The 57,671-nt window shown below is 45.5% G+C and carries 50 protein-coding genes and 1 pseudogene (1 of these 51 running past the window's edge); 32 read left to right on the plus strand and 19 right to left on the minus strand.

The features are described 5' to 3' along the window. From ACERC8_RS00855 to ACERC8_RS00875, 5 genes and pseudogenes are all read right to left on the minus strand, one after another. Window positions 1–430, minus strand: a pseudogene (locus ACERC8_RS00855) (transposase family protein); the annotation flags it as partial. A 280-nt stretch (window positions 431–710) separates the two neighbouring features. After that, window positions 711–1,643, minus strand: coding sequence for a metal ABC transporter substrate-binding lipoprotein (locus tag ACERC8_RS00860; protein ID WP_373658013.1), 933 nt, complete (start codon window positions 1,641–1,643; stop codon window positions 711–713). Next, window positions 1,640–2,482: a metal ABC transporter permease subunit gene (locus tag ACERC8_RS00865; protein ID WP_373658014.1), complete on the minus strand. Its 843-nt coding sequence runs from the start codon at window positions 2,480–2,482 to the stop codon at window positions 1,640–1,642. Before ACERC8_RS00865 ends, ACERC8_RS00860 begins: the two co-directional genes overlap by 4 nt. After that, window positions 2,475–3,206 carry a metal ABC transporter ATP-binding protein gene (locus tag ACERC8_RS00870; RefSeq protein WP_373658015.1) on the minus strand — a complete coding sequence of 244 codons (732 nt, stop codon included), beginning with the start codon at window positions 3,204–3,206 and terminating at the stop codon, window positions 2,475–2,477. Before ACERC8_RS00870 ends, ACERC8_RS00865 begins: the two co-directional genes overlap by 8 nt. A 359-nt stretch (window positions 3,207–3,565) precedes the next feature. Beyond that, on the minus strand, window positions 3,566–4,468 hold the full coding sequence (locus ACERC8_RS00875; RefSeq protein ID WP_373658016.1) for an HAD family hydrolase: 903 nt from the start codon (window positions 4,466–4,468) through the stop codon (window positions 3,566–3,568). Window positions 4,469–4,837: 369 nt separating this feature from the next. Between ACERC8_RS00875 and pbp1b the strand changes: the two genes are divergently transcribed. From pbp1b to ACERC8_RS00960, 17 genes are all read left to right on the plus strand, one after another. After that, window positions 4,838–7,228 carry a penicillin-binding protein PBP1B gene (gene pbp1b / locus ACERC8_RS00880; protein ID WP_373658017.1) on the plus strand — a complete coding sequence of 797 codons (2,391 nt, stop codon included), beginning with the start codon at window positions 4,838–4,840 and terminating at the stop codon, window positions 7,226–7,228. Between the two features lie 298 nt (window positions 7,229–7,526). Next, complete coding sequence (gene rpoB / locus ACERC8_RS00885) at window positions 7,527–11,156, plus strand: DNA-directed RNA polymerase subunit beta (RefSeq protein WP_373658018.1); 3,630 nt, start codon at window positions 7,527–7,529, stop codon at window positions 11,154–11,156. A gap of 69 nt (window positions 11,157–11,225) precedes the next feature. After that, window positions 11,226–11,519, plus strand: a complete 294-nt coding sequence (locus ACERC8_RS00890) for a hypothetical protein (RefSeq protein ID WP_373658019.1) — start codon at window positions 11,226–11,228, stop codon at window positions 11,517–11,519. Window positions 11,520–11,567: 48 nt separating this feature from the next. After that, window positions 11,568–15,203 carry a DNA-directed RNA polymerase subunit beta' gene (rpoC, locus tag ACERC8_RS00895; RefSeq protein ID WP_373658020.1) on the plus strand — a complete coding sequence of 1,212 codons (3,636 nt, stop codon included), beginning with the start codon at window positions 11,568–11,570 and terminating at the stop codon, window positions 15,201–15,203. Window positions 15,204–15,308: 105 nt separating this feature from the next. Further along, window positions 15,309–15,797 carry a transcriptional regulator NrdR gene (gene nrdR, locus ACERC8_RS00900; protein ID WP_373658021.1) on the plus strand — a complete coding sequence of 163 codons (489 nt, stop codon included), beginning with the start codon at window positions 15,309–15,311 and terminating at the stop codon, window positions 15,795–15,797. Next, window positions 15,787–16,944 (plus strand): DnaD domain protein, encoded by a 1,158-nt coding sequence (locus ACERC8_RS00905; RefSeq protein WP_373658022.1) that lies wholly within the window; start codon window positions 15,787–15,789, stop codon window positions 16,942–16,944. The genes nrdR and ACERC8_RS00905 overlap by 11 nt, the downstream gene beginning before the upstream one ends. A 1-nt stretch (window position 16,945) precedes the next feature. Next, window positions 16,946–17,845: a primosomal protein DnaI gene (gene dnaI, locus ACERC8_RS00910; protein ID WP_373658023.1), complete on the plus strand. Its 900-nt coding sequence runs from the start codon at window positions 16,946–16,948 to the stop codon at window positions 17,843–17,845. A gap of 13 nt (window positions 17,846–17,858) precedes the next feature. Further along, on the plus strand, window positions 17,859–19,169 hold the full coding sequence (der, locus tag ACERC8_RS00915) for a ribosome biogenesis GTPase Der (RefSeq protein WP_373658024.1): 1,311 nt from the start codon (window positions 17,859–17,861) through the stop codon (window positions 19,167–19,169). A gap of 18 nt (window positions 19,170–19,187) precedes the next feature. Beyond that, window positions 19,188–19,994, plus strand: a complete 807-nt coding sequence (gene ldcB / locus ACERC8_RS00920) for an LD-carboxypeptidase LdcB/DacB (protein ID WP_373658025.1) — start codon at window positions 19,188–19,190, stop codon at window positions 19,992–19,994. 391 nt (window positions 19,995–20,385) lie between these two features. Further along, window positions 20,386–21,345: an ABC transporter substrate-binding protein gene (locus tag ACERC8_RS00925; protein ID WP_373658078.1), complete on the plus strand. Its 960-nt coding sequence runs from the start codon at window positions 20,386–20,388 to the stop codon at window positions 21,343–21,345. Further along, the gene (locus ACERC8_RS00930) at window positions 21,345–22,292 is read left to right on the plus strand and encodes an ABC transporter substrate binding protein (RefSeq protein ID WP_373658026.1); all 948 of its coding nucleotides are present in this window, start codon (window positions 21,345–21,347) and stop codon (window positions 22,290–22,292) included. The genes ACERC8_RS00925 and ACERC8_RS00930 overlap by 1 nt, the downstream gene beginning before the upstream one ends. Before the next feature lie 22 nt (window positions 22,293–22,314). Continuing rightward, window positions 22,315–23,199: an ABC transporter permease gene (locus ACERC8_RS00935; protein WP_018367538.1), complete on the plus strand. Its 885-nt coding sequence runs from the start codon at window positions 22,315–22,317 to the stop codon at window positions 23,197–23,199. Between the two features lie 9 nt (window positions 23,200–23,208). Beyond that, the gene (locus ACERC8_RS00940) at window positions 23,209–24,012 is read left to right on the plus strand and encodes an ABC transporter ATP-binding protein (RefSeq protein ID WP_373658027.1); all 804 of its coding nucleotides are present in this window, start codon (window positions 23,209–23,211) and stop codon (window positions 24,010–24,012) included. Window positions 24,013–24,427: 415 nt separating this feature from the next. Beyond that, window positions 24,428–25,480, plus strand: a complete 1,053-nt coding sequence (locus ACERC8_RS00945; RefSeq protein ID WP_373658029.1) for an LLM class flavin-dependent oxidoreductase — start codon at window positions 24,428–24,430, stop codon at window positions 25,478–25,480. Window positions 25,481–25,694: 214 nt separating this feature from the next. Beyond that, window positions 25,695–27,821 (plus strand): Tex family protein, encoded by a 2,127-nt coding sequence (locus ACERC8_RS00950; RefSeq protein WP_373658031.1) that lies wholly within the window; start codon window positions 25,695–25,697, stop codon window positions 27,819–27,821. Then, window positions 27,808–28,233 (plus strand): SprT family protein, encoded by a 426-nt coding sequence (locus tag ACERC8_RS00955; RefSeq protein WP_373658032.1) that lies wholly within the window; start codon window positions 27,808–27,810, stop codon window positions 28,231–28,233. The genes ACERC8_RS00950 and ACERC8_RS00955 overlap by 14 nt, the downstream gene beginning before the upstream one ends. 75 nt (window positions 28,234–28,308) lie before the next feature. Beyond that, entirely contained in the window at window positions 28,309–28,584 is a 276-nt protein-coding gene (locus ACERC8_RS00960) for a PspC domain-containing protein (RefSeq protein WP_373658033.1), read from the plus strand. Between the two features lie 360 nt (window positions 28,585–28,944). On the opposite strand, the gene lysS is transcribed toward ACERC8_RS00960, so the two are convergent. Continuing rightward, on the minus strand, window positions 28,945–30,435 hold the full coding sequence (lysS, locus tag ACERC8_RS00965; protein WP_373658034.1) for a lysine--tRNA ligase: 1,491 nt from the start codon (window positions 30,433–30,435) through the stop codon (window positions 28,945–28,947). Window positions 30,436–30,729: 294 nt separating this feature from the next. On the opposite strand from lysS, the gene trmL reads away from it, so the two are divergent. The 6 genes from trmL (at window position 30,730) to ACERC8_RS00995 (ending at window position 37,762) form a co-directional block, all read left to right on the plus strand. Then, on the plus strand, window positions 30,730–31,239 hold the full coding sequence (trmL, locus tag ACERC8_RS00970; RefSeq protein WP_373658035.1) for a tRNA (uridine(34)/cytosine(34)/5-carboxymethylaminomethyluridine(34)-2'-O)-methyltransferase TrmL: 510 nt from the start codon (window positions 30,730–30,732) through the stop codon (window positions 31,237–31,239). Window positions 31,240–31,373: 134 nt separating this feature from the next. After that, a complete protein-coding gene (gene nagA, locus ACERC8_RS00975) occupies window positions 31,374–32,522 on the plus strand; it encodes an N-acetylglucosamine-6-phosphate deacetylase (RefSeq protein WP_373658036.1) in 1,149 nt (382 codons plus the stop codon). Window positions 32,523–32,910: 388 nt separating this feature from the next. Beyond that, a complete protein-coding gene (locus ACERC8_RS00980; RefSeq protein WP_373658079.1) occupies window positions 32,911–33,669 on the plus strand; it encodes an elongation factor Tu in 759 nt (252 codons plus the stop codon). A 190-nt stretch (window positions 33,670–33,859) separates the two neighbouring features. Next, window positions 33,860–34,774: a glycine--tRNA ligase subunit alpha gene (gene glyQ / locus ACERC8_RS00985; RefSeq protein WP_373658037.1), complete on the plus strand. Its 915-nt coding sequence runs from the start codon at window positions 33,860–33,862 to the stop codon at window positions 34,772–34,774. A 351-nt stretch (window positions 34,775–35,125) separates the two neighbouring features. Further along, window positions 35,126–37,165, plus strand: coding sequence for a glycine--tRNA ligase subunit beta (gene glyS / locus ACERC8_RS00990; RefSeq protein WP_373658038.1), 2,040 nt, complete (start codon window positions 35,126–35,128; stop codon window positions 37,163–37,165). 339 nt (window positions 37,166–37,504) lie between these two features. After that, the gene (locus tag ACERC8_RS00995) at window positions 37,505–37,762 is read left to right on the plus strand and encodes a DUF896 family protein (RefSeq protein ID WP_373658039.1); all 258 of its coding nucleotides are present in this window, start codon (window positions 37,505–37,507) and stop codon (window positions 37,760–37,762) included. 43 nt (window positions 37,763–37,805) lie between these two features. On the opposite strand, the gene ACERC8_RS01000 is transcribed toward ACERC8_RS00995, so the two are convergent. The 8 genes from ACERC8_RS01000 to ACERC8_RS01035 all read right to left on the minus strand — a co-directional run bounded on the left by ACERC8_RS01000 (window position 37,806) and on the right by ACERC8_RS01035 (window position 44,222). Beyond that, the gene (locus ACERC8_RS01000; protein ID WP_373658040.1) at window positions 37,806–38,231 is read right to left on the minus strand and encodes a F0F1 ATP synthase subunit epsilon; all 426 of its coding nucleotides are present in this window, start codon (window positions 38,229–38,231) and stop codon (window positions 37,806–37,808) included. Window positions 38,232–38,242: 11 nt separating this feature from the next. After that, window positions 38,243–39,649 (minus strand): F0F1 ATP synthase subunit beta, encoded by a 1,407-nt coding sequence (gene atpD, locus ACERC8_RS01005; protein WP_373658041.1) that lies wholly within the window; start codon window positions 39,647–39,649, stop codon window positions 38,243–38,245. A 120-nt stretch (window positions 39,650–39,769) separates the two neighbouring features. Further along, complete coding sequence (locus ACERC8_RS01010) at window positions 39,770–40,648, minus strand: F0F1 ATP synthase subunit gamma (protein WP_373658042.1); 879 nt, start codon at window positions 40,646–40,648, stop codon at window positions 39,770–39,772. Window positions 40,649–40,660: 12 nt separating this feature from the next. Beyond that, a complete protein-coding gene (gene atpA / locus ACERC8_RS01015; RefSeq protein WP_373658044.1) occupies window positions 40,661–42,169 on the minus strand; it encodes a F0F1 ATP synthase subunit alpha in 1,509 nt (502 codons plus the stop codon). Between the two features lie 57 nt (window positions 42,170–42,226). Next, window positions 42,227–42,766 (minus strand): F0F1 ATP synthase subunit delta, encoded by a 540-nt coding sequence (locus ACERC8_RS01020; RefSeq protein WP_373658045.1) that lies wholly within the window; start codon window positions 42,764–42,766, stop codon window positions 42,227–42,229. Further along, complete coding sequence (gene atpF / locus ACERC8_RS01025; protein WP_018367520.1) at window positions 42,766–43,272, minus strand: F0F1 ATP synthase subunit B; 507 nt, start codon at window positions 43,270–43,272, stop codon at window positions 42,766–42,768. The genes ACERC8_RS01020 and atpF overlap by 1 nt, the downstream gene beginning before the upstream one ends. Window positions 43,273–43,280: 8 nt before the next feature. After that, window positions 43,281–43,988, minus strand: a complete 708-nt coding sequence (gene atpB, locus ACERC8_RS01030) for a F0F1 ATP synthase subunit A (protein ID WP_373658046.1) — start codon at window positions 43,986–43,988, stop codon at window positions 43,281–43,283. Window positions 43,989–44,021: 33 nt separating this feature from the next. Then, a complete protein-coding gene (locus tag ACERC8_RS01035; RefSeq protein WP_018367518.1) occupies window positions 44,022–44,222 on the minus strand; it encodes a F0F1 ATP synthase subunit C in 201 nt (66 codons plus the stop codon). Window positions 44,223–44,469: 247 nt separating this feature from the next. Here ACERC8_RS01035 and uvrC point away from each other — a divergent pair, with 247 nt between their 5' ends. The 6 genes from uvrC (at window position 44,470) to pepV (ending at window position 50,113) form a co-directional block, all read left to right on the plus strand. After that, window positions 44,470–46,245, plus strand: coding sequence for an excinuclease ABC subunit UvrC (gene uvrC, locus ACERC8_RS01040; RefSeq protein ID WP_373658047.1), 1,776 nt, complete (start codon window positions 44,470–44,472; stop codon window positions 46,243–46,245). A gap of 13 nt (window positions 46,246–46,258) precedes the next feature. Further along, complete coding sequence (locus ACERC8_RS01045) at window positions 46,259–46,714, plus strand: hypothetical protein (RefSeq protein ID WP_373658081.1); 456 nt, start codon at window positions 46,259–46,261, stop codon at window positions 46,712–46,714. 41 nt (window positions 46,715–46,755) lie between these two features. Beyond that, window positions 46,756–47,607 (plus strand): AbiH family protein, encoded by an 852-nt coding sequence (locus ACERC8_RS01050; protein ID WP_373658048.1) that lies wholly within the window; start codon window positions 46,756–46,758, stop codon window positions 47,605–47,607. Next, entirely contained in the window at window positions 47,585–47,911 is a 327-nt protein-coding gene (locus ACERC8_RS01055; RefSeq protein WP_373658049.1) for a hypothetical protein, read from the plus strand. Before ACERC8_RS01050 ends, ACERC8_RS01055 begins: the two co-directional genes overlap by 23 nt. Before the next feature lie 65 nt (window positions 47,912–47,976). After that, window positions 47,977–48,579: a nitroreductase family protein gene (locus ACERC8_RS01060; protein WP_373658050.1), complete on the plus strand. Its 603-nt coding sequence runs from the start codon at window positions 47,977–47,979 to the stop codon at window positions 48,577–48,579. Window positions 48,580–48,709: 130 nt separating this feature from the next. Continuing rightward, on the plus strand, window positions 48,710–50,113 hold the full coding sequence (pepV, locus tag ACERC8_RS01065; RefSeq protein WP_373658051.1) for a dipeptidase PepV: 1,404 nt from the start codon (window positions 48,710–48,712) through the stop codon (window positions 50,111–50,113). 204 nt (window positions 50,114–50,317) lie between these two features. Here pepV and ACERC8_RS01070 read toward each other — a convergent pair whose 3' ends face one another. From ACERC8_RS01070 to queA, 5 genes are all read right to left on the minus strand, one after another. Continuing rightward, a complete protein-coding gene (locus tag ACERC8_RS01070; RefSeq protein WP_373658052.1) occupies window positions 50,318–51,175 on the minus strand; it encodes an aldo/keto reductase in 858 nt (285 codons plus the stop codon). Between the two features lie 107 nt (window positions 51,176–51,282). Next, entirely contained in the window at window positions 51,283–51,633 is a 351-nt protein-coding gene (locus tag ACERC8_RS01075) for a nuclear transport factor 2 family protein (protein WP_373658053.1), read from the minus strand. Between the two features lie 431 nt (window positions 51,634–52,064). Next, complete coding sequence (locus tag ACERC8_RS01080) at window positions 52,065–52,439, minus strand: nuclear transport factor 2 family protein (RefSeq protein WP_373658054.1); 375 nt, start codon at window positions 52,437–52,439, stop codon at window positions 52,065–52,067. 110 nt (window positions 52,440–52,549) lie between these two features. Further along, window positions 52,550–53,128: a TetR/AcrR family transcriptional regulator gene (locus ACERC8_RS01085; RefSeq protein ID WP_373658055.1), complete on the minus strand. Its 579-nt coding sequence runs from the start codon at window positions 53,126–53,128 to the stop codon at window positions 52,550–52,552. Between the two features lie 55 nt (window positions 53,129–53,183). Beyond that, on the minus strand, window positions 53,184–54,212 hold the full coding sequence (gene queA, locus ACERC8_RS01090) for a tRNA preQ1(34) S-adenosylmethionine ribosyltransferase-isomerase QueA (protein WP_373658056.1): 1,029 nt from the start codon (window positions 54,210–54,212) through the stop codon (window positions 53,184–53,186). 111 nt (window positions 54,213–54,323) lie between these two features. Between queA and ACERC8_RS01095 the strand changes: the two genes are divergently transcribed. The 3 genes from ACERC8_RS01095 to pepF form a co-directional block, all read left to right on the plus strand. Further along, a complete protein-coding gene (locus tag ACERC8_RS01095; protein WP_373658057.1) occupies window positions 54,324–55,028 on the plus strand; it encodes a glucosamine-6-phosphate deaminase in 705 nt (234 codons plus the stop codon). 169 nt (window positions 55,029–55,197) lie between these two features. After that, on the plus strand, window positions 55,198–56,145 hold the full coding sequence (locus ACERC8_RS01100; RefSeq protein WP_373658058.1) for a competence protein CoiA: 948 nt from the start codon (window positions 55,198–55,200) through the stop codon (window positions 56,143–56,145). Window positions 56,146–56,151: 6 nt separating this feature from the next. Further along, on the plus strand, window positions 56,152–57,671 hold the 5' portion of the coding sequence (gene pepF / locus ACERC8_RS01105; RefSeq protein WP_373658059.1) for an oligoendopeptidase F. It continues 283 nt past the right edge of the window; 1,520 of the gene's 1,803 nt are visible here — the first part of the coding sequence; it begins with the start codon at window positions 56,152–56,154; the stop codon falls past the right edge of the window.

The raw sequence follows: 57,671 nt of genomic DNA on the forward strand, positions 1-57,671 counted from the left end.
TTGAACTGAAATTCCTTTAGTTTTCGGATGACCGTTGAGGTTGATACGGCTAGGCTTTCAGCGATGGCCGTCATGGCCACCTTTTCAATTAGTTTCTGGGCGATTTTCTGATTAAGAATGACAGGAATTTGATGGTTGACTTGACCAGTGACGTTTCAGCGACAGCCATTTTCCCGTAATTTGAGCAACGAAAGCGGCGCTTTCGCAAGCGAATGAGTGTCTTGTCACCAGCACACTCAAGATAAGGTATTTTGGATAGGTTCTGGAAGTCGTACTTGACCATCTGTCCCTGGCAATGTTGGCATTTTGGAGCAGGGTAATCGAGTTTAGCGCTGACTTCTTTGTGACTCCCAGCCTCCACAATCTCCAAAATAGTGATATTAGGGTCTTTAATTCCGAGTAGGTTTGTGATAGAATTGAACTGTTCCATATGTGTCTTTCTAATGAGTTGTTTAAGCACTTTTCATTGTAGGTCATATGGAACCTTTTTTCTACACTCAAAAGGCTCTATAATCTCCATGGTGGATTTACCCACTACAGAAATTATAGAGCCTCTTTTTTGTGAGAAAAATGATTATTTAATGAACTAAAAAAAGCAGGTACGAAGCCTGCTCCTTAAAGGATTGTAATAATGTTGTAAGAGATAGAATTGGGGAAGTAAGCCCAATCTTTTTTTGCTGGTTGCGGTAAACCATTTGTAGTCGTCTAGCTTATTTTGCCAAACCTTCCGCAATTTTTTCCAGATTCCATTTCATCATGGCGTAGTAAGAATCACCTTCTTGACCTTTTTCCGCTACTGAATCTGTGAAGATTTCAGAGTGAATAGGGATACCTGTGTCTTTAGAAACAGTCTCCATCGGACGACGGTCAACAGATGATTCGATGAAAAGGGATGGTACTTTTGATTTTCTAAGAGTTTCCACTAATGTTGTAATTTGTTCTGGTGTTCCTTCTTCTTCAGTATTGATTTCCCAGATATAAGCTGATGGGACGTTGTAGGATGCTGAGAAGTATTTAAAGGCACCTTCGCTGGTCACGATAAGTTTTTTCTCTGCTGGGATGGCAGCAAAAGCAGCTTTAGCAGTCTTGTCTAGTTCTGAGAGCTTAGCGACATAAGTGTCCAGATTCTTTTGGTAAGCCTCTTTATTGTTTGGATCCTTATCCATCAATGTTTTAGCAATGTTTTGAGCATAGATGATGCCATTTTCAACATTGAGCCAAGCATGTGGGTCCTCTTTACCTTGTTGGTTTTGCCCTTCAAGGTAAATGACCTTAACGCCGTCACTAACAGCAAAGTAGTCTTTATTTTCAACCTTATTGGCAGTTTTGATCAGTTTAGTAAACCACGCATCACCACCAGTCTCAAGGTTTAGACCGTTGTAAAAGATGACATCAGCATCAGCTGTTTTTTGAATATCAGCTGCCAAAGGCTCGTATTCGTGTGGGTCTTGTCCAATCGGAACAATACTGTGTAAATCAACCAAATCTCCAGCGATATTTTTGGTCATGTCCGCTAAAATTGAATTGGTCACTACAACCTTTAGCTTACCGCTATCAGTTGATTGAGTTTGCCCGGTGTTTGGTGAGCAAGCCACCAAAAGCAAGGTAAAAGCTAGACTAAGATATCCAAGTAATTTTTTCATGTGTTCTTTTCTTTCTTTCTAAAAAGTGTTTGTTTAGGTGATACAAAGAAAGAAGTAATGAAAATTAAAGTGGCAGTTAGCACAATACTTGATCCAACTGGTAGGTTAAAACTATAACCAAGAAAAATACCTAAGGCAGAAGAGAACATACCCAAGATAGAAGACAAAAGCAACATGCTTTTGAGACTGTTCGTAAATAAATAGGCTGTTGCTGCGGGGGTAATGAGCAAAGCAACAATCAAAATAGTACCGACACTCTGCATGGCGACCACAGCCACCAAGGTTAGGCAAATCATGAGTAAGTAGTGATAAAAACTTACCTTAATCCCCATAGACTGTGCCAAAATAGGGTCGAAAGAGGTCAATTTCAATGGTTTGAAGAAAACCACGATGATGGCAAGGACTGCTAGCGAAACGATAATAACTGCCCATTTGTCAGTATCCTGAACCGCTAAGACATTTCCAAATAGGATGTGAGATAAATCTGTTGAACTTCTCGCGATACTGATCAAGATAATCCCTAGAGCCAAAAAGGCTGAAAAGATAATCCCAATCGCTGTATCACCTTTGAGCGTTGAATTCTCCTTAACAAAGGTGATGAGCACGGAAGCTAAAAGGCCAAACACTAATGCTCCGACTAAATAGTTCAGTCCTAGTAGGTAAGAAATGGCTACTCCAGGCAGAACGGCATGAGAGATAGCGTCCCCCATTAAAGACATGGACCGTAGGATGATAAAGCAGCCAACAATACCTGCCACAGCTCCTATGATGACAGCTGTGATTAAGGCATTTTGCAAAAACTGGTAGGAAGCGACAGCTTCGATAAAACGACTAAGCATGGCTCACCTCCTCATGACTGAAGAAAAGGTCGCCATAAGCTGCTTGCAGATTAGCAGGTGTGTATACATCAGACACCTTACCGTAAGCCACCAGTTTTTTGTTGAGAATAAGCAGATGGTCGAAATACTGTTTGACCTTACTCAAGTCATGATGAACCACCAAGATGGTTTTGCCAGAGTTTTTCAGTTCCTTGAGGAGCTTGATGATAATGGCTTCGCTCACTGAATCAATGCCAACAAAGGGTTCATCTAAGAGGATAAAGTCTGCTTCCTGTACCAAACAACGCGCAATCAGCATTCGTTGAAACTGACCGCCTGATAAAGCTGAAATAGGACGCTTTGACAGTTCGGTGAGACCGACTTGACTGAGGACGTCATCAATTTTCTTCCAGTGTGACATCGTTAGGTTGTTGAATAACCCTAACTTTTTATAAAATCCCAGTGAGACACATTCCCGAACAGTCATCGGAAAGGTGACATCAATGTGACTTTTCTGTTCGACATAGGCGATTTTTTCACGTGCAGCTACCCCCGTCTGTCCGTCAATCGCCACATTCCCCTGAAAGGGGACAAAGCCTAGAATGGCCTTCATCAGTGTTGATTTGCCGGCACCATTAGGCCCGATAATCCCAATAATGCCAGGCTGGTCAATCTGACACGTTAGACCGTCTAAGACCAGTTGGTCACCGTCGTAAGTAACGGTGAGATTTTCTATAATTATCATTACTAATCTCCTTATATAAAAGAGGTTGAATGTTGTTACATTCGTTCAAAAATTAATCAGTTAACAATAATTACAATCACCTTATTATCACGCAATTTCACAAAAAAGTCAAGGATTTTCTGGAAAGTATCACTATAGTAGAGGGCTAAATCGCCAGAACAATAAAATCTGATGAGTTGTTAGTTTATAAACAAACTAAGAATAGCAGTTGGTGGATGTAAATTGGGAAAGTAAGTTCGCTGTAGTTGTCGTACTTGTTAGCTGAAATAGGTTGAGGTGTTTTGTAACTTAAAACGAAAAGACCGAGACTATTGTCCCAATCTCCTTCATGTTAATGTTAGCATAGACTATTCAACTGTTTATCGACCGTACTTGATGCGGAGCATGCGCTCCTGCTTTTTGTCCAGCCTTAGCAAGATAACCACCTTATCAATGGACATATTGCTGTCAAGCAGGCGTTCAGCTGCCATCATCAGGCCGTTGTTGATACCGAGCTCTAGAATTGGATTGCGTTTATCGTTGACATCGACGATAAATTTGTTATCAGGCAAGTCAAACAGCACTTTGACTGCCCCATAAAGTTGTTCAAAACTGTCAATTTCTAAATCGAAAACGGGTGTCGTCCCCTTTTTTAACGTTCGTCCACGATGGTTGAACCACATGGATCGCCAGCCCCCATTATGAGCTCCCATGACATCATTGTCATAGGAGTCTCCAACATAGAGAGTGGTTGCTGGGTTGAAGCCAAATTGCTGAGCAGCTAGGTTAAAAATCTCACGCTCAGGCTTTTGAAAGCCAGTCGCCTGACTCACGATAACACGCTTAGGCTCAACGTAGTCATAAAGTCCGAGTTTCTTAACTTTTTTCAGTTGGTGTTCTGTCGGGCCATTGGTGATAACGCCCATAGGCACACCTTTGGACTTGAGAAAATCTAGTGTCAGACGCATCTCGTCCAGCATGGTGATGTTATCTAACTCCCGCTCATAGACTTCCTGAAAGTGTGTACCAGTTGCTTCATCAATCTCAGGGTGCCCAAACTCTAACAGTGTTTCCTTGCAGCGCCAGAAGCGGAAGTATTCGACAGTCCACTCTCCAGCCATCACACGAGGAAAACCGATATCGGAATAGTGCCTAAATCGGATATAAGCAGGTTTTATCTGGCTCATATCAAAGTTTGGGAAGCATTTTTCCATAGCAATCCGATAAGGAGCCTGCTGGTCATAAATGGTATCATCTACATCAAATACAATCGCTGTAATCATTCATTATCCCCTTTAATTATGCTTCAAACATTATACTATTTTTCCTAAAAAAATTCAAACAAGCTCTGCTATTTTTCTGTCATGTGTCTGTTAAATACTGTAATGGACACTGTTAATGCAACAGCTCTTAATCAATCGAAAAGTCTGGTTTTACGAACCAATAAGCAGCTGTTTACAAAAAATGGTTAACTTGATGTGATATTCAAATCAGCCAATAATTTACAGAAGCAAGTCATATAAACATCTGTTTGTACAGGGCGTTTATTTAATTTTTAAGTTTGGTAGGTAGGTCTTAGAATGATGATAAGATGTTCAGCAAATTTTTGGTGTTTAATGAGTTTTTTGATATAATATAAATCGAGGTATGTTATGAAAAAAAGTCATCGTAAGAAAGCCTGGTCGGAGTTGACCATTTGGGATATTGGTTCAGTTGTTTTACAGACCGTTAGGATATTGTCTCATTTTTTATACATTATAGCCTTATTGTTTGGTATGATGGGGATTGGTACGGCATTTGGTTACCTGGCGAGTCAGATTGATCAGGCCAAAGTGCCAGAGGTTCAAAAGTTAGTCAAGCAAGTAGGGTCCTTCACACGGATTTCGCAGTTGACCTACTCTGATGGTAGCTTGATTGCTGCGATTGATACCGATTTATTGCGAACGCCTGTAGAGAGCTCTGCTATTTCTGACAATATTAAACACGCTATTGTCTCCACAGAAGATGAAAATTTCGCAACTCATAAAGGTGTTTTGCCAAAGGCAGTTTTGAGGGCGGCGCTGACGACGATTTTGGGCATCGGTGAGACTAGTGGTGGCTCAACCTTGACCCAGCAGTTGATTAAGCAACAGGTCTTGGGCGATGTGCCAACTTTTAAGCGGAAGTCGCAAGAAATGATTTATGCCTTAGAGTTGGAACGCCATATGGACAAGGACACTATTTTGACGAATTATCTCAATGTGTCGCCATTTGGTCGTAACAACCGAGGTCAAAATATTGCAGGTATAGAGGAGGCTGCTCAGGGGATTTTTGGGGTATCTGCTAAAGATTTGACGATTCCTCAGGCGGCATTTTTGGCGGGCTTACCACAGAGTCCGATTGTGTATTCCCCTTACACATCGGATGGCAATTTTAAGACACCCGATGATATGGCGATAGGAATCAAACGAGCTAAAAATGTGCTCTACAATATGTACCGTACGGGTGTTATTGATAAACCGGCTTATGATGATTATGTGGCATACGATATCACTCAGGATTTCAAGAAGCCAGAGGCGATTGAGGAGACCAACCACGGCTTTCTCTACTATACAGTCATGGAAGAGGCTGAGGACCTGCTTTACGACTATTTGCTCAAGCGGGATAACGTTTCTGATTTAGATAAAACAAGTGATGCTGTGCAAACTGCCTACCGTGAAAAAGCTAAAGAAGAATTGGCTTTAGGAGGCTACCATGTCACAACGACGATTCATAAAACGGTTCATCAGGCCATGCAGGACACGGTTGCTAATCTTGGACACCTCTTGGATGATGGGACAGGGCTTGTAGAAACAGGCAATGTCCTCATGGACAATCGAACTGGGGCGGTACTTGGTTTTGTTGGTGGTCGTAACTACGCTGATAACCAAAACAATCACGCCTTTGATACGAAACGGTCACCAGGTTCAACCATCAAATCACTCCTCCCTTACGGCATCGCTATTGATCAAGGATTGATTGGTAGCGCCAGTGTGCTATCTAACTATCCTGCTAATTTCTCTAGTGGTCAACCGATTTTGTATGTGGGTAGCAGAGGAACAGCAGCTGTCACTTTACAAAATGCTCTGGACATGTCTTACAATATCCCTGCTTTTTGGACCTATAAGCTCCTGAGGAAACGGGGTGTTGATGTTGAGGGTTACATGAGCAAGATGGGCTATGAATTTGATGACTACAGCATTGAGAGTTTGCCGATTGGTGGTGGTGCAGAAATGAGTGTTGCTCAACAGACCAATGGCTATCAGATGCTTGCTAATGGCGGTATTTATCATAAGAAACATGTTGTCCAAAAAATAACAGCAAACGATGGCACGGTAATCTATGAGTACGACGACAAAGGTGAGCGAATTTTCTCCCCTGCTGGAGCAGGGATTATGACCCATCTTTTACGTGGACCGCTAAGATCTGGTGCGACAACGGCATTTATCCGTGAAATTGGTGCTTTGAACCCTCAATTGCCAAACGGAGACTGGATTGGCAAAACAGGTACCAGTGATGAGAATGTGGATTCGTGGTTAATGGTTGGTACACCGGCAGTTACCCTGGGCACATGGGCTGGTCATGATGATAATTCACCTATGAGCAATATTTCAGGTCGCCACACTCATACTTATGTTGCTCGATTGGTCAATGCCATCCATCAGGCGGATCCGTCAATTTTAGGATTAGAACAGCGATTCAATTTAGCGCCTGAGACCATATCATCTAGTGTTCTTACCTCCACTGGTATGCAAGCGGGCACGGTGATGGTCAATGGTCGACAGATTAGTGTAGGAGGCGCGACGACGGTTTCTTACTGGGCTAAAAACGGAGCACCTGTGACCACTAGTGATTTTATGGTGGGAGGGTCAGCTAGCGACCGCCAGCAGGCTTGGACAGCTATTGTAGGGGTTCAGACACCGAGCCCTAGCAGTGCGTCCAGCAACAGTGCCCCAAGCACATCCTCTAGTGCCACTAGTTCAGCACCAGAACCGCAAACTGAGGCAACAACTATAGGTCAATAAATTTGCCAAAAAAAGATAAATATGTTATAATTCTTAAGATATTTGTCGTTTGTTTTGGTTGAAATCTTGTCCAATCAAGACTAGCAGCAGTTAAATCAGAGCTTTTCAAGATTTAGCTGCTCTTTTTGTGCCTATTTTTAGGGAAAAATGGCTTTGTCATTAAAACTTAAAAATTCTGACATTTCATCGACCACGGCAAATAACCTACGCGACGTAGGCGGCGGTCAAACCGCCATCATGCAGTTAACTAAACTTGACCGTTCAGGTCATCGTATTCTTATGTACAAAGGAGTTTAACTTGGCAGGACATAACGTTCAGTACGGGAAACATCGGACCCGTCGTAGTTTTTCACGCATCAAGGAAGTACTTGACTTACCTAATTTGATCGAAATTCAGACAGATTCTTTTCAAGACTTTTTAAACACGGGCTTGAAGGAAGTCTTCGAAGATGTGCTTCCAGTATCTAACTTTACCGACACCATAGAGCTTGAGTTTGTTGGGTATGAGCTGAAAACTCCAAAATATAATTTGGAAGAGGCACGCTCTCACGATGCGAACTATTCAGCACCACTCTATGTGACTTTCCGTTTGATTAACAAGGAAACTGGCGAAATCAAGACTCAAGAGGTCTTCTTTGGTGAATTCCCATTGATGACCGAGATGGGGACTTTTATCATCAATGGTGCAGAGCGCATTATCGTTTCTCAGTTGGTGCGGTCACCCGGTGTTTACTTTAATGACAAGGTTGACAAAAATGGGAAAGTCGGTTACGGATCAACAGTTATTCCAAACCGCGGGGCTTGGTTGGAGCTAGAAACTGACTCTAAAGATATCGCCTATACGCGTATTGACCGCACAAGGAAGATTCCATTTACGACGTTGGTGCGTGCTTTGGGCTTCTCTGGTGATGATGAAATTATAGACATTTTCGGTGACAGCGATTTAATTCGTAACACGATTGAGAAAGATATCCATAAAAATCCAGCCGATGCTCGTACAGAAGAGGCGCTTAAAGAAATTTATGAGCGCCTACGTCCAGGTGAACCAAAAACGGCTGAAAGTTCAAGAGCTCTCTTAATTGCTCGCTTCTTTGACTACAAGCGTTATGATTTGGCAGCTGTTGGTCGCTACAAGATGAACAAGAAGCTAAATGTTAAGACGCGTTTGCTTAACCAAGTCATTGCTGAAAACCTCGTTGACCCTGAAACGGGGGAGATTTTGGTGGCATCTGGTACCTTGATGACCCGCGAGGTGATCGATGGTATCGCAGAACACTTGGATGGGGATCTTAACAAATTTGTCTATACGCCAAATGATTTTGCTGTGCTAACTGAACCGATCCTCTTACAGAAATTCAAGGTCGTGTCCCCTATTGATCCAGATCGTGTGGTAACGATTGTCGGCAACGCCAATCCAGAAGACAAGGTGCGTGCCTTGACCCCAGCAGACATTTTAGCAGAGATGAGTTACTTCCTCAACTTGGCAGAAGGTATTGGCAAGGTGGACGACATTGACCACTTGGGTAACCGTCGTATCCGTGCGGTTGGTGAGCTCCTAGCGAACCAGTTCCGTGTCGGATTATCACGGATGGAGCGCAATGTGCGCGAGCGGATGTCTGCTCAGGATAACGAGGCTCTCACACCACAACAAATCATTAATATCCGCCCTGTGACCGCTGCGGTCAAAGAGTTCTTTGGTTCTTCCCAGCTCTCACAGTTCATGGATCAGCATAACCCGCTGTCTGAACTTTCCCACAAACGCCGTCTATCAGCCCTTGGTCCTGGTGGTTTGACGCGTGACCGCGCGGGTTACGAGGTACGGGACGTACACTACACCCACTATGGTCGGATGTGTCCGATTGAGACGCCAGAAGGTCCAAACATTGGGTTGATCAACAACTTGTCTTCGTTTGGACGTCTTAACCGTTATGGTTTTATCCAAACACCGTATCGTAAGGTTGACCGTGCAACTGGTCAGGTCACCAATGATATCTTCTGGCTGACAGCTGATGAAGAAGATGAGTTCACTGTTGCGCAGGCTAATTCTCGTCTCAATGACGACAATACTTTTGCAGAAGAAGTTGTCATGGGACGTCATCAAGGTAACAACCAAGAATTCCCAGCAGACATTGTTGACTTCGTTGATGTGTCTCCGAAGCAGGTTGTTGCTGTGGCGACAGCATGTATTCCGTTCCTTGAAAACGATGACTCCAACCGTGCTCTGATGGGAGCTAACATGCAACGTCAGGCCGTTCCTCTGATTGACCCTAAAGCCCCTTATGTGGGAACAGGGATGGAATACCAGGCAGCCCACGACTCTGGGGCAGCTGTCATCGCCCAACATGATGGTAAAGTTGTCTATTCTGATGCAGATAAGGTTGAGGTTCGTCGTAACGATGGTAGCCTTGACGTTTACAAAATTACCAAATTCCGCCGTTCAAACTCAGGAACAGCCTATAACCAACGAACCTTGGTTAAGGTGGGTGACTTGGTTGAAAAAGGGGACTTCATCGCTGATGGTCCTTCTATGGAAAATGGTGAGATGGCGCTTGGTCAAAACCCAATCGTTGCCTACATGACCTGGGAAGGTTATAACTTCGAAGATGCGGTCATCATGAGTGAACGCTTGGTCAAAGAGGATGTTTATACCTCTGTCCATTTGGAAGAATATGAAAGTGAAACTCGTGATACCAAGTTAGGCCCTGAAGAGATTACTCGCGAGATTCCAAACGTCGGTGAAGATGCTCTTCGTGATCTTGATGAAGTCGGGATTATTCGTATTGGTGCTGAAGTTAAAGAGGGCGATATTCTCGTTGGTAAGGTAACACCGAAAGGTGAAAAAGACCTCTCAGCTGAGGAGCGTCTCCTCCATGCTATCTTTGGAGACAAGTCACGTGAAGTGCGCGATACCTCTCTACGTGTACCGCACGGTGGTGATGGTGTTGTTCGCGATGTTAAAATCTTTACTCGTGCCAACGGTGATGAACTGCCATCTGGCGTTAATAAACTAGTACGTGTCTACATCGCTCAGAAGCGTAAAATCAAAGTGGGTGATAAGATGGCGGGACGTCACGGGAACAAAGGTGTCGTATCGCGTATTGTTCCAGTTGAGGATATGCCATACCTGCCAGATGGAACACCAGTTGACATCATGCTCAACCCGCTCGGGGTACCATCACGGATGAACATCGGTCAGGTTATGGAACTTCACCTCGGAATGGCGGCTAAAAACCTAGGTATCCACATTGCGACCCCAGTCTTTGACGGAGCGACTTCAGAAGATCTCTGGTCAACTGTTAAAGAAGCTGGCATGGATAGCGATGCTAAGACTGTTCTCTACGACGGAAGGACAGGTGAGCCGTTTGATAACCGTGTCTCAGTTGGGGTCATGTATATGATCAAACTCCACCACATGGTTGACGACAAGCTCCATGCCCGTTCAGTTGGTCCATACTCACTGGTTACCCAGCAACCGCTCGGTGGTAAAGCTCAGTTCGGTGGTCAGCGTTTTGGTGAGATGGAAGTTTGGGCGCTGGAAGCTTATGGTGCATCAAATGTCCTTCAAGAAATCTTGACCTACAAGTCAGATGATGTGACGGGTCGTCTCAAAGCCTATGAAGCCATCACTAAAGGTAAGCCAATTCCAAAACCAGGCGTGCCAGAATCCTTCCGCGTTCTTGTTAAAGAATTGCAGTCACTTGGTCTTGACATGCGTGTCCTTGATGAGGATGATAATGAAGTCGAACTTCGTGATTTGGACGAGGGTGAAGATGATGACGTGATGCACGTTGATGACCTTGAAAAAGCTCGTGAGCGTCAAGCACGTGAAGCAGAAGCCTTTGCTCGTGAATTGGCAGAACAAGAAGGTAAGACAACGGAACAGGTTGACGAAGAAGCTGAAGAAGATGAGGCAGCATTAGAAAATTAATAATAAGAAGCTGACTAGGCGACCCTCGCCTAGTCCAAACTTCTTGCGAGTTGAGAAGGACATTAGTGTATGAGAAGTGTTTTAGTGCCACTAGTTGTTTGTGCCATATTGCAGTCCTTGTTGTACTTGAAAAATAAAAAGGCACCAATCAATCAACGAGAGGTCAAGGTGGTGAAAAAGTTCAAGAAGTATAACCTCCTAACCTTGTTCCCACGTTCACGTTGCTTTTTGGTTCTCGAAGACAGCAGTGGGCATCACTGGACTCAAGACATTTCAAAAGAGCTCTATGACCAGCTTGTTGAGGGTCAACAAGGCTTATTAGTCACCAAAGGCTCGCAGCTAATTTCCTTTGAAACAAGATAAATTTCCCTTATTCTTTTGTATAGCAGAAATTAAGAAAGGTAAAATGTAGTGGTTGACGTAAATCGTTTTAAAAGTATGCAAATCACTCTGGCTTCACCCAGCAAGGTTCGTTCATGGTCCTATGGTGAGGTGAAAAAACCAGAAACTATCAACTACCGAACCCTAAAACCAGAGCGTGAAGGTCTCTTTGATGAGGTCATTTTTGGACCGACCAAAGACTGGGAGTGTGCGTGTGGCAAATACAAACGTATTCGTTACAAGGGCATTGTCTGTGACCGCTGTGGTGTTGAAGTCACTCGTGCCAAGGTCCGTCGTGAACGCATGGGACACATTGAACTCAAGGCGCCGATTTCTCACATCTGGTATTTTAAAGGTATCCCATCTCGGATGGGCTTGACCTTGGATATGAGCCCACGTGCGCTGGAAGAGGTGATCTATTTTGCGGCCTATGTGGTTATCGATCCGATGGAAACACCGCTTGAGCACAAATCTCTTTTGACCGAACGCGAATACCGTGAAAAACTCATGGAGTACGGTCACGGCTCTTTCGTGGCAAAAATGGGGGCAGAAGCCATCCAAGACTTGCTCAAGCAAGTGGATTTGCCAACTGAAATTGCTGCTCTAAAGGAAGAGCTAAAATCAGCAACAGGGCAAAAACGTGTGAAAATCGTTCGTCGTTTGGATGTGCTGGATGCTTTCCACAAGTCTGGTAACAAGCCAGAATGGATGATCCTTAACATCCTGCCAGTTATTCCACCAGATTTGCGCCCAATGGTGCAGCTGGATGGTGGTCGTTTTGCGGCCTCTGACCTCAATGACCTTTACCGTCGTGTTATCAACCGTAACAACCGCTTGGCTCGTCTTTTGGAGCTTCATGCCCCAGGCATCATTGTTCAGAACGAAAAACGGATGTTGCAAGAGGCGATTGATGCTTTGATTGATAACGGTCGACGTGGTCGTCCAATCACAGGACCTGGTAGCCGTCCGCTCAAATCGCTCAGCCACATGCTCAAGGGTAAACAAGGGCGTTTCCGTCAAAACTTGCTTGGTAAGCGGGTTGACTTCTCAGGGCGTTCCGTTATCGCTGTTGGACCAAACTTGAAGATGTACCAATGTGGTGTCCCACGTGAGATGGCGATTGAACTCTTCAAACCATTCGTCATGCGAGAAATCGTTGCTCGTGACTTGGCTGGAAACGTCAAGGCGGCAAAACGTATGGTGGAACGTGGTGATGAGCGCATCTGGGATATTTTGGAAGAGGTTATCAAAGAACACCCAGTGCTCCTTAACCGCGCACCGACCCTTCACCGTTTGGGAATTCAGGCCTTTGAGCCTGTCCTAATCGACGGACGTGCGCTTCGTCTGCACCCGTTGGTGTGTGAGGCCTACAACGCCGACTTTGACGGTGACCAGATGGCTATTCACGTGCCATTATCTGAAGAAGCACAGGCAGAAGCTCGTCTCCTGATGTTGGCGGCAGAACACATCCTCAACCCGAAAGATGGTAAACCAGTTGTAACGCCATCTCAGGACATGGTTCTTGGTAACTATTATTTGACCATGGAAGACGAGGGGCGCGAAGGTGAAGGCATGGTATTCAAGGACTATGATGAGGCTGTTATGGCTTGGCGAAATGGTGTTGTGCACCTGCACAGCCGTGTTGGTATCGCTGTTGATAGTATGCCTGATAAGCCTTGGACAGATGACCAGCGTCATAAGATTCTGATGACAACTGTTGGGAAAATCATCTTTAACAAAGTTATCCCAGATGACCTGCCTTATCTGCAAGAGCCAACGATGGCTAACCTGACTGATGGGACACCAGATAAGTACTTCCTGGAATCTGGTCAAGATATTAAAGCTGTCATTAAAGCTCTGCCATTGAACCAACCATTTAAAAAGAAAAATCTGGGGCATATCATTGCAGAGACTTTCAAACGCTTGAGAACGACAGAAACGTCTGCCTTCCTTGACCGCTTGAAAGACTTGGGTTACCATCATTCTACCCTTGCTGGCTTGACGGTTGGTGTGGCGGATATTCCTGTCATTGACAACAAGCAAGAGATTATCGAACAAGCGCACGACCGAGTGGAGCAGCTTAATTTGGCCTTCCGTCGTGGTTTGATGACCGATACGGATCGTTATATCGCTGTTACGACGACTTGGCGTGAGGCCAAGGAAGCTCTGGAAAAACGCTTGGTTGAAACCCAAGATCCGAAGAACCCAATCGTTATGATGATGGACTCTGGAGCTCGTGGTAACATCTCAAACTTCTCCCAGTTGGCCGGTATGCGTGGTCTGATGGCGGCGCCAAACGGTCGTATCATGGAATTGCCAATCCTGTCTAACTTCCGTGAGGGTCTGTCGGTACTCGAGATGTTCTTCTCTACCCACGGTGCTCGTAAGGGGATGACCGATACCGCCCTCAAGACTGCGGACTCAGGTTACCTGACTCGCCGTCTGGTTGATGTGGCGCAGGATGTTATCATTCGTGAGGATGACTGTGGAACTGATCGTGGCTTGACCATCACAGCCATTACCAATGGTAAGGAAGTGACCGAGACCCTTCAAGAACGTCTGGCTGGTCGTTACACCAAGAAAACAGTTAAGCATCCTGAAACAGGTGCGGTTATCATCGGTCCTAATCAGTTGATTACGGAAGCTAAGGCGGCTGAAATCAGCCAAGCTGGTGTTGAAGAAGTCACCATCCGTTCCGTCTTTACATGTAACACCCGTCACGGTGTCTGCCGTCATTGTTACGGTATCAACTTGGCGACTGGTGATGCGGTTGAAGTTGGTGAAGCAGTTGGTACTATCGCCGCTCAATCCATCGGTGAGCCTGGTACCCAGTTGACCATGCGGACCTTCCACACGGGTGGTGTGGCCTCAAACACCGACATCACCCAAGGTTTGCCACGTATCCAAGAAATCTTTGAAGCCCGTAACCCTAAAGGGGAAGCGGTCATCACCGAAGTTAAAGGTGAGGTGGTACAAATCGATGAGGACGCTAGCACTCGGACCAAGAAGGTTTACGTCAAAGGGCAGACTGGCATGGGTGAGTACCAAGTACCGTTCACTGCTCGTCTGACAGTCAACGAAGGTGACTTTGTCAACCGTGGTCAAGCGCTGACAGAAGGATCCATCCAGCCAAAACGCTTGTTAGAAGTCCGTGATACCCTTTCTGTAGAGACCTATCTCCTTGCAGAAGTACAAAAAGTTTACCGTAGCCAAGGGGTAGAAATCGGTGATAAACACGTTGAGGTGATGGTGCGTCAAATGCTCCGCAAAGTACGTGTCATGGATCCAGGGGATACAGACCTTCTGCCTGGTACTCTTATGGACATCGCAGACTTTACTGATGCCAATGCGGAGTACGTGATTGCTGGACAAATCCCAGCGACCGCTCGTCCTGTGCTGATGGGAATTACCAAAGCCTCTCTGGAGACTAATTCCTTCCTTTCTGCCGCATCCTTCCAAGAGACAACTCGTGTCCTCACTGATGCCGCCATCCGTGGTAAACGTGACCACTTGCTGGGTCTCAAGGAGAATGTTATCATCGGTAAGACCATTCCAGCTGGTACTGGTATGTTCCGTTATCGCAACATTGAACCTCAAGCAGTCAACGATATCGAAATCTTAGAAGATATTGCACCAGTTGAGGTTACCGAAACTGTTTCAGAATAGTTCTGACAAAACTTATCTTGCTTAGGCAAGATAGGTTTTTGTTTTCTAGTGTTTAGGGGTATTTTATGTTATAATAAAACAAATAAAGCCATCAAGGAGGGGACTATGCGTTGTCCGAAATGCCATTGCACCAAATCAAGTGTTGTCGATAGTCGTCAAGCGGAAGAAGGCACAGCCATCCGTCGTCGCAGGTCTTGCGATGAGTGTCAAAATCGGTTCACAACTTTTGAGCGATTGGAAGAAATACCCTTGTTGGTGATAAAAAAAGATGGGACGCGAGAAGAGTTTTCCCGGGATAAGATTTTTAACGGTATTTTGCGTAGTGCCCAGAAACGCCCTGTCTCTAGCGCTGACCTGGAGGGCGTTGTTGACCGCATCGAGCAGTCTTTGCGTCAGACCTTTGAACGTGAGGTCCCCTCGACCCATATCGGCAATCTTGTCATGGATGAGCTGGCAGAATTAGACGAAATCACCTACGTTCGTTTCGCCTCTGTTTACCGGAGCTTTAAGGACGTTGACGAGATTGAGGAATTATTGCAACAGATTACTAAGAGGGTTCGTAGCAAGAAGGGACGGCGTTCCGATGAAGCCTAACGATACCTTCTCCTATCTAAAAAATAACTGTGTCTACCCTGATCAGGCTAGTTTGTTACAACTTTATCAGCCACTTATGGGTGCAGACGCTTATTTGGTGTACAATTATCTGGTTCATTTTTTTGATAATGGCAGAGCAATGCACCCTTTTACCGAACTGCTTAACCACTTGCAGTTTGGATTTGACCGTTTACGGACTGCTTTTGATAAACTGGGGGCTTTAGGCTTAATCAAGTTTTATCAACACTATCAAACCTATTTGATCAAGCTTAACAGCCCCTTGGATAGGGAAAGTTTTCTGAATAATGCTGTTTATCGTAGCCTGCTAAGCAGCTATATCGGGGAAGTTGCTGTGGAAGATTTACAAATGACCTTGCCAGTCGAGGCCGTTGATCAGACCAAACGTTTTTCAGAAGTATTTTCTGATCGCGGAGAAGTCTACCATCATCCCAAACAAGCTGATATTAACTTTGATCTCGAGCATTTCAAGCAGCTGATGAGACGAGATGGTCTCTATTTTGACAATGAACAAACGGATGTCTTAGGTCTTTATCATTTTGCTGAGGAGAATGGTCTGACCTGGTTTGATACTTATCAGTTAGCCAAAGCCACAGCAGTTAAGGGTCAACTATCACTGGTTCGCTTGCGTGCTAAGCAGGAACAGCAAGAGCAACCGAGTCAGAGTACTGGTCTAACTCGTGAGGAACAAGCTGCTCTAAAAACGGCGCAAAGCCATGCTCCAGAAGTTTACCTGTCTACCTTGAAAAAAATGAGAAAGGCGATGGTCACCGATCAGGAGCGTCAGTTGCTACGCGAATTGGCACAGATGGGCTTTTTGGATGATGTGATCAATCTCATGGTGCTATACACCTTACAACGCACCAAGTCTGCTAATCTTAACAAGGTTTATTTGATGAAGATTGCCAATGATTTTTCCTATAAGGGCATCAAAACAGGAGAGCAAGCTCTGCTTTATTGGCAACAAAAGCCACAGTCATCCGCTAAACCAAAGGCCGGCAGCAACCATCAAACCAATGTGCCGATCTGGAGTCATCAAGACTATAAAACGGAGTCCAGTCAAGAAGAACAAGAGCAACTAGAAGAGCTAAAACGTCAGATGTTGGGACAATCAGGAAGGGAGGAATAAGATGAAAAAAATTGGAGACACCTTATCAAGTAAGATGCCAAAATTTTTGCAAGACCAAGAACAGGTCTTACAGGATGTTCTGGCTCATCCTGATGTCGCTAACTTTATCGTGACTCATCAGCTGGATCGGGCAACGATTGAACGAAGCCTGCCCAAATTCAACCAGTACCGCCAAGAAAAAGAGCGTTTCATCAGCCAATCACCAGACTATTTAGCCAAAGGTTATGAGCCAATTTTGGTGATGAATGAGGGCTATGCTGATGTGACCTATCGTGAAACAAAAGAACTGATCCATCGTCAGCAACAAGTAGAGGCAACAGACCGTATCAAGCTTATCAATCTCCCAAAATCCTATCAGTACATCAGTTTTTCAGATATTGATTTTAGTGATCCTAACCGTATTACGTTATTGGCAGAGCTGAGTCAGTTCTTGCAAGCTTATCCAAATGTTCAAAAAGGCATTTATCTTTACGGGAATATGGGAGTAGGGAAATCCTTCTTGCTAGCTGGTTTAGCTAGAGAATTGTCCGTTCAAAAAGGTGTGGCAGTGACTATGCTTCACTACCCTACCTTTGTGGTTGATGTCAAAAATGCCATCTCGACAAGCTCTGTTAAGGAGAAAATTGATGATGTCAAGGCTGCTCCCGTTCTGATATTAGATGATATCGGTGCGGAAACTTCAACCAGCTGGGTGCGTGATGACGTCTTACAGGTCATTTTGCAATACCGTATGCTGGAGGAATTGCCGACTTTTTTTACGTCCAATTACAGTTTAGAGGATTTAGAGAAAAAATTAGCTCAAAGTAAGCAAGGGGATGAAACTTGGCAGGCCAAACGAGTTTTGGAACGAATTCGTGCCGTGGCTAAGGAGCTCCATCTTTTGGGGAAAAATCGACGCTAGAAAGTGAGAACACATGGCTTTACCAACCGTCGCCATCGTCGGGCGCCCTAATGTAGGAAAATCGACGTTATTTAATCGTATCGCAGGGGAGCGAATTTCCATCGTTGAAGACGTGGAAGGTGTGACGCGTGACCGTATTTACACGACAGCTGACTGGCTCAACCGCAAATTTTCCATTATTGATACAGGCGGTATTGACGATGTTGATGCGCCATTCATGGAGCAAATCAAGCACCAAGCAGATATTGCTATGACGGAGGCTGATGTTATCGTCTTTGTTGTGTCAGGTAAAGAAGGTGTGACTGATGCCGATGAGTATGTCGCCCGTATCCTCTACAAGACCAATAAGCCTGTTATCTTAGCAGTTAACAAGGTTGACAACCCCGAGATGCGAAGCGAGATTTACGATTTCTACTCACTGGGTCTGGGTGATCCCTACCCTGTGTCGTCTGTCCACGGGATTGGGACAGGTGACGTCTTGGATGCCATCGTGGACAATCTGCCCGCAGAAGAAGTTGAGGAAAATCCAGATATCATCAAATTCAGCCTGATTGGCCGTCCAAATGTCGGCAAGTCAAGTCTAATTAACGCTATTTTGGGAGAAGACCGTGTGATTGCTAGCCCGATTGCAGGGACAACGCGCGATGCTATTGACACTAGCTTTACCGATAGCGAGGGGCAAGAGTACATCATGATTGATACCGCAGGTCTGCGCAAATCTGGTAAGGTCTACGAGAATACGGAGAAATACTCTGTCATGCGCTCCATGCGGGCCATTGACCGCTCAGATGTTGTCTTGCTCGTCATCAATGCCGAAGAAGGCATTCGTGAGTACGACAAGCGGATTGCTGGCTTTGCCCATGAGGCAGGAAAAGGTCTCATCATCGTGGTGAACAAGTGGGACACCTTGGAAAAAGACAACCACACCGTTAGTCAGTGGGAGGCCGATATTCGAGATAACTTCCAGTTCCTATCTTATGCACCGATTATCTTTGTGTCAGCCGTGACCAAGCAACGCCTGCACAAGTTACCAGAGCTGATTAAGCGGATTTCTGAAAGCCAGAACATGCGTATCCCATCTGCAGTGCTTAACGATGTCATCATGGATGCTGTTGCGATCAATCCGACACCTACCGACAAGGGCAAACGACTGAAAATCTTTTACGCCACCCAAGTGACGGTCAAGCCACCGACCTTCGTTGTTTTTGTCAACGAGGAAGAACTCATGCACTTCTCTTATATGCGCTTCTTAGAAAACCAAATCCGCGCCGCTTTCAAGTTTGAAGGAACCCCAATCCATCTGATTGCACGTAAGCGGCAGTAGCCGAGAAAGGGAAATAAGATGAAAAGTAAGGTTATCATTTTGGCTTGTGGCTTGATTTTGTTGACTGCCTGTGGGAACAAGCAAACAGAGACGACGTCAACAGCTAAATCGTCAGCCTCGTCAACCACAGTGTCTAAAGTAGCAGACAGTCAAAAAGCTCAGGATCAATCATCGTCTAACAGCTCTGCCATGTCCCAAGAGAGCCCAAAAAGTTCTCAAGAAAATACCCCTGTCTCTGAAGACAAGCCTGAGACTGAAACAGCTGCTTCTCAAGCAGCAAGCACTCCATCAACGGGTTTTTACCACAGTGTTCGTGGTAAATATGGAGATGTGATCATTGTCAATAAGAAACACCCTTTGGCAGCCGATTATAATCCTGGTGAAGATGGGGTAGCTGGTGCTGCCTTTAGGGAGCTTTTGGGCGCCATGCGAGCAGCAGGTTTTAGTGTGTCGGACAATTACAGCGGATTTAGAAGTTATGATTATCAAGCCAGCCTCTATCAGAGCTATGTTAATCAAGATGGACAAGCCGCTGCTGACCGTTATTCGGCTAGACCAGGCTACAGTGAACACCAGACAGGTTTGGCTTTTGATGTTTTAGATGCTTCAGGGCAGCTTCTGGAAGAGCCTGCTGCTAGTCAATGGTTGGCAAACAATGCTCACCACTATGGTTTTGTGGTGCGCTATTTGCCAGGCAAGGAGAATATCACAGGTTATATGGCTGAGAGCTGGCATGTTCGCTACATCGGTCAGGAAGCCACCGAAGTTTACCAATCAGGCCTAACCCTAGAAGAGTATTACGGGGTTGAAGGCGGTGACTATTAAGTCATTGTTGCTGTCGACCACTTGGCAATCATCTCAACATTAAAAAAATGTCAAAAAAGCTTGACAAACGAGAAAAAAAGGCATAGAATAATAAAAAATAAATCAAGGAGGAAAAAGGTATGTTAACTAACCGCACGATCACCGTCGCAGCAGCATTTTACTATGGCTACTTTAGATAGTGTTTGTGTTTATGCCAGGCATAGATGCAAACAGACCAAACAGTTGTTTGTATCTATGGGGTCATGGCTATTTGAGTTGTTTGTCCACATAGATGAAAAAATCTAAGTGGACAGGCCTACCTGTTTTGTATGTTTTATACAATCCTCGGTTAACCACTTAGAATTTTCTAAGTGGTTTTCTGTTGTGCTTAATGAATAGAAAGAGGAAAATGATGTTTTTTAAGTCCTTAAAAATGTTCGTCGTTATGAGTTTTGGAGCGGTTGTCTTAGCTGCTTGTGGGAAAATGACAGATGATAAAGTGAAGCTGGGGATTATCCAGTATGCTGAACATCCTGCCCTCGATGCGGCGCGTGAAGGCTTTTTAGAAGCCCTACAAGAAGCTGGTTACACAGAAGGAGATAACCTCAAGGTAACCTTGCAAAATGCTCAGGCTGATCAGAGTAATCTCCAAACGATGGTTGAGAAACTGGCTGGGCAAAATGATCTCCATCTTGCCATTGCCACGCCTGCTGCTCAAAGTCTGTTGACTGTCGATGATAGCACACCTGCTCTATTTACCGCAGTCACTGACCCTGTAGCAGCTGGTTTGGTCAAGAGCTTGGAGCAACCTGGCGGCAATATGACGGGGTCGACAGATGCTCTAGATGTGGCTAAACAAGTTGAACTACTCACCAAACTGTTTCCAACAGCCAAAAAAATCGGCATCTTTTATAATTCCAGTGAGGTGAACTCAGAATCGCAGGCTAAGGTGGCAAAAAAAGCCTTAGAACAACAAGGTTTAGAAGTTATTGAAAAAACCGTGACCAGCACCAATGATGTGCAACAGGTGATGAGTCAGCTGGCAACTCAAGTTGATGCCATCTACCTCCCAACAGATAATACAGTTGCTTCAACCATTGCTACGATAGGTGATGTCTTAAGAGAAGCAAAGGTTCCTGCTCTTGGTAGTGATGAAGCGGTGTTAGAAGGTGTTTTATTGACCTCAGGAGTTGATTTTAAAGCCGTTGGAAAACAAGCTGGAGAATTAGCGGTGCAGATTTTAAAAGGGGAAAAGCCTTCTGAATTAAGCGTTAAAAGCCCAGATGCTACTAGTATTGCAGTTAATGAAGATATGGCAAAATTACTTGGGCTTAACCCAGAAACAATTAAACAGATAGGAAAAGAAAAATAATGAAAGATTTAGTCAAGTATTTGAGCATTGGTTTGTTAGCAGTGACCCTGGCAGCTTGTCAGCAGACGGATAGTAGTTCCTCATCAGGAAAGACTGTTAAAGTCGGCATTCTCCAATATGTCGAGCATGAGTCTTTGACAGCAGCCCGTCAGGGATTTGAAACAGAATTAGAACAGCAGGGTTACACGATCGAGTGGGATTATCAAAATGCCCAAGGGGATCAATCACAACTTCAGACCGTATCTGAGCGACTGGTTGCAGATAGTGATTTGGTACTTGGTATCGCAACTCCTGCGGCTCAGTCTTTGGCTCTAGCAAGCACAGAGACGCCGATTTTGTTTACGGCTGTGACGGATCCTGCATCGGCAGACTTAGTTGAGAGTTTGGAAAAACCTGGCGGTCTTTTGACTGGTACGAGTGACCAAGCACCGATTGGTAAGCAAGTTGAGCTCATCAAACAAGCTCTGCCATCTGCTAAAAAAGTCGGTATCCTCTATACCACCAATGAATCCAATTCGGAAGTTCAGGTCAAACAAGCAGAAGCAGCCCTTAAAGCAGCAGGTTACACCGTCGATAAAAAAGGTATTTCAAGCACCAATGATGTTCAGGATGCAGCGAGTAGCTTAATGTCAACAGTTGATGTGGTTTTTGTGCCGACAGATAACACAATTGCATCAACCATGGTGCTGTTGGGGCAATTATCCATTGAGAAGAAGGTACCGATTGTTGGGGGTTCTATTGATATGGTGAAAGTCGGTGGACTTCTCACCTACGGAACGGATTACCAAAAACTAGGTGCTCAAACCGCTCGTCAAGCGGTTAAAATCCTATCTGGGGAACAACCTGCTCGTCTGTCAGTTGAGTTACCTGAGCATTTAGAACTCTATGTCAATCAGGATATGGCCGACAAGCTGGACCTTGACCTTTCAGCTCTTACGACTAACTAAATCTTAGAAAGAAGGCTTTTTGATGTCACTTATCTTATCAACAATTTCACAGGGATTACTCTGGGCGGTTATGGTTATTGGTGTTTATCTGACCTTTCGTATTTTGGACATCGCTGATTTAACCGCTGAAGGGACTTACCCACTTGGCGGCGCAATTTGTGCCATTGCGATTGTCAATGGTGTCGACCCTATTCTGGCCACCTTGCTCGCTGCTGTTGGCGGTGCATTAGCTGGTGTGGTAGCAGGTTTATTACATACCAAGATGAAGCTACCTAGCCTTTTAACTGGTATTGTCGTTCTGACTGGTCTGTATTCGGTTAATCTCAAGGTTCTAGGCAAGGCTAATCTAGCTCTTCTTCAGCAGGAAACGTTGGTCAGTCGCCTGCGAGAATTTGGTCTAGACAAGACAGGAGCAGTGATGGTGATTGGCTTGATGACCCTAAGCATTATCCTAGCTGGTCTTATTGGTTTGCTTCATACAGAACTTGGTTTAGCTTTACGGTCGACAGGGGACAATATTCCGATGAGTGCGGCGAATGGTATCAACACGGATAACATGAAAATTATTGCTTATGCCCTGTCAAATGGCTTGATTGCCTTATGTGGTGCGCTGTTGGCACAGAATAATGGCTATGCAGACATCAATTCAGGTGTTGGGACGATTGTTATCGGTCTAGCCTCTATTATCATCGCAGAAGTGTTAATTCGTCATTTAACCTTGGGTTGGCGTCTGGTTTCTATCGTTGTTGGTGCGGTGATTTATCGTCTGATTTTGCTGGCTATTCTCTCTTTGCCAGGTGTTGATGCAGATATGGTCAAGCTCTTTTCAGCGGGCTTACTAGCGGTGGTGCTGTATGTGCCAGAAGTCCAAGATAAGCTAAAACTGAGACAGCCTCGTGTAAGATAGGAGAATGAGATGACACAACTTGTAGAATTAAGAGCAATCCATAAAACCTTTGAAGCAGGAACAATCAATGAAAACCATGTCTTGAGAGGCCTTAATTTAACCGCAGAAGAGGGAGATTTTATCACCGTAATTGGAGGAAATGGGGCAGGCAAATCAACCTTAATGAACTGTCTGGCAGGCACATTACCCATTGATCAGGGGGGTATCCTACTTGGTGGTAAAAGCATTAAGGATTTGCCTGTCGCTAAGCGGGCAAAAATGATTAGTCGGGTCTTTCAAGACCCTAAGATGGGTACAGCTTCTCGTCTAACCATTGAGGAGAATATGGCTATCGCCTACAAACGCGGTCAAGCTAGAGGGCTGACTAAGGGGGTTAAACAGAGCCAGCGCGAGCTATTTCGCCAAGAATTAGCAGAGCTAGGTCTAGGGTTAGAATATCGCCTCAAGGTCGACACGGCATTTCTATCAGGCGGTCAGAGGCAAGCGCTCACTCTGGTGATGGCTGCCTTGGTTAAACCACAGCTCCTTTTGCTGGATGAGCACACAGCTGCCCTTGATCCTAAGACCAGCGATATGGTGATGCAACTGACGGATAAGATTGTGACAGGCCACCGATTGACGACCCTGATGATTACCCATAACATGGAACACGCTATTCGCTATGGCAATCGCTTGATCATGCTTCATCAAGGGAACATTGTGGTGGATATTTCTGGTCAGGAAAAAGAAAAGCTGACAGTTTCAGATTTGCTGGAGCTTTTCCACAAAAATAGTGGTGAACGTCTGGCTAGCGATGAGCTCGTTTTAAGTTAAGCTGAAAAGTGTGAACAAACGTGTTGGATTATCTTTTGAGTAGCCGTCTGGTGGTTGGTCAAAGGTAGGTCATGCAAATCAAGCACAGCTTTAACCGCTAGTCTGTAAAGCTTTGATAGCTTATTCCAACGGAGTGACTGCGCGTGAGTCACTCGTCAGATAGGATTAGGAGAGGCTGGGGAGAATCCTGGCTTCTTTATTTTATTACCGTCAATTAACCAAGACGCAGTGGCTGAGTACCTCTGATGTGCTGAGTTCATTAACTTATTCAACTGTGTCGGTCTGGAATACACCTTATTGAATGAACGGTTGCTTTTCACTTTTTATTTTCGGCAATCAGAACTGAGCAAATGAATTGAAAAAGACACTACATAGTGATAAAATAATACTCGTCATATAACGAAGGAGTTTATGCATGAAACAGATCGAGTTAGGTATTTCAACATTTGGCGACACGTCTGAACTGGTTGGCACAGGAAAGCCCTTGGCTCATGACCAGCGCCTGCGTGATTTAGTTGAGGAGATTGAATTAGCTGATCAGGTTGGTCTTGATTTTTATGGCATTGGGGAGCATCATCGAGAAGATTTTGCGGTTTCTGCACCAGAGATTGTTCTTGCTGCTGGTGCGGTTAAGACCAAGCGCATTCGCTTGAGTTCTGCGGTGACCGTTTTGTCCTCTATTGATCCTATTCGCCTTTACCAGCAGTATGCTACCATTGATGCGTTGTCAAATGGCAGAGCAGAGATTATGGCTGGTCGAGGATCATTTACAGAAAGTTTTCCGCTATTTGGCTATGATTTGAAAGATTATGAAGAACTGTCCGACGAAAAATTGGAGATGCTTTTAGCGATTAAAGACTCTACCTATCTGAATTGGACAGGAAAGCATACCCAAACCGTTGATAACAAGCCAGTTTTACCTCGTGCTGTGCAAAAAGACTTTTCGATTTGGGTAGCGACTGGCGGTAATGCGGCTTCGACTGTCAAAATTGCAGAAAAAGGTTTACCGATTGCTTACGTGATTATCGGTGGCAATCCCAGAGCCTTCAAACAACTAACCAAAGCTTATCGAGAGATTGGTCAGCAAGCAGGGCATGATAGTGATCGGTTAAAAATTGCTGCCTATTCGTTGGGATGGTTGGCTGAAACAACAGAACAAGCTGTCGAAGATTATTTCCTACCGACTAAAATTGCTTCCGATAATATTGGGCGGACACGTCCTTACTGGCGACCACTGACTCGTGAGTATTATGACAGTGCAGTTGGACCAGATGGCGCTATGTTTGTCGGTGATGCCGATACCGTGGCTGAGAAGATGATTCGCCTGATTGAGGATTTGGACCTAGATCGCTTTATGCTACACTTGCCAATTGGTTCTATGCCATATGCTGAGACCTTAAAGGCAATCAGGATTTATGGTGAACAGGTTGAACCAAAGGTACGTGCTTATTTTGCTGGGAAAGCGTAAATGAATCTACCAGTACAAATGAGTATGGAGGAACTAATAGTCACCCCTTATCATTTAACGACATCAGGATTTCAGCATCATTGACAGTCACTCGTTAAATTTTAGTTAATGCATAAAACACTTGTGACAACTGACGTGACGAGTGTCTTTTAGTTGCCACTCGTCATCACCTGATGCTTTTTTCTTTTATCTTTTAATGTGATATAATAGTCCTATGGAACAGAAAGAAAAAATTGCTCACACCCTGAGTGTGAGCCCAACACAAGTTGAAACAGTCCTTGTCTTGACGGCAGAAGGCAACACCATTCCTTTTATCGCTCGTTACCGCAAGGAAGCAACAGGTAACCTTGATGAAGTTGCCATCAAAGCTATTGTGGATTTAGACAAGAGTTTGACGGCATTGATGGAACGCCAAGCAACTGTACTAGGTAAAATAGCTGAGCAAGGAAAATTAACAGAAGAGCTAAAAGCTGCCATCGAGCAGGCGACAAAGTTATCAGAAGTCGAGGAACTTTATGCTCCTTATAAAGAAAAGCGCCGTACCAAGGCAACACAAGCCAGGGAAGCAGGTCTTTTCCCCTTGGCGCGTCTCATCTTGCAGAATGTTGGTGATTTGAGTCAACAGGCGGCAACTTTTGTCAGCGAACAATACCCAACTGCTAAGGAAGCTATAGCAGGAGCTTGTGATATTTTAATTGAAGCTTTGGCTGATGATCACAGGGTTAGGGCATGGGTTTACAATGAGGTCTGGCGCTATGGGCAGTTAACCTCAGAGCTTAAAGATGAAAAAGCTGATGAGAAAAAAGTCTTTCAAATTTATTATGATTTTATAGAACCTATCAATAAATTGCATGGGTATCGGGTTCTAGCGCTCAATAGGGCTGACAAACTAGGAATCCTCAAACTCAGTTTTGTCCATAACGTGGACAAAATGATCCGTTTTTTAGCGGCTCGCTTCAAGGAAAAGAACCAGTACATCGACCAGATTATCCAATCAGCCCTCAAGAAAAAAATTCTACCTGCTATTGAACGACGCATCTGGTCAGAACTCCTCGAAATGGCAGAAGATGGGGCTATACAGCTCTTTTCAACCAATCTCCGTCAGTTGCTTTTAATTCCTCCTCTCAAAGGGAAAATGGTTTTGGGCTTTGACCCTGCTTTTCGGACAGGGGCAAAATTAGCAGTAGTGGACCAGACAGGTAAGCTCCTAGAGACTCAGGTGATTTATCCCGTTAAGCCTGCTAGCAAGGCTCAAATTACAGAAGCTAAAGCCGAGCTGAGGCAGCTTATTGAGGCGTTTGCGATAGAGATTATTGCGATTGGGAATGGCACAGCTAGTCGAGAAAGTGAAGCATTTGTGGCAGAAGTGCTGGCAGACTACCGTGATGTTTCCTATGTCATCGTCAACGAGAGCGGTGCCTCTGTTTACTCTGCTTCCGAACAAGCGCGAGCAGAGTTTCCAGACTTGACTGTGGAGAAGCGCTCGGCTATTTCCATCGCCAGACGTCTCCAAGACCCGCTGGCTGAGTTAGTTAAAATTGACCCTAAATCCATCGGTGTCGGCCAGTACCAGCATGATGTCAGCCAGAAGAAATTAGCAGAGCATCTGGATTTTGTGGTGGAGACGGTGGTGAACCAAGTCGGTGTTAATGTCAATACAGCAAGTAGTGCCTTGTTATCTCATGTTTCTGGTCTGAGCAAGACGATTTCAGATAACATTGTTGCTTACCGTGAAGAAAACGGGCTCATCAGGAGCCGGACTGAGTTGAAAAAAGTGCCTCGTTTGGGTGCAAAAGCCTTTGAACAGGCCGCTGGCTTTTTGCGTATTCCAGAGAGTAATAACATTTTGGATAATACTGGCGTTCACCCAGAGAGCTACCCTGCTGTGAAAGCCTTGCTTGACAAGCAAGACATTTCTCAGCTGGATGAGCTTGCTCAAGTGAAACTCAAGCGTTTATCGATTGCAGAGACTGCGCATGAATTGGGTATCGGTGAAGCGACGCTAACGGACATTATTGCTGATCTGCTCAAGCCAGGTCGCGATTTGCGTGAGGAATTTGCAGCACCAATTCTCCGTCAAGATGTCCTAGAGCTCTCTGACTTGACTATTGGACATGAGCTTGAAGGCACGGTTCGAAATGTGGTCGACTTTGGTGCTTTTGTTGATATTGGTCTTCATGAGGATGGGCTCATCCATATTTCACAAATGAGCCATCAGTTTATCAAGCATCCGAGTGAGAAGGTTTCGGTGGGAGACATTGTGACGGTATGGGTTTCTAGGATTGACCAGGATCGTCAAAAGGTTAATCTGTCCTTGGTGCCACTCGATGAACTTAGATGATTATGTTCGGCAAGTGTCGCTAGAAGACTTTGGTCTTCCTTTTCGCCACAAGGCTGTGTGGAATAACCGATTGAGGAGCACAGGTGGTCGCTTCTTTCCAAATGATGGGCATTTGGACTTCAATCTCAAGGTTCTAGAAGAACATGGCGAAGCTGTTTTTCGGAAAATCGTCAGGCATGAGCTCTGCCATTATCACCTGTATCATGCTAAAAAGGGCTATCGGCATAGAGATAAAGATTTTAAGGACTTGCTGAAGCAGGTGGACGGGCTAAGATTTGTCCCATCAAGCAGGCAAGCAACTTATCATTATAGTTGCCGAGCTTGCGGGACGATTTACTCAAGGCAGCGGCGAATCAATCAAACCAAGTACCGTTGCGGCAAATGTTTAGGGCAGCTAGACTTGAATTTGTAAAATCAGTCTTATGACCGATGTTTTTTCGACAAATCTCGGTTATACTAGACTTATCATCACATGAGGAGGTCAGTCATGACAACAGAATTTTATAAACTTCGTCGGCAAAAAGCCGTTTCGGGAGTCCTAGCCGGTCTGTCTGATCGTTTTGGTTGGGATTTGTCCTTGGTACGTGTGCTGTTTATGTTAGCTATTTTCTTTACGAAAATACCGGGAATTCTGATTTATTTCATCCTGGCATTTGTTCTTCCATATAAAGAAGATTTGCTTGAAGAGCAGTATGGCACAGGTCCTCGCAAAGTCAAACAAGCCAAGCCTGTCAAAGATGACAACGACGGCTGGTTTTGGTAAATTTTTAGCGAATGTTAATCTGGCTAATAACAGGATAGCCGATATCAAGAAACCACCGATTAGTTAAAATGACTAATCGGTGGTTTTGTTGTTTTGTCAGATTACGATGGCAGAGACGGATAAGTAAACAAGTGCTTAGATTGATTGCTTTTTCAGAATACCATCATCGCAAAAATCAACCCAGATGTCGAGTTGTCAAAGCAAGCAAAGCCATGAATGAAGGATATTACTTTGACAACAATATCTCGCCTTACAGCATCTTCACTGTGAATATTTTATCCGACTATTAAACAAAAACCCTCGCTTGGAAATCCAAAAGCGAGGGGTGAACTTGCTGTGGTGCCTGAAATTTTATTCACTTTACAAATTCTTCATTGTAGGGAATAAGAGCACATCACGGATAGTTATCGTGTCCGTCAAGAGCATGCAGAGGCGGTCGATGCCGATACCGAGTCCACCTGTTGGTGGCATACCGTACTCCAGTGCTTCAACATAGTCATAGTCAATGCCTGTTGCCTCATCATCACCTAGGTCCTTAGCTGCTGCCTGTGCTTTGAAGCGCTCCAACTGGTCAATCGGGTCATTGAGCTCGGTAAAGGCGTTGCCGTACTCCTTGGTCATGATAAAGAGCTCAAAGCGGTCAGTGAAACGAGGATCCTCGTCATTTTTCTTGGCCAATGGTGATACAGCGACGGGGTGACCGTAAACAAAGGTTGGCTGGATTAGGGTATCTTCCACAAATTCCTCAAAGAAGGCGTTGATGATATGCCCAACCTCAGTGTAGTGTTTTTCAACTGGGACATGTTTTTCCTTAGCAATAGCTGTTGCCTCTTCCAAAGTCATGTCTTGCCAGAAGTCCACGCCTGTTTGCTCCTTGATGGCATCCACCATGTGTACTCGTTTGAAGGGTTCGTGAAGCTTGATTTCCGTCCCCTGATAGATGACAGGCGCATCACCTTTGACACTCTTCGCCACATGTTGGATAATGCCCTCGGTCAAGTCCATGATATCTTGATAGTCGGCATAAGCTTGGTAAACCTCAATCATAGTAAACTCAGGGTTATGCGTAGCGTCCATACCTTCGTTACGGAAAATCCGCCCGATTTCATAGACCTTCTCCATGCCACCAACAATAAGGCGTTTTAAGTGTAATTCAAGTGCGATACGTAAAACCATATCAATATTTTGAGCATTATGGTGGGTGATAAATGGCCGAGCAGCTGCCCCACCTGCCTCATTGTGGAGGACAGGGGTCTCCACTTCTAGGAAGCCCAGACCGTCTAAATAGCGACGGATTTCAGAAATGACTTTTGAGCGGGTGATGAAGCGGTCAAAGCTCTCACGATTAGAAATCAAGTCCAGATGGCGCTTACGGTAGATGGTTTCGATGTCTGTTAAGCCGTGGAATTTCTCAGGCAGAGGACGCAGGGCTTTAGACAGGTGGGTTAGTTTGGTCGCATGGAGCGACAGCTCACCAACGTTGGTCTTGAAGACAGTTCCCTCAATGCCAAGGAAGTCGCCCAAGTCAGCTTTTTTGAAAATCTCATAGGCCTCTTCGCCGACATCGTCCTTACGGACATAAATCTGAATTTGCCCCTCGCGGTCTTGGAGATGGGCAAAGCCAGCCTTACCTTTACCACGCTTGGTCATGAGACGGCCAGCAATTACCGCTGTTGCACCGAGTTCCTCTAATTCTTCCTTGCTCTTCTCGTCAAACTCAGCCTTCAACTCTGCGGAATTAGCCGTGCGTTCAAAGCGTTTCCCAAATGGATCAATTCCTGCCTCAATCAAGGCCTGCAATTTCTCACGACGAACCAACTGCTGGTCGTTTAATTCTTCCAAATGTGACATAGTGTCCTCCAAAAATTGTCTTTACCTTTAATTTTAACACAAATTTAGCCGGATAGCACGATTTTTGATGAAAAATAGTAGAGCTGATGCAACTCGATATCTCCTGAGCAATATGTTGTGTCATGTGTAAGCAGAAGTCTTGACAAATGATGTCAGATGGTCTATACTTGTAGTAAGCATTCGTTGATTTAGCTCTTCCCTGTTATGAGTTAAGTTAATGAAGCACCGCCAGTCACGCTGTCTGCTGAGTTATTCCGGACGGTGTGACTATTTTTGTATTGTGAAGGAGACATGATGACCTATCGTAATCATATTGTGCTTTATCAGCCCCAGATTCCACAAAATACAGGCAACATCGCCAGAACCTGTGCTGCAACTAATTCTCCCCTGCACATCATCAAGCCCATGGGGTTTCCTATTGATGATAAAAAGATGAAGCGAGCTGGTCTAGATTATTGGGATAAGCTAGAGGTGCATTATTACGATAGTTTAGAAGAGTTTCTAGATACTTGTCAAGGCAGCCTGTACTTAATTAGTAAATTTGCTCAAAAAACCTATGACCAAGCTGATTTTGCCTTATCAGGTGATCACTACCTTATGTTTGGAAGAGAAGATACGGGTCTGCCAGAGGCGTTTATGCGACAATATGAGGACAAGGCTCTTCGCATTCCGATGAATGATGATCATGTTCGAAGCCTCAATGTGTCTAATACTGTGTGCCTGCTAGTCTATGAGGCACTTAGACAACAACAGTTTGCTGGACTGGACTTGGTTCATACTTACGAGCAGGATAAGCTAAAATAGAAAAGTATTTAACCAAATCTTAGGTGTGAAAGCAGGTATATAGGGATTTAAGTGTTTAAAATTTGGTATAGACCATTTACAAATCTAAAAAAGAGGAGTATAATAGAAATATCAAGTACATGGAGGCGATGTCAATGACTTACTACATAAAAGCAGATTCCTTCTTTTACCCTTACGAAGAGTGTCGTGGAGGCTATCTCGCAGTAACAGACGGCGTGTTTGGAGACTGGACAGCTCAAGTACCTGCTGACGCTGAAATTTTAGATTATACAGGCTATAGCATTGCACCTGGTCTGGTGGATACCCACATCCATGGCTTTGGTGGTGCAGATGTGATGGACAACAGTGTCGAAGCCATCGAGACGATTTCAGCAGGTTTGCCATCAACTGGGGTGACTAGCTATTTGCCAACAACTTTAACGTCAACCTTTGAGATTCTCAATGAGGTTTGTGAAAAGGTTGCTCAAGCCAAACATGCTAAAGGAGCTAAGATTCAAGGGCTTTATTTTGAAGGACCTTACTTTACCGAGGAGTTCAAGGGGGCTCAGAACCCAGCTTACATGGGTGACCCATCTATCGAACAGTTTGAAACGTGGCAGGCTTCTGCCCAAGGGTTGATTTCTAAAATTGCCATTGCACCTGAACGCAATGGTGTTTCAGAATTTGTCCGTCATGTGACGGATCAGGGTGTCGTTGTTGCTCTAGGGCATTCTAATGCCACTTTTTCTCAAGCTCAGGATGCGGTCTACGCTGGTGCTAGTGTCTGGGTCCATGCCTATAATGGGATGCGCGGTCTCAACCACCGTGAGCCAGGTATGGTTGGTGCAGTTTACGATATTCCAAACACCTATGCGGAGTTGATTTGTGATGGGCACCACGTCAATCCAAAGGCTTGCGAAATTCTTATTAAACAAAAAAGCCATGACCATGTGGCGCTAATCACAGACTGTATGAGAGCTGGCGGTATGCCAGAGGGTGATTACATGCTAGGTGATTTCCCTGTTATCGTGGAAAATGGCACAGCACGACTCAAGGATAACACAGCTAGTTTAGCAGGTTCTATCCTCAAACTTTACCAAGGGCTCAAAAATGTGGCTGATTGGGGTATTGCCAGCCGTGTCGAAGCAGTCCGTATGGCCAGTCTCATCCCAGCCATTTCCTGCAAGATTGATGACAAATGTGGTCAGATTAAGAGCGGTCGCGATGCTGACTTCATTGTTTTGACCAAGGATCTTGATCTGGTTGCCACTTATATTGATGGTCAAAAAGTTTATCAAGTATAATTTGGTAACCTGTTTATCAGGCTGAATGTGTCTTAAGCCATTTGGAGAAGTTAAGAAGTCTTTTGATTGAAGGAAAACTTAACTTCAGATGCATGGTGTAACTGTTCTGTCATTGAAAGAGTGTATGTAAGAAGGCAGAAAACAATCGTTACTGGACAAGATTGAGATTTTTTGGTAGACTAATTACTAGAAAGAGAACCATCATAGGGTTTCTGAAGCGAGCTTGGGGGGGTGAGAGCCAAGTGAAACAGGTGTTGGGTCGGCACTTTCTGTTCACAATTTGATAACCAATCAAGTCATAAATTAGGGTGGAACCGCGTCTCGAACGCCCCTATGCGTTAAGCTAGGAGTGTATGGGATGGGGTTCTTTGCTTTAGAAAGGAAAGCGATGGATTATCTCTATCTTGTTGATAGCAAGGAACAGTTGACGGCTTATCAAGCCTTTGTGGCTAAGTACGATAAGACCATAGTCGACTACCTTCAGTTTCTATCCGAGACCTATGCGGTCAGAGATCTGCCGCAAGCAGTTCTTTGGGCGACTGCTCATGCGGCTAGCCATATTATCAGAGAGTGCCCTATCCCAGCCTATACCAATGCTGTTCGTCTCGTACTGACGCCAGAACGGCAGGTTTGGCGGGATTTATATCTGAAACAGTTAGACTGCTATGAGCCGTCGGAACTTCTTGACCAATTGCGTCAGTATTATGCGCAAGTGTCAGATAATTATGTTTTACAGGTTTTGGGTCATGAATTTGCCCATTGGTCAGACCGTTTCGCAGAAGATAAGGACTTTTATCGCTACATCTGGTTTGAAGAGGGCATGGTCGAGTATATCAGTCGCCGCTATTTTCTCACACCAGAAGAATTTGCAGCTGAGAAATGGGCAAATCAGCAGTTGGTCAATCTCTTTGAGCAACATTATGGTTGGCACTCGCTGAATGACTTTGGTCAGGCAACTTATGAAGGAGATTACGCGAGCATTTTTTATGAGTATTGGCGCAGTTTTCTTCTGGTTGATCAGCTGATTGACCAGTTAGGGTCTGTTGAGGCCGTTTTTGCTTATTGTCATGAGTGGTTGGAGACTGAGCCTGTTCAGACATTTTTGGATTGGTTGATAAAAAAAGGTGTTTTGCCACAAGAGCCTTAACGGTTGATTACCTAAAGCGGAGAAACCTTGCGTACAAGACGAATTGTTCACAGGGGCATTTCAATCGCCTATCCTACGGAACGTCTCGTGAGCCCTTTCCTAGCCCCTCTACTAGCTCTCATCACTAAACATTATCGGTTGAGTGATTAGAGTATCGCAAGTCCTAAACATTATTTTTAAGGAGAATATTATGTCTAAAAAATTGACTTTCCAGGAGATCATCCTGATCTTACAACAATTTTGGAATGAGCAAGGGTGCATGCTTATGCAGGCCTACGATACAGAAAAAGGGGCGGGAACCATGTCGCCTTACACTTTCTTGCGTGCCATCGGTCCTGAGCCGTGGAATGCGGCTTATGTAGAGCCGTCTCGCCGTCCAGCAGATGGTCGTTATGGGGAAAACCCAAACCGTCTTTACCAGCACCACCAGTTTCAGGTGGTTATGAAACCATCGCCGAGCAATATCCAAGAGCTTTATTTGCAATCCTTAGAAAAATTAGGGATCAATCCTTTGGAGCATGACATTCGCTTTGTTGAGGATAACTGGGAAAATCCTTCAACGGGTTCTGCGGGTCTGGGCTGGGAAGTCTGGCTTGATGGCATGGAAATCACTCAATTTACCTACTTCCAGCAGGTGGGGGGGCTTGAGACAGGTCCTGTCACTGCTGAAGTCACTTACGGCTTGGAGCGCTTGGCGTCCTATATCCAAGAAGTCGAGTCGGTCTATGACATCGAGTGGGCACGTGGGGTCAAGTACGGCGAAATCTTCACCCAACCAGAGTACGAGCATTCTAAATACAGCTTTGAAGTCAGTGACCAAGACTTGTTGCTCAGCAATTTTGACAAATTTGAAGCCGAAGCGAAACGCTGCTTAGATGAGCATCTAGTGCACCCAGCCTTTGACTATGTGCTCAAGTGCTCTCACACCTTCAACCTTTTAGACGCGCGTGGGGCAGTATCGGTGACGGAGCGGGCAGGCTACATCGCTCGTATCCGAAACTTGGCGCGTGTGGTCGCCAAAACCTTTGTCGCAGAACGCAAACGCTTGGGCTATCCGCTTTTAGATGAGGCAACTCGTGCCAAACTCTTGGCGGAAGAAGAGTAATGCGAGCTTTAGCGAGCATCCTGGGATAGATTCGCCGTGGTGACAGGACAGAGAGTGGGACAGAAATCGGTGATTCGTCAGAATTCGATTTCGTCGTCCCACCTCCGCACAGTTGAGTAGGGCTGTAAAAGCTGATGGAATCAGCGTATTAGAGCCCACTCAACCACTGCGTCTTGCTTATTTGATGATAATAAAGTGGAGAGACCGAGACTTTGTACCACACTCTGTCTGAGTGGATTTTGGAGAGTTTAGGCTCCAAAATTAGCCACGAAACCAAAGGTTTACTGGCGTCCCCCACCACTTAAGAATCTATCAAAAAAGACATTTCAAAAAGAATTTTTGAGGTAAAACATGACAAAAACTGTATTGATTGAACTGGGCTTGGAGGAAATCCCTGCCTACATCGTGACGCCTGCCATGAACCAGTTGAAAGACAAGGTGTCTGCCTTTTTGGCGGACAATCGGTTGAGTTTTGAAGGGATTGAGGCCTTCTCAACTCCACGCCGTCTGGCCGTGCGTGTGTCTGGTTTGGCCGAGCGTCAAACCGACCTAAGCGAAGACTTCAAGGGTCCGGCTAAGAAAATCGCCTTGGACGCTGATGGCAACTTTACCAAGGCTGCTGAAGGCTTTGTCCGCGGCAAGGGCTTGACCACAGCTGACATTCGCTTTGAGGACATTAAGGGTGAAGAGTATGTTTACGTGACCAAAAATGAAGCGGGTCAACCTGCGGAAACGGTCTTGGCAGGTATTCCAGAGGTGCTTAAAAGCCTGACCTTTCCTGTTAGCATGGCTTGGGGCTCAAACACTTTCAAATACATCCGACCTGTCCACACCTTGATGGTCTTGGTGGATGATGTGGCCTTGGACATGGATTTTCTTGACATCACATCTGGTCGCACCAGTCGTGGGCACCGCTTTTTGGGGAAAGAGACCGAGATTGCAACTGCTGACAGCTACGAAGCTGACCTGCGGGAGCAGTTTGTCATCGCAGACCCAGCGGAACGTCAAGACATGATTGTCAGTCAAATCAGAGCCATCGAGGCAGCACAAGGGGTGGTTGTGGATATTGATGAGGAGCTCTTGAGCGAGGTGCTCAACCTAGTCGAGTACCCGACTGCCTTTATGGGGAGCTTTGACGCCAAGTATCTGGACGTGCCAGAAGAAGTTCTGGTGACCTCTATGAAGAATCACCAGCGCTATTTTGTCGTGCGGGATAAGACGGGCAAGCTCCTTCCGAATTTTATCTCTGTCCGCAACGGCAACGACCAACACCTCGAAAATGTCATCAAAGGCAACGAAAAAGTCCTCGTAGCACGCTTGGAAGACGGTGAATTTTTCTGGAAAGAGGACCAGAAATTGGTGATTGCGGACTTGGTGGCGAAGCTCGCTAATGTCACCTTCCATGAAAAAATTGGCAGTCTTTCCGAGCACATGGCGCGGACGGCGACCATAGCTAGCCATTTGGCGGCAATGGCAGAGCTATCTGACGAAGAGCGGTCAGACCTTGACCGTGCTGCCAGCATCTACAAGTTCGACCTCTTGACCGGCATGGTTGGTGAATTTGACGAGCTCCAAGGCATCATGGGGGAGAAATATGCCCTCTTGGCTAGCGAGACCGCTGGTGTGGCAGCAGCTATCCGTGAGCATTACCTGCCAAATTCTGCCGAAGGGGAGCTTCCTGAGACAAAAGTCGGTGCGGTCTTGGCACTTTCTGACAAGCTGGACACGTTACTGTCATTCTTCTCAGTGGGCTTGATCCCGTCTGGGTCAAACGATCCATATGCCCTGCGTCGGGCAACTGCTGGTATCGTGCGGATTTTGGACAAGTTTGGTTGGAACGTTCCTTTGGACAAGTTGGTGACAGAGCTGTATGCCCTCAACTTTGATAGCCTGACCTATGCCAACCAAGCGGATGTCATGAGCTTTATCGCTGCCCGTATCGAGAAGATGATGGACAGTAGCATTCCTAAAGACATCCGTGAAGCAGTTCTCTCTAGCTCGACCTTTGTGGTCAAGGATCTTCTGGCTGCCAGCTCGGCTATTTTCCAAGCCTCTAAGACGGACGGCTACAAATCAGCCGTGGAAAGTCTGGCTCGGGTCTTTAACTTGGCGGAGAAAGCAGAAGCAGGTGTGACCTTGTCAGCCGATCTCTTTGAAAACGAGGCAGAAAAAGCCTTGGCAGCGGCTGTCGAGGCCTTGAGTTTGAGTGAGGACATGGCTGCCAACCTGGCCAGTCTCTTTGCTCTTAGCCCAGTCATTGACGCTTTCTTTGACAATACTATGGTCATGGCGGACGACATGGCGGTTCGCAACAATCGCTTGGCCTTGCTCAAGACCTTGGCGGAGAAGGCAGGTCAAGTGGCGGTGTTTAATCAGCTCAATACCAAGTAAGAATATAACGTATGATTGAGATTTTTTGCACTGACCTCACCATCACAGCGTTTCTGCTGTTTTAGACTCTCTTTGTCCTGTTTCTTGTCATTTTTTTAACAGGCAGACGGGCAGAAGATGAGGAGAAATACAAGGTCAGTCGCTTTATTGACCGCCTTAATCAGAAGAAGTAAGAGAACATTAGAAAGGATTAGAACACGAGCTACAGACGGTGGTAAAATGATTGTTGAGAAAATTAGCCCTCAACGTTCCCTTGCCCTATTGATGTTAGGGCTCGGGCTAAAACGGTCTCCCAGATTGTTTTACTCCCTTTGTCTGTGACGCTCTTTGTATCATGATATGGAACAAGCAAAAATTGATCGAATCAATGAATTGGCTCGAAAGAAAAAAGCCGAAGGTTTGACGGAAAGCGAGCTGGCTGAGCAGGCAGCTCTGCGTGAGGAGTACATCGAAGGCTACCGACGCAGTGTGCGTGCCCATGTGGAGGGGATTAAGATTGTCGATGAGGCTGGCAATGATATCACCCCAGAGCGCTTGCGTCAAGTGCAGCGTGAGAAGGGCTTGCATGGCAGAAGTCTTGACGATCCAAATTCATAAGTACAGAACAAACCGTGGCCAGTTTTGACCACGGTTTGTTTTTTTATTCTTTTCGTCCAACGCTAATGCGATTAAGAGCTCGTTGCAAGGCGACTTTAGCGCGTTCAATCTCATGAGTCTGATGACGCAACTCGGCTTCAGCGAGGGCACGTTCTGCACGAAGTTTGGCTCGTTCGGCACGACTGACATCAATATCACGGTCACGCTCAGCTGAATCAGCAACAATGGTAATCAGATTATTCTTGATCTCGATAATCCCACCGTTAACGGCGACCCAATCCACATGGCTATCATCATCAATTCGCCGAATCTTAACCTCATGTACCTCTAGTGGCGCAATTGTATTCGCGTGATTTGGTAAAATCCCCATCTCACCTGACCGCGTACGGACAGTGATAAAATTGGCATGATGATCATACTTGAGCCCGTCTGGTGTGACAATCTGAACGGTCATTGGTTCTTTTTCCATAAACGGTCTCCCTAGTAGCCCATTTTAGCCGCTTTTTTGACCACATCTTCGATTGGGCCAACGTTTCTAAAGGCATCTTCTGGTAGATGGTCGTATTCTCCATCAAGAATAGCCTTGAAGCCTCTGACGGTCTCTGCTACTGGAACGTAAGAACCAGGCTGACCAGTGAATTGCTCGGCGACGTGGAAGTTTTGTGACAAGAAGAATTGAATCCGACGCGCACGCCCAACCAAAATTTTCTCATCTTCTGATAACTCGTCCATACCAAGGATAGCAATAATATCCTGTAACTCACGGTAGCGTTGGAGCACACGTTGCACCTCAGTGGCAACCGCATAATGCTCTTCTCCAACAATTTCAGGAGAGAGGGCACGTGAGCTGGAAGCTAACGGGTCAACCGCTGGGTAAATCCCCATCTGTGTCAGACGACGCTCCAAATTGGTTGTTGAGTCCAAGTGCGCAAAAGCAGTTGCTGGTGCTGGGTCAGTGTAGTCATCCGCAGGGACGTAGATGGCCTGAATGGATGTGACAGAACCTTTCTTGGTAGAAGTAATCCGTTCTTGCAGTTGCCCCATCTCGGTCGCAAGGGTTGGTTGGTAACCCACCGCAGACGGCATCCGTCCTAGGAGGGCAGAAACTTCTGACCCTGCCTGTGTAAAGCGGAAGATGTTATCAATGAAAAGCAACACATCCTGCCCTTCCACATCACGGAAGTATTCAGCAATGGTCAGACCTGTCAGGGCAACCCGCATCCGAGCACCTGGTGGCTCGTTCATCTGACCAAAGACCATGGCAGTTTTCTCAATAACACCAGACTCTTTCATCTCCCAATAAAGGTCATTTCCCTCACGGGTACGTTCACCAACACCTGTAAAGACAGAGATACCTCCGTGTTCTTGGGCAATGTTGTTAATTAGTTCCTGAATTAGGACGGTCTTACCAACACCAGCACCACCAAAGAGACCTACCTTACCACCTTTCAGGTAGGGGGCTAAAAGGTCGATGACCTTGATGCCTGTCTCCAAAATCTCTGAAGAGGTCGCCAGCTCATCAAAGGCTGGGGCTTTTTTATGAATGGGCTCGCGCTTGGCGTTTTCTCCAAAGGGGACTTCCAAATCAATGGTATCTCCCAAAACGTTAAAGACGCGACCGAGTGTCTCCGGACCAACGGGTACGCTGATAGGGCGACCAGTGTCTAGCACCTCGAGCCCTCGCTTTAGACCGTCTGTCGATTCCATAGCGATGGTGCGCACCACACCATCTCCAAGCTCCAGAGCAACCTCCAGAACGATTTTCTGCTTTTTATCGCCATCTTTATAAACCACAAGAGCGTGGTTTATTTCAGGTAGCTTATCGCCTGCGGCGAACACCACGTCCACTACTGGACCAACTACCTGAGCAATTTTACCTGAACTCATATTTTTTCCTCAATTTTACTAAGTCTTCTCGTCTGTCACAAAGCTGTTACTGATTTTCTTTGGAAAATAGCAGAGCTGACCACCAACTGATTATCTGCTCTACCATTTCTCAACAGCTACTTATTCCAGAGCGTTAGCTCCTGCGACGATTTCAGTGATTTCCTGAGTGATATTGGCCTGTCTGGCACGGTTGTACTGGATAGTCAAGTCCGTGATAATCTGCTTGGCATTGTCAGTTGCAGTCTGCATGGCCGTCATGCCTGCCGCATGCTCAGCAGTTTTGGCATCAACAATGGAGCCATAAATCATGCTCTCTGTGTACTGGGGCAAGAGTTGCTCCAAAATCGCCTCACGATTTGGCTCAAGGTCAAAACTGTTGAGCCGTTCACTGTCGGCCTCGTTGGCATCCAAGTCCGTGATGGGCAACATCTGCTGTACCCGAACTTGACTGGTCAAGCTGTTGACATGGTGGTTGTAGCAGACGTAGAGCTCATCAAAGAGCCCATTGACATACATATCGACCGAACGCGAGATGATCCGTCCAACCTCTTCAAAACTAGGTTGGTCAGCCAAACCACGCAATTCAAAAGCAACCGGCATGTTCCTAGCCTTGAAAAAATCAGCACCGACACTGCCGATAGCAATAAGGCTGTAGTCCTGACCATCTGGATGGTAATCCCGAATCAAGTCCATCATGGCCTTGAGGATTTTGGCATTGTAGCCACCGACTAGACCACGGTCTGAGGTGATCACAATGTAGCCAGACTTTTTAATCTCACGAGAAGCCAGCATGGGGTTGTCGGACCCAGTCACCAACTCGGTTTGCAACAAGTCTGTTGTAATTTGGCGAATTTTGCTGGCGTAGAGTTGGAAATCACGAGCAGCAGCCTCTGCTTTGACCAGCTTAGCAGAAGAGACCATTTTCATCGCTGAGGTAATCTTACTGGTCTTTTCCGTTGACTGGATTTTCGCCTTAATGTCACTAAGCGATGCGGTCATGCTATCCTCCTACTAGGCTTGATAAATGGACTGTGCTTTAAAGGCTGAGATGGCATCATCCAGCACTGCCTCATCTGGCAAGTCCTTACTGGTTTTAATATTATTCAAAATATGGTCAAAATGGGTATCAAAATAAGCGTACAAGTCCTCTTCAAAGGCTGAAATATGATTTACTGGCACATCATCCAAGAAACCATGAGTGAGTGCATAGAGGATAAGGACTTGCTTCTCCATAGGGAGTGGCTTATGCAGAGGCTGTTTGAGCACTTCAACTGTTCGACGACCGCGGTTGAGCTTAGCCTGAGTCGCTGCATCAAGGTCACTACCAAACTGAGTAAAAGCCTCAAGTTCACGATAGGAAGCCAAATCCAAACGCAGGGTACCGGCTACTTTTTTCATGGCCTTGGTTTGAGCAGAGCCACCGACCCGAGATACGGACGACCCCGCATCAATGGCTGGTCGGATACCAGAGTTGAAGAGGTTTTCTTGTAAGAAAATCTGACCGTCTGTGATTGAAATGACGTTAGTGGCAATATAGGCCGAGATGTCGCCTGCCTGAGTTTCGATAAATGGCAGAGCAGTGATAGAGCCACTTCCCAGTTCATCAGATAGTTTGGCTGAGCGCTCCAAAAGACGACTATGCAAATAGAAGACATCCCCTGGATAAGCTTCACGTCCTGGCGGACGACGAAGTAAGAGCGACAGCTCACGATAGGCTACGGCCTGTTTTGACAAATCATCGTAGACGATGAGGACATGTTTGCCTTGATACATGAGCTCTTCAGCCATGGCAACTCCAGCGTAAGGCGCAATGTAAAGGAGTGGTGATGGCTGTGACGCTGAAGCGGTCACGACAATTGTGTAGTCCAGTGCGCCGTATTTCCGAAGAGTTTCTACTTGAGTTCGAACGGTTGACTCTTTTTGTCCGATGGCAACGTAGATGCAGACCATATCCTGCCCTTTTTGGTTGAGGATAGCGTCAATCGCCACGGATGTTTTACCTGTTTGACGGTCACCGATAATCAGCTCCCGTTGCCCACGACCGATTGGCACCAAGGCGTCAATCGCCTTAATCCCTGTCTGAAGGGGCTCAGAAACAGATTTGCGCTCCATAACACCAGGAGCAGGCACTTCGACAGGACGAGTACCTGTTGTTGCAATCTCGCCTAGACCATCGACCGGTTGCCCCAAGGGATTTACTACCCGACCAATTAAAGCCTCGCCGACAGGTACTTCCATAATTTTACCTGTTCGTTTAACCATGTCGCCCTCACGAATACTTGAAAAAGGCCCCAAAATAATGATGCCGACATCGTTGCTCTCTAAATTTTGTGCCATGCCATAGACACCGTTCTCAAATTCCAACAGTTCCCCACTCATGGCTTCGTTCAGCCCGTGGGCACGGGCAACCCCGTCCCCCACATAGGTCACAACCCCAGTCTCGGTAATGTTAAACCGTGGCTGGAATTGCTGAATCTGTTGACGAATTAATTGGCTGATTTCTTGTGTGTTAATAGACAAGGTCATACCACCTTTTCTTCTTAGATTAGTTCTTTCGCTTGTTGAATCCGTCGCACATTAGCGTCTAGTTTCTTCTCTCAATTCTTGTAATTGGTGGCGGATACTGGTGTCAATCACCTGGTGATTGGCTTCTAGGATAAAGCCGCCAATGATAGCAGGATCAACCTTTTCCACCAAACGCCCCCGAATCACACCCAGACGGCGTTTTGCCAGGGATATAAAACGCTCTTTTTCTTGGTCCGTCAAGCTCACTGCAGCAGTGACATAAACCTCAACCTCTTCTTGCTCATAACCCAAGAGTTCATAAACTCGAGTTAAAATCGGATAGAGATAGGCCTCCTGAGAAGCTGATAAGATTTGTTCAAAGAGGCTGTTTAGAATATCCAGACTAGACTCCCCAAGCGTTCGTGCTAACTGCAACTTGTCCTCATGACTGAGTGACAGATCAGAAAAGTAAGCCTGCAACTGGTGCTCTTCAAAAATTTGTAATAAGAGACTGACTTGCTGGTTGAGCTGACCGACCTCTTGACGAGATCTAGCCAAACGGAGGAGATTTTTGGCGTGCCGATCCACCAAGGCTTCCACTTGATTTGCCATTAGCCTTCTCCTAATTCATCTAAATAGCGGTTGATCAGGTCATGCTGGGCGCTGTCGTCCAACTCCTGTCCGAGAATTTTTTTAGCCACGTCAAGCGACAATTGACTAATTTCCTGACGGGACTCGCTGACGGCTTTTTGGCGCTCAGCCGCAATATCTAAACGCGCTTTTTCCTTAACTTGCTGGGCATCAATCTTGGCATCACGCAAGATACGGTCTGCCTGAGACTGGCTTAGGGTTTTGGCTTCCGAAACGATACGACTGGCTTCGATTCGAGCGTCACGTAGCGCTTCCTCGCGCTCTTTAACCAAGTTTTCAGATTGGTCGCGCAAGCTTTTTGCCTTATCCAAATCGCCAGAAATCTTAGCAGCACGATTATCCAAGGTACTGGTCAATTGCTTCCAAGCGAAGGTTCTAATCAGGAAAAATAGCAGAGCGACCGAGCCAGTCACGATGATAAAGTTACCCCAGAGCAAGCTCATCGGGTTAGTTGATAACAAAAACATAGATACTCCTAACTATTGAGCTTTTTACCCAAGTAAATGGATACCAAGAGGGTAAAGACATAGGCTTGGATAAAGGAAATAAAGACTGAGAAAGCTGTCCACAGCATGTTGAGCAGAATAGCGACTGGCCAGAGAGCCAAGTGGGCATCACCCAACATCAAAATCAAATCCATGACCACCTCACCAGCAAAGATGTTACCGTAGAGACGCAAAGCCAATGAAGCGACATTGGTTACCTCTTCAAGGATATTCATCGGTGTCATAGCTGGTGGCGTCACAAATTCTTTCAGATAAGCCTTAAGACCGCGTTGCCGAATAGCCTCCACGTGGATAATAATGGTCATCAACACTGCCAAACCAAGGTCATAATAGATGTTGGCCGTTGGCGAGGTGACAAAGTTAGTCCCGTGAGAGGTCTGCACCTTGGTCAAGAGACCGATATTGTTGGCCAGAGCTAAAAAGGTAAAGACCGTAAACAGCAGGAGGCTATACTGCCGACTGTAAACAGGTCCTAGGTTTTTCTCAGCGATATTAAAAACAAACTCGTAGCAGTATTCCAGCAGATTTTGTTTTCCTGTCGGACGCAGTTGCATCTGACGACTTGACCATAAGACCCAGCCAAAAATGGCGACAACAATCACCAAAGACATGGTTAACAAGACCAGATCAAAACTGACTGGCCCCAGGGTCAGGGTCGGGGAGTCATGTGTTCCCATCTCATTCACCTCATTTTTTAATTGTTAACTGGCTTACTTGAGGAAGAAGGCCATAGCCAAAGTGACAAAGAATGTTCCTTCAATGAAGGCGACACCCAACATCATAATCCCACGCAATTGGTCAATAATCTCTGGCTGACGAGACGCCGCCTTCATCAAGGAACCAACGAGGAAGCCCTCACCAAGGCTTACGCCCAAACAGCCCAAACCGAGTGCCAAAATACCAAGATTCATGATAGAATTCTCCTTAAACATTTTTTACTTATCTAGTCTAGTCCTATTTTCAAGGTTTGTCAATGAAAAACACAAGCTTTTTCAGGTTTTTTTAACCATTACTGACCTTTAGGAAAAGTATTTTCAAACTGTCTTCCTATTAAATTGAACCACATTTTAACTTGTATGCTAACGTTTAGGAGACAGGGAGGTCATGCAGGCAGGGTTTTCTTGGTGAAAAGCTTTAAAATCGTGTTATAATAGTGTCATGAACCAACTGATTAAACACAAGCTCGAGCTCCTGCCAGATAGTCCAGGCTGTTACCTCCACAAGGACAAGCAGGGGCAGATTATCTATGTCGGCAAGGCTAAAAATTTGAAAAACCGTGTCCGCTCTTATTTCCGTGGTAGCCATGACACCAAGACCGAGCTCTTGGTGTCAGAGATTGCGGATTTTGAGTTTATCGTGACAGGGTCAAATACAGAGGCCTTGCTCCTAGAAATCAACCTAATCCAAGAAAATAAGCCCAAGTTCAACATCAAGCTCAAGGACGATAAGTCCTATCCCTTCATCAAAATCACCAACGAAACCTATCCGCGTTTGCTCATCACCCGTCAGGTCAAGCGAGATGGGGGGATTTATTTTGGTCCCTATCCAGATTCTTATGCGGCGCATGAGATAAAAAAACTCTTAGATCGGATTTTTCCGTTTAGGAAGTGCACCAACGCACCTGAAAAGGTCTGTTTTTACTACCATATCGGGCAATGCCATGCCCATACGATTTGTGGGGTGACGCGCAGCTATTTTACCCAGATGGCAGAGGATGTCAAGGGCTTTCTCAATGGTCGAGACGATAAGATTTTGGAGGACTTGCGGCGAAAGATGGCAGACGCTGCCAGTTCGCTTGAGTTTGAGCGGGCGGCAGAGTACAGGGACTTGCTATCCAGCATTGCGCTATTGCGCACCAAGCAACGGGTCATGAGTGCCGACATGCAAGACCGTGACATTTTTGGCTATGCGGTGGATAAGGGCTGGATGAGCGTGCAGGTCTTTTTTGTCCGTCAGGGCAAGCTCATTGAGCGAGATAGCCAGCTTTTTCCCTACTACAATGACCCAGACGAGGATTTTCTGACCTATATGGGGCAGTTTTATCAGGACAAGCGGCACTTTCTGCCCAAGGAAATCTTTATCCCGCAGGGGATTGACGAGGAGCTGGTGCGTGCCATCGTCCCGACCAAAATCATCACCCCTCAAAAAGGGGAAAAAAAGCAGCTGGTGAACCTCGCTGTTAAAAATGCGGCTGTCAGCCTGCAGCAACAATTTGACCTAGCGGAAAAAGACTTGCTCAAGACCCAAGGGGCGATTGAAAACTTGGGCAAGCTCCTTGGGATTGCCACGCCCTATCGCATCGAGGCTTTTGACAACTCCAATATCATGGGGACCTCACCTGTGTCTGCCATGGTCGTTTTTGAAAATGGCAGAGCTAAAAAGTCCGATTACCGCAAATACAAGATTAAGACCGTTGCTGGACCTGATGACTATGCTTCCATGCGAGAGGTCATCGAGCGGCGGTACAGCCGTGCGGTGCGAGAGGGAACGGTATTGCCAGACCTCATCATCATCGACGGTGGACAAGGACAGGTCAATGTAGCTAAGGCTAGCCTGGATAAGCTAGGTTTGTCCATTCCCATCGCAGGCCTGCAAAAAAATGACCGCCACCAGACCCATGAATTGCTTTTTGGTCAGCCCTTAGAGGTGGTGGATTTGCTCCGCAATTCACAGGAATTTTTCCTCCTCCACCGTATCCAAGACGAAGTGCACCGCTTTGCCATCACCTTCCACCGCCAAGTCCGCAGCAAAAACAGCTTCTCTTCACAACTCGACGGCATCGAAGGGCTTGGTCCCAAACGCAAGCAGCTTCTCCTCAAACATTTCAAAAGTATGACCGCTATCAAAGAAGCCACTGTCGAAGATATCCGCCAGCTGGGCATTCCAGAGCAAGTGGCGGAGAGGGTTAAGGAAACATTAAATCAAGTTAAGTAAGAAAGGAAATGTTATGGCTGATACTATTTTAATTTTAGGAAATGGATTTGATTTAGCTCAGAAAAGAAAGACAAGTTATACCGATTTTTTGGAGTTTTTGGATGCTACTTATATTTTTAAAAACTATGCTAACACTAAATTGACAGCAGCATCAAATGATATAGAAAAATTAAAAAAGTATGCTCGTAAAAGAGAAAAACTAGTTTTAACAGAGATTGGGTCATTTTTTGAGGGGAAAAAGGGTGAGAAATCAAAGAAATTTTCATTAGATAGAATATTAGATGGAGAAACACTTACCCTGTCTTTTATATTTCGTTTTTTGCTAGCTGAATTAAAATCATTTACTAAAATTTGTGGTAGTGGTGATAAAGTAAAAAGAAAAGAAATTTTTAATAAAATTGCAAATGATAAACTGGAATACCTTTATAAGCAATCTAATGATAAAAAACAATTGAACATTTTAAAATAATAGAAGAAAGTGTTCAAGAATTCTATTTTAACTATGAAATTATGATTGATTTATTATATGGTTCGGAATCTCATGAAAATCAAGCTCACCGCAATTTAGGTTGGAATTTTTTAAATAATATTGAAAACAACTTGATTTTGAAATTTATATTTGATAATCAGTTGCAGTTAGGTCAAAATTGGTCTAGCTTAGAATTGATTATTTCTGATTTAGCAGAGACGATTAGCGATATCAAGAATGATATAGAAAAGTATAGTCAATATTTTGAGCTTAGTTTTGGAGAATTAAATCAAGTGGTTCAAAATTTAAAATACTCAATTAATCGTTATGAAAACTCTAAAGACGGGTCTATAAAAAATATTATTGATGAGATTGATAAATTTAATCAGAGTCGTATAGATGTAAACAACTTCAGTAATCACACTAATCCAATGACATATGTCTACATTATAGAGCAGATTCAAGAGGAAAATCGCAAGGATAAGCCTCTACAATCTGTTGTGGATGGTGTCAATGAGAAATTTGTACTGACCCTGGAAGAGCTGACTGACTGGTTAGAATTTTATTTGACTTATCTGGATGAGTTGGATAAAGAGAAGGAAAAAGTAACAGGAACTGTTCTTGATGAAGTAATTAATATTGGACGTAGTGAAGTTATCAACTTTAATTACACTGATACCATTAAACGATTTGGTGTTGATGACAAAAACATTCATTTTATTCACGGTTGCTTGAATTTTCATCGTGCTAAAGACGAAATTAACACTATGGTCTTTGGAATCGAGGACAAACAGGCTGACCTTGATGACATTGCATCTGAACTGATTCCTTACCAAAAATTCTATCAGCGTGTGGTCAAAGAAACAGGTAATGATTTTGAAAAGTTTTTTTGAAGATACTGTTATTGATAATGGATTTAATTTAGAAAGCATCCCTAAAAATATCATTATTTATGGTCATTCAGTTGATCCATTAGATAAGGAAATCTTCCAAAGATGTTTTGAGTTGGCTGAAGTCAAATATTATGATTATCACTTTATCTTTGTTTACTATAATGAGCACGATAAGCGTGCGATTGCAAAGAATCTCGCCATTATTCTAGGTAAACGTGAGTTTATTAGGCTAAGTGCAGAGAAAAGGATAGCATTTGTTAAATGGAATGACAAAGAAAAAATGAAAACCTTATTGCTCCCATAAAAATTTTCTGTAACCCCTCTCAAATTATGCTATAATAGAGTAACAAGTATTCTGGAGGACATTCCATGAAATTTTTAGAACTAAATAAAAAGCGTCATGCTTACAAGACCTTTAACGACAAGCCTGTCGACCTTAAGGATATTCGCACAGCTATCGAAATTGCGACCTTGGCTCCGTCGGCCCATAACATGCAGCCGTGGAAATTTGTCATTGTGACGGATAAGAAAGACCAACTGGCAACTCTGGGGTTCAGAGCCAACGGTGAGCAAATCCGTCAGGCTAAGGTGGTTATCGCTCTTTTTAGTGATACGGATTTGCCCAAACGTGCCCGCAAGATTGCACGAATTGGTGTTCATGACTTGGGCGATGAGCAACTGGCAAAGTTTGCTCAATCCTATCCTAAGCTTTTTGAACAGTACGATCAGGCAACGACCAGCGACTATCTGGCCTTTAACAGCGGTCTAGTTGCCATGAACCTGGTCATGGCGCTGACGGATCAAGGTTTTGCTTCAAATATGTTGCTTGGTTTTGATAAATCAGCCATCAATGAGGTGCTAGATATCGACAGCCGTTTCCGTCCAGAGCTCTTGATCACGGTTGGTTACAGCGACGACAAACCAGAGCCGAGCTACCGCCTGCCTGTTGATGAGGTGATTGAGCAACGCTAAGAGGATAGGTGAGGCAACGCCTGTGTCTCTGGGGCACAGCTAGTGAACAGCTCTGCTATGTTCCAAAAACAAGACCAAGCTAGCCCTATCGAGTGGGAAAGAGCATTTGTAAACATGATAAGGAGAAGACATGACGATTAACTTTCAAGCAGAAGTAGAAAAACGAAAAGACGATCTTTTGGCGGATTTGACCGCTATCCTCAGCATCAAATCTGAGCGTGAAGACGATAAAATCTCGCAGGAGCACCCTTTTGGACCTGGGCCAGTCCGTGCGCTGGAGCATTTCCTGGCCATGGCGGAGCGTGATGGTTACCCGACCACCAATATTGACAACTATGCTGGGCATTTCGAGTTTGGCGAGGGGGACGAGGTGCTGGGCATCTTTGGGCACCTGGATGTGGTGCCTGCAGGTTCGGGTTGGGACACCGACCCCTACACGCCAGTGATTAAGGACGGTCGCCTCTACGCCCGCGGCTCGTCTGATGACAAAGGTCCGACCATGGCCTGCTACTACGGCCTCAAAATCATCAAGGAACTGGGCTTGCCGACCTCTAAAAAAGTCCGCTTTATCGTTGGGACGGATGAAGAGTCTGGCTGGGCAGATATGGATTACTATTTCGAGCACGTCGGTCTGCCTCTGCCTGATTTCGGCTTCTCGCCCGACGCCGAGTTCCCGATTATCAACGGTGAGAAGGGCAACATCACGGCTTATCTCCACTACGCTGGGAGCCATGGCGGAGCAGTGACCCTGATCAATTTCCAGGGCGGTCTAAGGGAGAACATGGTGCCTGAGTCAGCCACAGCAGAGCTGACAGGTCTTGACTTGGCAAGGGCTCAGGCGGCCCTTGCGGACTTCCTGTCTGCCCATCCAGAGGTACGTGGGGAGGTTACAGGTGACGATCAACTGACCATCACCATCCATGGCAAATCAGCCCACGGCTCAACCCCTGAAGAGGGTGTTAATGGTGCGACTTATCTGGCTAAATTCCTGACCCAGTTTGACTTGGCAGGTGCCGCCAAAGACTACATCACCCTCATCGCTGACAAACTTCATCAAGATTTCTTGGCGGTCAATTTAGGAGTCGCTCATAGCGATGAGCGCATGGGTGACTTGACCATGAACGCTGGGGTCTTTAGCTTTGAAGCTGACCGAGATGACAACACCATCGCCCTTAATTTCCGCTATCCGAAAGGCACCGATCCAGAAATCATCAAAGGGCAACTGGAACAGCTGGCAACTGTTGAGAAAGTAACCTTGTCAGCCCACGGTCACGTGCCACACTACACCCCTTTAGAAGACCCGCTGGTGCAGACTCTGCTAGCTGTTTACGAGAAGCAAACCGGTCTCAAGGGGCATGAAATGGTTATCGGAGGCGGAACTTTTGGTCGTCTGCTCAAGCGTGGGGTTGCTTATGGGGCCATGTTCCCAGATTCCATCAACACCATGCACCAAGCAAACGAATTTATGGCACTGGATGATATTTTCCGCTCAGCAGCCATCTACGCAGAAGCTATCTATGAGTTAATCAAATAAAATCATTAGTTGTTGCCAAACATTAAACACTAATTTCTGCACCCATGAGCAGTGATTTTAGTTGAATGTGGGAATAAGAACACAAAAACGAGACTGGGATAAGCATCCTAATCTCGTTTTTGTATTCTCGTCAATTACCAAGATGAGTGTTGTGTGCTACAAATTATGGGGGTAAACTAGGGGGTGTAAAGAACTCGCCTACCTCTAATCTGCTGAGACATAAGCCATAAAATTCTTTTCTCGATCTGCCATGGACATGGTGAAGTAGCGTTTACCGGAATTCAATGTGGCGATAGCAGTCATGTCCTCTGTGGTCAATGTTATATCAAAAATGTTAAAATTCTCCGCCATGTGAACAGGATTAGTCGTTTTAGGAAAGACAATATAACCTTTTTGCAGATGCCATCTGAGAATGACTTGAGCCGGTGTTTTGTTTAAGCATTCAGCAATTTTTAAAACAACTGCTTCATTGAGTAAGGCAGGATCTCCATGACCAAGAGGGTACCAGCTCTCAAGGACTGTCCCATAAGGGGCAATGTGAGCGGCTAAATCATCCTGAGGGAAATAGGGATGAGCTTCCACTTGTAAGGCAGCAGGCTTGATGTCAGCTTTAGTCAACACCTCATCTAGACGCTCATCTTCAAAATTAGAGAGACCGATAGAGCGTACTTTTCCAGCCTTGACTGCGGCTTCCATGCCTTTATAGGCGCCTATGTAATCGCCGATAGACTGATGCAGTAGCAGGAGGTCGATGTAGTCAGTTTGCAAACGATTGAGCATTTTGTCAATTGCAGTCTGACTTTCTTGCTCACCGTATTCTGTCGGCCATAATTTGGTGGTGATAAAGATCTCCTCGCGGTTCAGTCCGCTGTCAGCGATAGCTTGTCCGACGCTTGCCTCATTTTGATAGGCGTGAGCTGTGTCAATGTGGCGATAACCTAAATGTAGAGCTGCCCGAACAGCCTCATAAGTTTCCTGACCTGGAGCCATGAGGTAGACGCCCAGACCCATTTGTGGTATATGATACCCAGTATTTAATGTTTTATATAGCGGTGTAGTCATTTGTCAGTCTCCTTTCCTAGTCTATCTGCTTAGTCAACTTTGGTCCATATAAAGTGGGACTCACGACTAGCGATCAACCAATTACCATCAATTTTTTCATAATAATCCTAGTAGCGGACACCTGATGTCCTTGTGACCTCTTTGCCATCTTGATTTGTGATCAAAATGACCTGGCAATAGGAGATACCTTGGGCATGATTGTTATCTTGAAAACTAATCGTTTGCTGACCATTGAGGTGGTAAACGGTATGGAAAAGGTCAAGGTAGTCGCTAAAGGCCTTGCCGATTGCCTCCTTACCTTCTGAGACAAATTTTTGGTCGCCATTGATGGAGACAACCTTAGCATCTTCTTTGAACAGCTTCATCTGAGCACACACGTCTTTGGTGTCTGCTAGATTTGAAAAGGTATCTACTAATTCTTTTAAAGCCAATCGGTTGGCAATTTCTGTGTTTGTCATCAATTTACTCCTTTATAATGTTCGCCTGTATTGACGTTTAGTATTATCTTGGTAAAAATATGTCAGCTTATGTTGAAGTTCTCTAACCAACCAGCTACCACTGACCACTTTATCTTTGGAATAGGCTTTTGCTAGCTACAGACTCTCTAATTAGTCGCATGACAAGGGCAATACTCTCTTTTTCCTCACGACAATGAGAACTCCTGAGACAAAAGACAAGGCAAGTTGGTCGACTGCTCGCCATATCTGTCAGCCAGTCCTCCTCGGTCTGTTTAAGTTGGCTCAGATTAGCTATCATGAGCGACTTCATCTGGTTATAGAGGGTGATAATAACCCCTAAATTATCCTGTTTCGGTTGGTTATTGTTAGAATCTTGAGTAGGCTGTGAGGAACTCCAGCCGTATTCAGATAGCCTACGACTTCCGAGCCATCTAGCCCCTGATTTTCCGGTCATCGGCTGGTCGCCATCTTCCATCTATTTTTTCGAAGGCTAGGTCAAAATCCATCCGCCAGACCTTGCGAAAGCCATAGATACGGGCATCTGTTTTAGCCTTGGTGTGCAACATGGCAGTGCTGTCGGACAAAAAGGTCACCGTTTCAGACTCAGGAAGGTAACTATAATAGCGGAAAACTCCCGATTTAATGTCTGCCAAAAACTCATCTCTTGCTTGGTAACGACCACCTGCATGGCGAAAGTAATGATTGTCAGGATAAATCATCTCTAGGAGAGGGATATTTTTAGTGATGTAAGCCTCCCAAATTTGGTGTTGCAAGGCGATGATGGCCTCTTGGTCTGTTTGTGTCATCAGAACCTCCTTAGTTTTGATGCTTTTATTATAAAAGCCCATTGCTGTTAGGACAATGGGCGATTGTTTTGATGTTGAGGCTTATGCCACACTTTTTGAAAATTAGTGGTCTAATCTTGATGCAAGAGAGCAGAAATTCCTGTTTCAGTCAGTAAAACAGACGTTTGGATAACCTCCTCTAAAGGCGTCATTTTGTCCTCTTCCACCCATTGGCGGTAGATGGACAGGGTGGTTTGCTGGATAAAGTTGAGTAGGCTGATTTTTTGAAAAGGAGATAAGGCTTGAACTTGGGGGGATTGCGACCAAGTCTTTGCCATCACCATATCAATCATGTCCTGCCGAATGTCTGAATAGGTGGAGTGACTGATGGTAATCTTGTCGTAGGCCGAACCTTGTTGGGCTGAGAATTCAAAGAATGCTCGTTGGATGTTCTCTAAATCATCTGGTAGCTTGAAATCTCGAATGAGTCGGATATAGGATTGGGCATAGGTTTCCTGCATTTCCGCTAATAAATCATCTCGGGTTGGGTAATAGCGGTAAAAGGTTTTCTTGTTGATTAGGGCTAATTTAGCTAGTTTAGTTACTGTGATTTTGTCATAGTCCTTTTGACAAATTAGTTCTTCAAAGGCTTGATAAATAGCTGAAATGGTCCGTTTTACCCGTAAATCTTCGTTTCCTGTTAGTTGCATAAGACTCCTTTCCAATAGTTTCGCAGATGCTTTTGATTAGGCAGAAGGAACGTCCCTACTGGACAAACATGGCATCACCGAAGCTAAAGAAACGATAGCCTTCGTCAACCGCGTGCTTGTAAGCATCAAGGACAAATTCCCGTCCTGCAAAAGCAGACACCAGCATGACTAAGGTTGACATGGGCAGGTGAAAATTAGTGGAAAAAGCATCAACAACGGTAAACGTGTAGCCAGGTTTGATAAAGATATTGGTCCAACCACTGTCAGCTTGGAGCTTGCCACCATATTTTTGTCCGATGGTCTCTAGGGTACGAATGGAGGTTGTGCCGACGGCAACGATACGACCACCAGCAACTTTGACCTGATTGAGGGTATTGGCTGCCTCTGCTGTCAGCTGGTAGAACTCCGAGTGCATGTCATGGTCATCCAGATTTTCCACAGAGACAGGGCGAAAGGTTCCCAGTCCGACGTGTAGGGTCAGCTCGACCAGATGAACCCCCTTGGCTTTAATGGCTGTCAGCAGCTCTGGTGTAAAGTGCAGTCCTGCTGTTGGGGCTGCCGCAGAGCCGTTTTCCTTGGCGTAAACGGTTTGGTAACGATCTTTATCTGCTAGCTTCTCATGGATATAGGGAGGTAACGGCATTTCGCCAAGGCTTTCCAGTACTTCGAGAAAAATCCCATCGTAGCTAAACTCGACAATCCGTCCACCGTGCTCCAGCTCTGCTATGATGGTCGCAACCAAGCGACCGTCCCCAAAGCTAACCCTTGCCCCAGTCTTTAGGCGTTTAGCTGGTTTGGCCAGCACCTCCCAGCAGTCCCCTTCGGTGTTTTTGAGGAGCAAAAGCTCGACATGGCCTCCTGTGTCAGGCTTTTGCCCGTAGAGGCGGGCAGGTAAAACGCGAGTGTTGTTCATGACCAGAGCGTCACCAGGGTTGAGTTGGTCGATGATGTGGTCAAAGCTGGTATCGGTCATCTCCTTAGTATCACGGTTGATGACGAGGAGGCGTGAGGCATCGCGTTGCTCCAACGGTGTCTGAGCAATCAAGTGCTCGGGTAAGTAAAAATCAAAATCTTTCGTATTCATGGTTTTCATTATAGCACATTTTAGCCTAAAAATAAGATGAAAGCCTTGACAAAAATTGGTCTATACCATATAATAGAGGTATCAAATCGGTATAGACCAAAAGGAGACATCATGAAAATCATTCGTGTGAAGGACAGCGTTGAAGGCGGCAGGGTTGCTTTTGAACTGCTCAAGGAAAAATTAGCAGCTGGAGCTCAAACATTAGGACTTGCAACAGGTAGCACGCCAATCGAGTTTTACAAGCAAATCGTTGCCAGTGATCTTGATTTATCGGGGCTACGTAGCATTAACTTGGATGAGTATGTCGGACTGTCTGCTGACAACGACCAATCTTATCATCACTTTATGCACCAAAATCTCTTTCATGCTAAACCATTCAAAGAAAGCTTTTTGCCTAACGGCTTAGCAGAAGATTTGGACGCTGAAACCAAGCGCTACGATGCGCTTCTTGAGCAGTACCCTGTGGATTTGCAGATTTTAGGGATTGGCAACAACGGTCATATCGGCTTCAACGAACCAGGAACGCCTTTTGAAGCTAAAACACAGGTGGTTGACTTGGCTGAGGACACCATCAAGGCTAATGCTCGCTTCTTTGATGATGAAAGCGAGGTTCCACGCCAAGCCATTTCCATGGGCATCAGTAGCATTTTAGCAGCTAAGAGTATCATTTTGATGGCTTACGGGGCGGCAAAAGCTGACGCGATTGCTGGAATGGTCAATGGTCAGCCGACAAGGGATCTGCCTGCCAGCAGCTTGCAAAACCATCCAGAAGTCTATGTCATTGTCGATGATGCAGCTGCTAGCAAGTTAGATTAAGAGTAGTAATGAGGCTGGGACCAAAGTCCTGGTCTTTTTAACAAGGCTTATGAGCTGTTCCAGATTGAATAAGAGAAATAACCAGTTAACAGGTGGTCGGCTTATTTACAAGTGTTATGGCACTTCTTTTTCTTATTTTTTGACGAATAAGACAATAGGAGGTGAAGAGGTGTTAGTCGCTATGCGTTCAGATGGTCGTCTGGTCAATGTTTTGGAGGAGGCTTGTTCCAAAAGAGAGACTTATCGGTGCCCTGCTTGTCAGGCACCTGTCTGTTTCAAGCAGGGGAAGGTCATGCGACCACACTTTGCTCACATTCGCTTGGCAGATTGTCAATTTTTCCATGAAAATGAATCCGCAGAGCACTTGGAATTAAAAGCCGCTCTCTATCGCAGTTTATCGGCCCACGGGATTTCAGTGGAGATTGAGGCGGTTTTGCCTGAGTTGGGACAGGTGGCAGATTTATTGATTAATGGCAGCTTGGTTTTGGAAGTTCAGTGCAGTCGATTGAGCCTTGTGCGTTTAAGAGAGCGAACAGTAGCCTATCAGCAGGCAGGCTACCAAGTTATCTGGCTACTGGGAAAAAAGCTCTGGCTAGGGCAAACAGCCAGCCAACTTCATCGTCAGATGGCTAATTTTTCACAAAATATGGGGATTTATCTCTGGGAGTTGGATGCCGTTAAGCAGGAATTACGGTTGCGGTATTTGTTGCACGAAGACTTAACTGGTCGCCTGCAAGGGCTGGTGATGAGCCGCCCCTTAAGCGGTGATGTGATGGATTTTCTGCGGCAGCCTTTTGCCAGTCAGCGACTTGCTCAGTTGACGGTAGCTATGTTACCGGACCCCGCCGCCTATGTTCAGCGCCAGCTTGTTCAGAAAAATACCAGATGGCTGGAGCGTCAGGCGCAAGCTTACACGCGAGGGGATAATCTTTTAACCTGGTCAGCGGCAGCTTTTTACCCTCAGGTGCAGCCTATGGCTGTGGAGGGGCTTGATTTGGGGCGATATTTGGCACAATTTACAGCTTTTTATGAGAAAAATGAGGCAACGAGCAGACAAACCCTTTATCCTCCGCGATTTTATGCTATAATGGAGAACAGAACAATAGGAAAGGAATAATGATTTATGTCAGAAAATCGGACACATCTTGATGTCAAGCACACTTGGGACTTGACCACTATTTTCCCAACAGATGAGGCGTGGGAGGCGGAGTTTGAAGCTTTACAGACTGATGTTGAATCAGCAGTAGCGTATCAAGGGCATTTGCTGGACTCGGCGGCTAGTCTTTTGGAAATCACAGAAGCTCAGTTAGGCTTAGCGCGTCGCATCGAAAAACTCTATGTCTATGCTTCCATGAAAAATGATGAGGACACGACAGTTGCTAAGTATCAGGAGTTCCAAGCTAAAGCACTGTCAGTTTATGCGGCATTCAGTGGAACGTTTGCCTTCTATGAACCAGAGTTTATGACCATCACAGAGGAGCAGTACCAGGAGTTTCTGTCAGAAGAAGCAGGACTTGCGCTTTATAAGCACTATTTTGAGCGCTTATTCCAACAAAAAGAACATGTTCTATCACAGGCAGAAGAAGAGCTTTTGGCTGGCGCCAGCGAGATTTTCGGTTCCGCATCCGAGACCTTCTCCATTTTAGATAATGCGGATATCCTTTTCCCAATAGTACCAGATGGTGAGGGTGGTGTAGTCGAGTTGACTCATGGGACTTACATCAAATTGTTGGAAAATAAGGACCGTGATGTCCGCCGTGAGGCCTATGAAGGTTTGTATAGTGTTTACGAGCAGTTCCAACACACCTATGCCAAGACGTTACAAACCAATGTCAAGGTTCACAACTACAAGGCCAAGGTCAGAAAATACGCCTCTGCCCGTCAAGCGGCTCTAGCAGCCAATTTTATCCCAGAGTCTGTTTATGAGACCTTGGTTGAAACAGTTAACAAACACCTGCCCTTGCTGCATCGCTACATCAAACTCCGTCAGGATATCCTTGACTTGCCTGACCTCAAGATGTATGATCTCCTAACCCCGCTGTCAGAAACTGACCTCTCAATGACCTATGAGGAAGCGTTGACCAAGGGACAAGAAGTCTTGTCTATTTTTGGAGAGGATTATGCCCGTCGGGTTAAGGAGGCGTTTGAGAACCGTTGGATTGATGTTCACGAGAACAAGGGCAAGCGCTCTGGTGCTTATTCTGGTGGGTCTTACGATACCAATGCTTTTATGCTGCTCAACTGGCAAGACAACCTCAACAACTTCTACACCTTGCTTCACGAGACGGGTCACAGCATGCACTCCATGTACACTCGTGAGAACCAGCCGTATGTGTACGGTGATTACTCTATTTTCTTAGCAGAGATTGCCTCAACGACTAATGAGAATATCCTGACTGAAGCCCTCCTGCAAGAGGTGACGGATGAGAAGGTTCGCTTTGCTATTCTCAATAACTACCTTGATGGTTTCCGTGGTACCATCTTCCGTCAAACCCAGTTTGCTGAGTTTGAAGATGCTATCCACAAGGCTGATCAAGCTGGAGAAGTGCTGACCAGTGACTACCTCAACAAGCTCTATGCGGATATCAATGAGAAGTACTATGGTCTCTCTGCTGAGGACAATCCGCAAATTCAGTATGAGTG

The organism is Streptococcus sp. E29BA (assembly GCF_041807805.1).
Taxonomy (GTDB): domain Bacteria; phylum Bacillota; class Bacilli; order Lactobacillales; family Streptococcaceae; genus Streptococcus; species Streptococcus entericus.

Excerpts from the sequence above, each read along its gene's own strand:
- ACERC8_RS00960 (WP_373658033.1), top strand. The coding sequence starts at position 28,309 with ATGACAACAGAATTTTATAAACTTCGTCGGCAAAAAGCCGTTTCGGGA.
- ACERC8_RS01035 (WP_018367518.1), bottom strand. The coding sequence starts at position 44,222 with ATGAATCTTGGTATTTTGGCACTCGGTTTGGGCTGTTTGGGCGTAAGC.
- ACERC8_RS01060 (WP_373658050.1), top strand. The coding sequence starts at position 47,977 with ATGAAATTTTTAGAACTAAATAAAAAGCGTCATGCTTACAAGACCTTT.
- ACERC8_RS00870 (WP_373658015.1), bottom strand. The coding sequence starts at position 3,206 with ATGATAATTATAGAAAATCTCACCGTTACTTACGACGGTGACCAACTG.
- ACERC8_RS01000 (WP_373658040.1), bottom strand. The coding sequence starts at position 38,231 with ATGGAAAAAGAACCAATGACCGTTCAGATTGTCACACCAGACGGGCTC.
- ACERC8_RS00930 (WP_373658026.1), top strand. The coding sequence starts at position 21,345 with ATGAAAGATTTAGTCAAGTATTTGAGCATTGGTTTGTTAGCAGTGACC.
- ACERC8_RS00950 (WP_373658031.1), top strand. The coding sequence starts at position 25,695 with ATGGAACAGAAAGAAAAAATTGCTCACACCCTGAGTGTGAGCCCAACA.
- ACERC8_RS00995 (WP_373658039.1), top strand. The coding sequence starts at position 37,505 with ATGGAACAAGCAAAAATTGATCGAATCAATGAATTGGCTCGAAAGAAA.
- ACERC8_RS00955 (WP_373658032.1), top strand. The coding sequence starts at position 27,808 with ATGAACTTAGATGATTATGTTCGGCAAGTGTCGCTAGAAGACTTTGGT.
- ACERC8_RS00940 (WP_373658027.1), top strand. The coding sequence starts at position 23,209 with ATGACACAACTTGTAGAATTAAGAGCAATCCATAAAACCTTTGAAGCA.
- ACERC8_RS01010 (WP_373658042.1), bottom strand. The coding sequence starts at position 40,648 with ATGACCGCATCGCTTAGTGACATTAAGGCGAAAATCCAGTCAACGGAA.
- pepV (WP_373658051.1), top strand. The coding sequence starts at position 48,710 with ATGACGATTAACTTTCAAGCAGAAGTAGAAAAACGAAAAGACGATCTT.
- lysS (WP_373658034.1), bottom strand. The coding sequence starts at position 30,435 with ATGTCACATTTGGAAGAATTAAACGACCAGCAGTTGGTTCGTCGTGAG.
- der (WP_373658024.1), top strand. The coding sequence starts at position 17,859 with ATGGCTTTACCAACCGTCGCCATCGTCGGGCGCCCTAATGTAGGAAAA.
- ACERC8_RS01070 (WP_373658052.1), bottom strand. The coding sequence starts at position 51,175 with ATGACTACACCGCTATATAAAACATTAAATACTGGGTATCATATACCA.
- queA (WP_373658056.1), bottom strand. The coding sequence starts at position 54,212 with ATGAATACGAAAGATTTTGATTTTTACTTACCCGAGCACTTGATTGCT.
- ACERC8_RS00905 (WP_373658022.1), top strand. The coding sequence starts at position 15,787 with ATGAAGCCTAACGATACCTTCTCCTATCTAAAAAATAACTGTGTCTAC.
- ACERC8_RS00860 (WP_373658013.1), bottom strand. The coding sequence starts at position 1,643 with ATGAAAAAATTACTTGGATATCTTAGTCTAGCTTTTACCTTGCTTTTG.
- ACERC8_RS01050 (WP_373658048.1), top strand. The coding sequence starts at position 46,756 with ATGATTGATTTATTATATGGTTCGGAATCTCATGAAAATCAAGCTCAC.
- ACERC8_RS00925 (WP_373658078.1), top strand. The coding sequence starts at position 20,386 with ATGTTTTTTAAGTCCTTAAAAATGTTCGTCGTTATGAGTTTTGGAGCG.
- ACERC8_RS01020 (WP_373658045.1), bottom strand. The coding sequence starts at position 42,766 with ATGGCAAATCAAGTGGAAGCCTTGGTGGATCGGCACGCCAAAAATCTC.
- glyQ (WP_373658037.1), top strand. The coding sequence starts at position 33,860 with ATGTCTAAAAAATTGACTTTCCAGGAGATCATCCTGATCTTACAACAA.
- dnaI (WP_373658023.1), top strand. The coding sequence starts at position 16,946 with ATGAAAAAAATTGGAGACACCTTATCAAGTAAGATGCCAAAATTTTTG.
- ACERC8_RS01055 (WP_373658049.1), top strand. The coding sequence starts at position 47,585 with ATGATTTTGAAAAGTTTTTTTGAAGATACTGTTATTGATAATGGATTT.
- ACERC8_RS00875 (WP_373658016.1), bottom strand. The coding sequence starts at position 4,468 with ATGATTACAGCGATTGTATTTGATGTAGATGATACCATTTATGACCAG.
- ACERC8_RS00980 (WP_373658079.1), top strand. The coding sequence starts at position 32,911 with ATGGATTATCTCTATCTTGTTGATAGCAAGGAACAGTTGACGGCTTAT.
- atpD (WP_373658041.1), bottom strand. The coding sequence starts at position 39,649 with ATGAGTTCAGGTAAAATTGCTCAGGTAGTTGGTCCAGTAGTGGACGTG.
- ACERC8_RS01045 (WP_373658081.1), top strand. The coding sequence starts at position 46,259 with ATGGCTGATACTATTTTAATTTTAGGAAATGGATTTGATTTAGCTCAG.
- pbp1b (WP_373658017.1), top strand. The coding sequence starts at position 4,838 with ATGAAAAAAAGTCATCGTAAGAAAGCCTGGTCGGAGTTGACCATTTGG.
- nrdR (WP_373658021.1), top strand. The coding sequence starts at position 15,309 with ATGCGTTGTCCGAAATGCCATTGCACCAAATCAAGTGTTGTCGATAGT.
- ACERC8_RS00890 (WP_373658019.1), top strand. The coding sequence starts at position 11,226 with ATGAGAAGTGTTTTAGTGCCACTAGTTGTTTGTGCCATATTGCAGTCC.
- glyS (WP_373658038.1), top strand. The coding sequence starts at position 35,126 with ATGACAAAAACTGTATTGATTGAACTGGGCTTGGAGGAAATCCCTGCC.
- ACERC8_RS00935 (WP_018367538.1), top strand. The coding sequence starts at position 22,315 with ATGTCACTTATCTTATCAACAATTTCACAGGGATTACTCTGGGCGGTT.
- ACERC8_RS00945 (WP_373658029.1), top strand. The coding sequence starts at position 24,428 with ATGAAACAGATCGAGTTAGGTATTTCAACATTTGGCGACACGTCTGAA.
- ACERC8_RS00865 (WP_373658014.1), bottom strand. The coding sequence starts at position 2,482 with ATGCTTAGTCGTTTTATCGAAGCTGTCGCTTCCTACCAGTTTTTGCAA.
- nagA (WP_373658036.1), top strand. The coding sequence starts at position 31,374 with ATGACTTACTACATAAAAGCAGATTCCTTCTTTTACCCTTACGAAGAG.
- ACERC8_RS01075 (WP_373658053.1), bottom strand. The coding sequence starts at position 51,633 with ATGACAAACACAGAAATTGCCAACCGATTGGCTTTAAAAGAATTAGTA.
- atpB (WP_373658046.1), bottom strand. The coding sequence starts at position 43,988 with ATGGGAACACATGACTCCCCGACCCTGACCCTGGGGCCAGTCAGTTTT.
- atpF (WP_018367520.1), bottom strand. The coding sequence starts at position 43,272 with ATGTTTTTGTTATCAACTAACCCGATGAGCTTGCTCTGGGGTAACTTT.
- ACERC8_RS01080 (WP_373658054.1), bottom strand. The coding sequence starts at position 52,439 with ATGACACAAACAGACCAAGAGGCCATCATCGCCTTGCAACACCAAATT.
- ACERC8_RS01085 (WP_373658055.1), bottom strand. The coding sequence starts at position 53,128 with ATGCAACTAACAGGAAACGAAGATTTACGGGTAAAACGGACCATTTCA.
- trmL (WP_373658035.1), top strand. The coding sequence starts at position 30,730 with ATGACCTATCGTAATCATATTGTGCTTTATCAGCCCCAGATTCCACAA.
- ldcB (WP_373658025.1), top strand. The coding sequence starts at position 19,188 with ATGAAAAGTAAGGTTATCATTTTGGCTTGTGGCTTGATTTTGTTGACT.
- uvrC (WP_373658047.1), top strand. The coding sequence starts at position 44,470 with ATGAACCAACTGATTAAACACAAGCTCGAGCTCCTGCCAGATAGTCCA.
- ACERC8_RS01095 (WP_373658057.1), top strand. The coding sequence starts at position 54,324 with ATGAAAATCATTCGTGTGAAGGACAGCGTTGAAGGCGGCAGGGTTGCT.